The organism is Actinocorallia aurea (assembly GCF_054783995.1).
This window is the reverse complement of record NZ_BAAGPQ010000031.1, coordinates 1-55,282: the sequence shown is the minus strand read 5'-3', so window position 1 is coordinate 55,282 and position 55,282 is coordinate 1. Positions and strand designations below refer to the sequence as shown.

Here is a 55,282-nt window from a genome sequence, read left to right as displayed (position 1 = left end):
AGGGTGGTCGGCCGGTCGGGGTAGCAGCGCAGGAACATCTGGGTGAAGTGGGTGCCGTAGTGGAGCGGGTCGCCGCCGTCGAGCGGCGTGAACTCGGCGTCGAAGGAGGGCTCGTGGAAGTAGGCGATCGAGTGGCGCTCGCGGGCCGACAGCTTCGCCTGGTGCGGGGTCGACAGCAGGTCGCCGCCCGTCAGGAACTGCAGGATGTCGCCGGGGAAGGCCGTGATCGTGCCGGGTACGGGAGTGACGTGGTGCCAGGGCTCGACGTCCTCGTACACCCCGGCCGTGGACTCCTCCGGCAGCCAGTTGCGGCCGCGCGGCTCGCCCGGGACCGGCGGCCGGACGTAGAGGCCGCCCGCGTCGTCCTGGACGGTCAGCACGAGCATCCCGTAGTCGGTGTGGACGCCCAGGCCGTGACCGTTCTCCTCGGAGGTCGCGGGGTACCGGAGCGAGCGCAGGTGGTGCCAGCCGTCGCGGGTCAGGTCGAGGAAGACCGACGGGTCCCGGCCCAGGCCCAGCGCGACCAGGGCGAGCACGCGGTCGCCGACGTCCCCGAGGCCCCTCATCAGGGCGGTGATCGTCCGGCGGTGGTGCAGGCCCGGCCAGGGGACGGGGCCGTGGCAGGGGAGCCCGGCCAGGACGCGCGGGTCGTCGTCCGGGACGTCCTTGCAGACGGTGAAGACCTCGCAGTGGTCGGCCTGGCCCGCCGTCATCTCCTCGCCGGAGCCGGCGTATCCGCTGTAGCTGCGGTCGTCGGTGTAGCACCGCTTCGACGACGCCGGGAGCGCGAAGAAGCTGCGGGCCGCGGTCAGCGCGTGGTCGACGGCGGGCGCGGCGGACGGGTCGAGGGTGAGCAGGAACAGGCCGTCGCTGCGCCAGGCGGCGAGGAGTTCCCGGCCGAGGGCACGGTCGGCGGCGCTGCCGGTGACGGTCGCGGGCAGGGTGAACACGCACGGGTCGAACATGGGATCTCTCCGGTGAGATGGGGCTCAGGCGAAGGTGAGCCGGGGGCCGGACCTGACGGTCTCCTCGTAGTCCGCGACCACGCGCTGGTGGTACTTCGGCTCGACGGGGACATAGATCTGGTCGGTGTAGCTGGTCGACAGGACGACGCGTCCCGTCGAGGGATCGGTGAAGTCGGCGATCCGCTCGAACAGCGGGTCGTCGGCCGCCGAAGCGGGGTCGGTGTCGTAGATGACGAAGCCGGGCACGAGCGAGCGCGCCGACTCGTGGAACCGCAGGTGCCGGTCGACGGCGGCCAGGCTCAGCCCGCCCACCAGCGCGACGACCTGCCGCAGCCTCGTCGCCTTGAACCGCCATTCCGCGCCCTCGGGAATGGCGTAGGTGTAGGTCCTGCCCTTCTTGATGTTGCCGGTGACGACCCCGGTGAACGGCCCGGCGGCGGACTGGGCGCCGTCGGGGGCGGCCGGGTCGAAGCCGAGGAGCACGATGTCGGAGCCGAGGTCGGCGGTGGCGATCCGGGTCGTCCGGCTGTGTCCCTCCAGCCGGATGATCTCGGCGGTGGTGAGACCGCGCGGGGCGGCCTCGGCGAGCGTCGCCTTGACGACGCCCTCGATCTGCTCGGCGAGCGCGGCCCCCACGCGGGCCACGTAGTCGCGGGTGCTGGCCGACTCGGCGCGGCTGCGGTTGAACGCGTACTCCAGGTGCGCGACGAACTCGCCGTAGTCGGGCGCGGCCGGTTCCCGGTCGACGCCGAGGACGAGCAGGTCGAGGCTGACGTCGAGTTCGCGGGCGATCGCGACGAGCATCGCCAGCCCCGGCGTGGCCTTGCCGCGCACGTACTGCGACAGGGCCGACTCCGAGATGTGCAGCCGCCGGGCGAACTCGCGCCGGTTGCCGCGGTACCGCTCGTCTAGCAGGCGCCGCAGCACGGAGGCGAACCTGATGTCCTCCATCGGCGGCTCCTTCCGCTCCGGCCTGTACGGCGAGCGTAACCCCGCCGCCCGCCGCGGAATAGAGCGGTCGTGCGGGGGCGGTGAAGGGCTGCTTCAGCGGTGCGGGCCGGGTGGGACGGGAGTGCGCTGGGGGATCTCCGGCGGAAGCACGCGTAGTCCCGGAGGGGCGGTGGTGAAGCGACGACGAAACGGGTCTAGATCGGGGGTGAGGAGAAATCGGATAGGAGGGCCAGGGCGGTGGTGCGGAGGGTGGGGAGGTCGGCTTCGGGGACGCCGGCGACGCGGAGGGCGGCGTCGGCGGTGGCCTCGGCGAGGACGTCGGCGTCCGGCCGGTCGCGGCGGATCAGGATGACGGCCTCGACCAGCGCGAACACCAGGTCGGCGCGGACGTCCCGGTCGGGCAGGCCGGTGGTGAGCGGGGCCAGCAGATCGGCGTAGGCGTGCTTCAGCGCGGCCCGCAGCTCGGCGAAGCCCTCGATCCGGTCGGCCTCGGGCAGCAGGTAGAGGGCGCCGAGGTTGTGCGGGCCGGAGCACAGCAGGGCGACGTCGCTGCGGCACAGCGCCCACAGGCGGGCCCCGGCGGGGGCGTCGGCGGCGGCGAGGGCGCGAGCGGCATCGAGCGACGGGCGGACGGTGCTCTCCAGCAGCTCCGCGAGGATCGCCTCCTTGCCCTTGAAGTAGTGGTACATCGACGCCTGCCGGATCCCGGCGCGCTCGGCGACCTCGCGGGTGGTGGTCGCGGTGTAGCCGCGCACCGTGAACAGCTCGGCGGCCGCCGACAGGACCTCCTCGCGCGGCGACAGCCCCGTCACGGCGCGCTCGACCGCGCGCGGCCTGCCCACCCCTCGCTTCTCCATAGCCACCTCGTCCCGGCCCGCCCGCTCGGCCCGGCCCACCTGCTCGGCCCGGCCCATCCCATGATCCTGGCACAGCGCGGGCGCATGCTCGATCCACATGCCCGGTGAGGTGAGCGTTACGGGTGGGGAACGGCGGGGACGCGCGGGCGAAACAAGCGGCTCATATCTATCTGTCAACCGACAGGAATTGCCCCCGGGAGCCTCGATGTCCCTCACCGCACCGCCGCCGTCCGTCGATCCCGCCGCCGACGCGACCGTTCTCGGTACCTTCGGCTACCGCCAGGAGCTGCACCGCAGCATGGGCCGGTACACCTCGTTCGCCGCCGGATTCTCCTTCATCTCCGTCCTCACGACCGTCTTCCAGTTCTTCGGGCTGGGGTTCGCCTTCGGCGGTCCCGCCTTCTTCTGGACCTGGCCGGTGGTCCTCGCCGGGCAGTTCCTCGTCGCCCTCTGCGTCGCCGAACTGGCCGCCCGCTACCCGATCTCCGGGGCGATCTACCAGTGGTCGTCGCGGCTCAGCACCCCGGCGTTCGGCTGGTTCGCGGGCTGGATCATGGTACTCGGGCAGATCGTGGTGATCGCGGCGGCCGCGCTCGCGCTCCAGGTCGTCCTGCCCGCGGTCTGGTCGGGCTTCTACCTCGTCGGCACCGACCCGTCGCCGCTGTCGGCGGACGGCGCGGCCAACGCCGCCGTCCTCGGCTGCGCCCGCAGGTCAACAACCGTTCCTGAGCACTGTCCAGGAGTGTCCTCCCAGGTCAGTGTGTCTGTCCCGAACGGTGCTGGACAGACTGGCCCCCTGGCTTTCACGCGCCCGGTGGAGCGGCGGATCGTGTCCGCCCTCCGGTCCGGGCGGGGCGGGGTTCCTCACGCCCTGGGTCGTGGTGCCGGGCCTGGACGGTCCGATGCCCCGCACCATCACTCCGGTGGTGCGGGGGCGGTGCCGTCCGTCGCCGGGCCCCATAACCCAGGGCGCGCCTGCCGATCACGAGACTTGCTGCCTCGTGACAGCTGGTCTTGTGTGACGCTGTGCCGGTGGGTTTCTGCCAGTGTTGGGCTCCCCACCGGCTGGTGTAGGCCGCATCCACCGCCACCAACGCGATCGCGTGTTCGGCGGCCATCGACACCAGGCGGGCTTTCAGGCGGCCCGTCGGGATCCCGTGCACGACCTGCCGCAGACTCCGCCCGCCGTGCCTCTCGCGGGACTTGACGTCGCCGAAGTCCAGGTTCTCGACGGCGATCGCGGCGACGCCGAGATGCCGGGTCCAGTGCAGGAGCCGGGTGAGGGCGTGGCGGAGCTGCGCGTCCCGATGCGAGGCGCTGCCCGACAGGTCATAGAAGAACCGGCGGGGCCTACCCACCGGGTTACCGCGGGTGTCGAGGTGCCAGGCCGCGAGGTGGTCGGCATTGGTGTCGACCCCGACCACGCCGCGAGCCAGAGCCGCCTCCAACGGGACCACGCGCACGGGCGTCCGCTGCCAGGACGCGTCCACATACCACCGGCCCCGCACCGCATCCAGGTGGACGCGGTAGGCCACCGCCCGATCCGCCTCCACACCCGGCCCTCGGCCCGATCCGCTGCGACCTGCTGCCGGCGTTGCTTCAGGACCGCGAGACGGCGGGACTTTCCAAACCACTCCGCCGCCGACCGGTAGCCGCCCGGCACACCCCGGCCGCCTTTCTCCCCGACAGGCAGGGCGAGACGGCGGCTGATCGTGGCGATGGCGGCGTCCAGGGTCGTGATGTGGGAGGCCTGGGAGCGGCGGGCCAGCGCCCACTGATCATGCGAGGCCTTCGTGATCGCACCCGCCCACCTCGACGACGACCCGCCCGTCAGCTCCCGCTTACGCTCTGCCCACCGCTGGACGCTATGCCCCAGCCCGTCACCGCAACGTGCTTTGAGGTCCCGGGACGCCAGCGATCCCAGATGCGCGCCGACCCGACGCAACACCTCCTCGTCGGCCGCGGTGAGGTCTTTCAGACGGGTCCGCACCGACACACCACAGGCCTCGGGGACCACGAACGGCGCGGCCATCGACCGCAGCGGCTTCGACACACCCACAGCAGACGACCCCCTTCACCTGGCCGATATCACTCAATGTGATCGATCGAGAACCTACTCCCGGTGCCGGGGTCATGTCCGGGGAATCGGACAACACACAGTCCCTGCCATGCTGCCGGAACCAGCGGCCTCACCCCGAGCCGGGGACACCACGACCAGCACCACGGACACGACCTTGTGGACGCTTCCGAACACTCTTGAACACTCACCGGGCAACAGTTCAATACCCCTGCAACGGCTTCGACCCGACCCCGGTGAGGATGACGATCCAGTGACGCCCCCCACGCTGCTCGTCGCCAACCGGGGCGAGATCGCCGCCCGCGTGCTGCGGACCGCCCGCCGGATGGGGCTGCGGACCGTCGCCGTGTACTCCGACCCCGACCGGGGGCGGCGCACGTCCGGCTCGCCGACGAGCCGTCCGGCTCGGGCCCGCGCCCGCCGGCGAGAGCTACCTGTCGGCCGACCGGGTGCTGGCCGCGGCCTGCGCCACCGGCACGACGATCCTGCACCCCGGCTACGGGTTCCTCTCCGAGGACGCCGCGTTCGCCCGCGCCGTCGAGGACGCCGGGATCTCCTTCGCCGGTCCGTCACCCGCCCATCTCGACCTGTTCGGTGCGAAGCACACCGCGCGGGAGGCGGCGCAGGCGGCGTGCGTGCCGCTGCTGCCCGGCACCGGCCTGCTCGCCGGCGGCATCGGGATGCGGGCCTGCCGGTCCGCCGACGAGCTCGCGGAGGCGTGGGACGGCGTCCAGCGGACGGCCGCCGCCAACTTCGCCACCGCCGGAGTGTTCGTGGAACGCCTGGTGGAGGGCGCGCGCCACGTCGAAGTGCAGGTGTTCGGCGACGGCGCGGGCCGGGTGGTCGCCTTCGGCGACCGCGACTGCTCGCTCCAGCGCCGCAACCAGAAGGTGTTCGAGGAGGCGCCAGCGTTCGGGCTGCCCGACGCGGTGCGGGAGCTGCTGCGCTCTTCGGCGGTCCGGCTGTGCGCGTCGGTCGGGTACCGGTCGGCGGGCACAGCCGAGTACGTCTACGACCCGGTGCGGGAGGAGGCGTACTTCCTGGAGGTCAACACGCGGCTGCAGGTCGAGCATCCCGTCACCGAGGCCGTGTACGGGGTCGACCTCGTCGAGTGGATGCTGCGGCCGGCGCAGGGGACACCTCGCTGTTCGACGCGGGGGTGCCGGAGCCGCGCGGCCATGCCGTCGAGGCCCGCGTGTACGCGGAGAACCCGGCGAAGGACCACCGGCCGTCCGCGGGACTGCTGACCGAGGTCGTCTTCCCCGCCGACGTCCGCGTCGACGGCTGGATCGAGACCGGCACCGTCGTCACCTCGAACTACGACCCGCTGCTCGCCAAGGTCATCACGCATGCCGACGACCGGGAGGCCGCCCTGGAGCGCCTGGGCGCGGCGCTCGGCGGCAGCCGGGTCGGCGGGATCGAGACCAACCTGGGGCTGCTGCGGGCCATCGTCCGGGACGCCAGGGTCGGCGCGGGCGAGCACAGCACCGCGACGCTCGCGTCCATCACCGACCCCGAGCCCCGCGTCGAGGTGCTGCGCGCCGGGGTGCTCACCACCGTGCAGGACTGGCCGGGGCGGACCGGTTACTGGCAGGTCGGCGTCCCGCCGTCCGGCCCGATGGACGACCGCTCCCTGCGCCGCGGCAACCTGGCCCTGGGCAACCCGGAGGGCGCCCCCGGCCTCGAATGCACCCTGCAGGGCCCGTCCCTCCGGTTCACCCACGCCACCGACGTCTGCGTGACCGGCGCCCCGGCCCCGGTCACCGTCGACGACGCCCCCGCCCCGCACGGCGTCCCGTTCACCGTCCCGGCGGGCTCCGTCCTCGACATCGGCACCCCGCCGACCGGCCTCCGCACCTACGTGACCTTCGCGGGCGGCCTGGACGTCCCCCGCTACCTCGGCTCCGCCTCCACCTTCACCCTCGGCGGCTTCGGGCAGGATGGCGGGCGCGCCGGTCTGCATCACCTCGGCGGCTCGACGGACGGCACCCCATCCCCGCCCATGGCGTCGTCGGACCCGTCCGGCAGCAGATCGGCCCGGTCTACTCGCGGATGCGCAGCTGCCGGTTGACGGCGTTCGTGATCGCTCCCACCTCGTGGTGGCTCTCACATCGCCACGGGGCTGATTGAAGAACGGTTGGACGGGCGGTGGGCGTCGCGGATCACCGCAGCTCAGACGGTAAATCGATCAACCACCTTGTGCCGATCACACCGTTATCGCCACAGCCCCCACCGTCCAGGCCAGACCCGTACTCGTTGTGCACCGCCTCATCGAGGGACGGAATGACCGTCCCTGACGATAGAGAAGAGACCAGGCATGGGGTGCACCGCGACGAGCACGCATGATTTGGGGTTCCCTCAGTGCGACGGGCAGCGTGGTGTCGCCTCGGTCAGCCAGGTTTCGCGCCGGAGAAGAGTTCTGCTTGGGCCAGGGTGATGAAGCGGATTACGGATTGGGGGAGGGGGCGGTTCTTGGGCCAGACGAGTTCCATGGTGCGGAGGCGTTGGCGAGGGGGCGGATGGAGATGGGGCAGCCGGGGCCGGTGGCGGTGGAGGCCTGGACGCTGATGGAGGCGCCGAGGCCAGAGGAGACCAGGGCGAGGACGGCCTGGTGCCGGTTGACGTCTGGATGTCGGGGCGGATGCCCGCGTGGTGGGCGAGTTCGGCGAACACGAGGTTGCGGAGGCCGGGGAAGCGGGAGGAGACGGGCGGGGCGAAGATCGGGTGGACCGCGAGGTCGGACTAGGTCATCGTCTTCGGCCAGGTGCGGCGCGGGGGCAAGACCGCGACGATTTCGACCTCGCCCAGCGGCTGCATGTTGACCGCGGCGCGGTTGAGTTTCGCGCTCAGTTCGTGGTCGCTCGTCGTCATCAGGGCGACGTCGATGGTGCCGTGCTCGAGCCCGGCCAGCGCCTCCTCGGGGCGCAGGTCGAAGATCTGGACGTCGACCGCGGGGGCCTCCGGCGGCAGACGGCGAGCACCCGCGCCCGCAGGGTGTTGACGTACGGCATGTAGGCCACCAGCCGGAGCGAGCCGAGAACCCCTGCCCCGTGCCGCTGGAGTTCCGCGACGAGCCGCCTCCCGGGATTTCACGACTGATCTTCACCCCTTGCGGTGCTCAGGTGGCAGGTGATCTTGGGTTGCCGGGAAGGGGGAAGGATTTCCGGCTTTGGGGAGCCCGCGGAGACGGCGCTCAGGCGCGGTGGCGGGTCAGAGGCCGTAGTCGGTGAAGATTTCTTCGAGGGTGTCGGCGAGGGTGGTGTCGTGTTCGTTGAGGATGGCGGCGTAGCGGCTGGTGATGGAGAGGCTGCCGTGGCCGGCTCGTTGGCGAACTTTTGGAGGTCGATGCCTTTGTCGATGGCCCAGCTGATGCCGGTGTGGCGGGCGTTGTAGGGGGTGAAGCCTTGGGGGAGTCCTGCTGCTTGGCGGGCTTGGTGCCAGAAGCGGTCCCAGACTTCGTGCCCTAGGCATTCGGTGTTGTCGCGGGTCCATCGTTTGGTTCTGATGGGGTTGCCTGCGGCTTGGCGTTGATCGGCTCGTCTGCGGAGCCATTCGCGTTGGTATTCGGCCGCGTACTGCCGGCACTGGTGGCGGCGGCATTTGAGGCCGTAGTAGGCGGTCTTGGTGCCGTGGGCGTAGGTGATTTCTGATGCGGAGAGGAGCGGTGCGAGCGTTTCTCCTTCTTCCTGGGGCGTGGGGTCGGTGATCCGGTGGTAGGTGAACATCCAGTGGGGGAAGAGGAGGTCGGTGGGGGCGAGGTCGTATTCGTCGATGTGGTCTTGGAGGGCGGTGCACATCTGCTTGGAGATGGCGAAGCGGCGCCAGTCGCTGTTCTTGGGGTGGGGTTTGTGGAGCCGGCCGGGTTCGCCGGTGGGGTGGAATCTGGCGGTGATGTAGACGGTGGAGCGGGAGATGGTGAGGGTTTGTTTGGGGAAATCGAAGTCGCAGGGGCGGAAGCCGATCATTTCGCAGCGGCGGGCCCAGGTGGTGACGTTGAGGCGGGCGAAGAGCCGGGCCGGGGGATAGGTGAGGGCTTCTTCGAAACGGCGCCATTGCTCGTGGTCGGCGACGAGGATGGGCTTGCTCGGGGACTGGCGGAGTTGGATGGAGCGGATCGGGTTGTCGGTCCGGTACTCCTCGTTGAGGGCCATCTGGCACATCGCGGAGAGCACCCTGCGGGTAGCGGTGGGGACGGTTGCGGCGACCTCTTCCTCGGGTAGGACCTTGGTGAGGAGGTTGTAGAAGGTCGCGCGCTTCTGTTGGTTCTTGGGTGGTTTTGCTGTGGCCTCTGGCCCGGTTTCACGAGTTCGAGTAGATCCGAGCGGGCTTGAAGTGGTGGCGGGCAAGGTCGGCGCCGAGAGATCGTCTGGCCTGGTGGCCTGGGTGGTGGTCGGGTCGCTACGGTGGTCTCATGAGCGCTCTGCCGGACTGGATGACTCCTCCGCGGGAGGAGGGATGGTTCGCCGAAGATCTCGACCGCCTCGTAGAGGCGCCGCGTCACACCGAGCTGATCGATGGAGCCCTCGTCTTCATGATGTCGCCGCAGCGGGCCTGGCATGGACGTCTTGTCACGGCCCTGACGATGGCCTTGATGGAGCAGGCGGGTGAAGGCGTCGAGGTGGAGCGCGAGATGACTATTCGCCTCGATGCGCGCAACCGCCCGGAGCCGGATCTCCTGGTGACGTCTGCGCCCTACGATCCCGACCGCACCTGGTTTGCGCCGGACGAGGTGATGCTCGTCGTGGAAGTCGTTTCGCCCGAATCGGCGCACCGCGACCGGACCGTGAAGCTCCGCAAGTATGCCGAGGCGGGTATCCCGCATTACTGGTGCATCGAGGACGAGGGAACTGCGCCGGTCGTGCATGTCTATGAGCTGGATGTCCCGACGAAGTCCTATGTGGCCGCCGGAATCTTCCGGGACGCCGTCGAGCGTCCGGTCCCCTTCGAGATCAGGCTGGACCTGAGGGGCCTCTTGCCCACGGCGAACAGGGAGCAGTGAACAGGGACGCCCGAGGTTATGGGGCTTGCTGCTGGGCTTTCAGGCCTGCGGGTATCTTGGGTGGAACCGTACTTTTCAGGCGCTCGGGGCGTCTCGGCGGCCGCTGTATTCACCTCGGTCATGTGATGTTGCCCTGATTCCGCCGGGCTCGGATCGGGTTTCGCGATTTCGGGTAGAGCTGAGCGGGCTCGGGTCGGGATCTGAAGGCGGGCGGAGAAGATGCCTTTGTCCCGCTGGCTCAGTCGATGGCCATGCCGCCGCCTCACGGTTGCCTGCCGCGGCGGGCCTGGCATGGCCGCCTCGTCACGGCCTTGACCATGGCTCTGATGGGGCAGGCGGGTGAGGGCGTCGAGGTGGAGCGGGGGATGACGATCCGGCTGGATGCCCGCAACCGCCCGGAGCCGGATCTCCTGGTGACGTCCGCGCCCTATGATCCGGACCGCACCTGGTTCGCGCCGCAGGACGTGATGCTGGTCGTGGAAGTCGTCTCGCCGGAGTCCGCGTACCGGGACCGCACCGTCAAGCTTCGGAAGTACGCAGAGGCGGGTGTCCCGCACTACTGGCGCATCGAGGATGAGGGAACGACGCCGGTCGTACACGTCTATGAGCTGGACGCGCCGACCAGGGCCTACGTGGTGCCGGGATCTTCCGAGACGCCATTGAGCGTCCTGCGCCTTTCGAGATCAGGCTGGATCTGAAGGGTCTTCTGCCTCGCCCGGCCTCGGGAGAGGCAAGGCGACGCGTGACGGTGTGGCGCTCGCGGTATTACCGGCGGACCTGGTCGGCACTCGTCTCCTTTGAGATTCGGTGAAGTCGTTCGCTGCGGGCGCCCTGCGTGGGTGCAGCGCGGCCGAAGCTGACGCTCAGACGACTGTCCGTTGTATGGGGAAGCTCATCCCGTGGCGCGGCAGAGCTCACGGGTAGACTTCTCGCCATGTCGGAGGGGTCGGTGGATGATGCGGACCGCGAGGCGGTCGAACGCTTCGTGTCGGTGTCCGAGCGTCGGCTTTCCCGTGAGGCGGAGCGGTCTTTGTGGCTGAACCGTGCGGTGGTCGCGGAGCTGGAGTCGGACGCTGATCGAGTGCTCGGCCTGGCCCATCGCAATTTGGAGCGGATGCGGGGAAGAGCGGGGTGGGGGCATAACCCCTGGTTCGTGCGGTGGGGGATCGTTCTCGATTCCGGGGTCGACGCGGTGATCGAAGTGCTTCTGTCGCGAGACCCGGAAGCAGTGGAACTGCGGCAGAACACGCCTTTCGCGGGGGTGCTGCCCCAGGAAGATCGTGAACGCCTCCTTGCGGAGTTCGGCAGGTATTGGGCTCGTGTGAACAAACGGTCGGCGGAGACTGACCGCGGCTAGTGTTGGGGCATGAAGCGCGAAGAGCTGGATGACCTGCTGATTCTGATCGGCAGGCTCGGCGGCGAGATCCTGGTGGTCGGAAGCCAGGCGATCCTCGCAGCGGTGCCGGAAGAGCGGCTTCCCGCTGAGGCGATGGCGTCCGTAGAGGTGGACGTGGCGTTCCTGGACGGTGACGAAGAAAAGTCGGACATCGTTGACGGTGCGCTCGGTGAGTACTCGCGCTACCACGAGGAACACGATGTCTACGCTCAAGGCGTCGGGTTGAATACGGCGAAGCTTCCTGCGGGCTGGAGGCAGCGGCTCATTCGCTTCGAAGGACTGCCGGATGAAGTCGTCGCCTACGCTCCTGAACCACATGACCTCGCGGCAGCGAAGGCGATTGCAGGCCGTGAGAAGGACGCGATCTACGTCCTGTCCCTGATCGCCGCGGGCATTCTCGACCCGAACACCCTCTCCGAGCGCCTGGCCCACATGCCGGCAGAAGTGCCACCGGAGATGATCGCGATGGTACGGGGACAGATCGCCCATCTGCGGACCGACGGCAGTACCACCTCCGCTGAACCGAGTCCCTGAGACATCCTCAAGACCTCCGCGCGTTCGTGATGTTCCCCCGGTTTCACGGACTCGCTGATGTTCCCCCGTGCCGCGGGGGAGGCTCAGGTCCCCCCTGCCCCGCGGTGCCGAGCAGCATCAGCCCGGCGACCGCTACGGCAAGGCGCGTCCTCACCCGCCTGCGGGCCGAGGTCCTCGGGATCCGTCCTCTCGCCATCCTCGCTCCTCCCACGGAACTCGCGGGTGACCTGGATCACCGCGGCCACCCGAAAGAGAGTGGAATTACTGTTTCCATCGACCAGAACGATGTTCTCGTCGCGAACCGCCAAGCCTCTTGCCCTTCGCGGAGCGGCTGCACAGCCCTACCTCCCAAGCCTCCGGCGACTCCCGGGGCCGTACGCAGGGACTTTTGTCCGGATGTAGGGTTTTCGGGCTGAGATAACACCGAGAATCGGTCGTTCGAAACCTGCTGGAGGACGTAGTGGCCACCGCCGTCGCGCTCCAGACGGCCGTCGCGGTGATCGGCTTCCTCGGCGTGGTCGGCCTGCTCCTGCTGGTGCTCGACCGGGCGCCGCTGCGCCGCCGCGGAACGGCCCTGGCTCTGCTCGCCCCCGCGCTGGTCCTGCTGGCCGTCGGGACCGTGCTTCCCGCGGCCCGGACTGTGCTCCTGTCCTTCCAGGACTCCGGCGGCCGGACCTGGGCCGGCCCGGCCAACTACGTCTGGCTGCTCACCGGGCCCGGTGCAGGGACCCTGCCACGCACCCTGGTCTGGGTGGTCGCGGTCCCCGCCGTCGTCACCGTCATCGGGCTGCTCTACGCGGTCGCCGCCGACGGATCGCGCTTCGAGGCCGCCGCGAAGACGCTCATGTTCCTGCCCATGGCGCTGTCGTTCGTGGCGGCGGGCGTCATCTGGAAGCTCGTATACGCCTACCGCCCCGAGGATTTCCCCCAGACAGGGCTGCTCAACGGGATCGTGACGGCGCTGGGCGGAGCGCCGCGCCCGTGGCTGCTGGACGCGCCCTGGAACACGATCCTGCTGGCGGCGGTGCTGGTCTGGGCGCAGACCGGGTTCGCGACGGTCGTGCTCTCGGCCGCGATCAAGGGGGTGCCGGCCGAACTCGTCGAGGCGGCGCGGCTGGAGGGCGCCTCGGCCCGCCAGGTGCTGCGGCGGGTGACGCTGCCGTGGATCCGCCCCGCCGTGGTCCTCGTGGTCGTCAGCCAGGCGATCGGCACGCTCAAACTGTTCGATCTCGTGCGGACGATGACCGGAGGCCGCTTCGGCACGGGCGTCGTGGCGACCGAGATGTACGACCAGGCCTTCCGCTACGGCGAGTCCGGCCGCGGCTCCGCGCTCGCGGTCTTCCTGTTCGCCATGGCGGCCCCGGCCGCGCTCTACCTGGCCAGGGCGCGGAAGGCGGGGGTCCGGTGAGCGGCCCGGCCGGGGCCGCGCGGTCGGCACGGCACGCGCTGTCGAGGAGGTCGGTGGCGGTGGTGGTGATCGCGGTGCTGTGGACGGTGCCGTCCCTCGGCCTGCTGGTCACCTCCCTGCGGCCCGCTGAGGACGCCCGCGCGACGGGCTGGTGGACGGTGCCCGCCGACCCGCGGCTGACCCTGGACAACTACGCAGAGGTCCTGTCCGGCTCCGGCCGGATGGCCGACCAGGTGCTGCACTCGTTCGCCATCACCGTCCCCTCGGTGCTGTTCCCTCTGGTGCTGGCCCTGTGCGCGGCCTACGCCCTGGCCTGGATCGACTTTCCCGGCCGCGACCTGCTCTTCGTCGGCGTCTTCGCGCTCCAGGTCGTGCCGCTGCAGATGGCGTTCGTGCCGCTGCTTCGCCTGTTCTCTGACGGCTGGGGGTTCCTGCCCGCGTTCGATCCCCCCTTCGCGTTCGGCAGGCTGTGGCTGGCGCACACCGCCTTCGCCCTGCCCTTCGGGATCTACCTTCTGCACACGTTCGTGGCCGCGCTGCCCCGTGAGCTCCTCGACGCGGCGCGCGCCGACGGCGCCGGGCACGCCGCGGTCCTGCTGCGGGTGGTGCTCCCGCTGACGGCCCCTGCCCTCGCCTCGTTCGCGATCCTGCAGTTCCTGTGGGTGTGGAACGACCTCTCCGTCGCCCTGGTCCTCGGCGGCGGCGCCGCGGAGACCGCCCCGGTCACGCTGGGCCTGGCCCGGCTGTCGGGCACCTACGGCGAGTCCTGGCACCTGCTGGCCGCGGGCGCGTTCGTGTCGGCCGCCGTCCCCGTCACCGTCTTCCTCCTCCTCCAGCGCCACTTCGTGCGGGGCCTCCTCGCCGGCGGGGTGAAGGGGTAGTGCGTTTGCAGTTCTCCGTCCGTCCTGGGGGCTCCTTGAGATCGCCGTTCCGCCTTGTCCTCGGCACCGGGCTCCTCGTGCTCGTCGTGGCCCTGCTCACCGTCGGCGGGCGCGGCGGGGACACCGCCCGCCCCGCCGACTGCTCGCCGTACGCCCGCTACGGCGGCCATGACGGTGCGAGCGTCAGCGTCCACTCCCCCTTCCGAGACAGGGAGGCCGAGGGCTTCGAGAGGTCATGGGCGGATTTCGCCGCCTGTACCGGGATCGACGTGCGGCTCCAGGGCGACGTGGACTTCGAGGCGCAGATCCAGGTGCGCGCCGACGGCGGCGACCCTCCCGATCTGGCCCTCTTCCCGCAGCCCGGGCTGCTGGAGCGGTTCGCGCGGGCGGGGCGGCTCAAGCCCGTGCCCGCGGAGGCGGCGGCCCTCGTCGCGGAAGGCTGGCCGGACGACTGGAGCAGGTACGGCGCCGTCGACGGCACCCTGTACGCGACTCCGCTGGTGGCGACCGTGAAATCGCTCGTCTGGTACTCGCCGCGGTTCTTCGCGGAGCACGGGCTGGAGATCCCGCGGACGTGGCCGGAGCTGACGGCGCTCACCGAACGGCTCGCTGCCTCGGGCCCCAAGCCCTGGTGCGCGGGCTTCGAGTCGGCCGGCTCGACGGGCTGGCCCGGCACCGACTGGATCGAGGACGTCCTGCTGCGGACGCTCGGCCCGGACGGCTACGACGACTGGACCGCCCACCGCATCCCCTTCGACGATCCCCGGGTGGTCGCGGCGTTCGACGAGGCCGGCGCCATCCTCAAGAACGACGCCCACGTCGCCGGGGGATCCCGCTCGATCGCCACCACGCCGTACCAGGACGCGGGCCTGCCGGTGCTCACGGGCGACTGCGCGATGCACCGCCAGGCGTCCTTCTACGCGGGCCTGTGGCCGGAGGGCACCCGGGTGGGCCCGGACGGCGACGTGTTCGCCTTCCCGCTGCCCGGCGCGGACACCGGCACGAGGCCGCTGCTCGGCGGGGGAGTGTTCGCCGCGGCCTTCGCCGACCGGCCCGAGGTGCGCGCCTTCCAGGAGTACCTCGCGACGGGCGAGTTCGCCGAATCCAGGCTCCGCCAGGGCGGCTTCGCCACGGCCCGCAGGGGCGTCGACCCCGCCGCGGCGGCGAACCCGATCGACCGGCTGTCCGTCGAGCTGCTCCAGGATCCAGCCACCGTCCTGCGCTTCGACGGATCGGACCTGATGCCGGCCTCCGTCGGAACCGGGAGCTTCTGGGAGGGCATGACGGACTGGATCACCGGCGCGGACAGCGGTGCCGTCGCGGCCGAGATCGAACGGTCCTGGCCGCGCCCCTGACGGCTCAGCCGGCCTCCTCGGCGAGCGCCAGGCGCGTCAGCTGGACCCGGGAGTTCACGCCGAGCTTGCGGAAGACCGCGACCAGGTGCGTGTTCACGGTGTGCGGCGAGACGACCAGCGTCTCGGCCGCCGACCGGTTGGTGTGGCCCTCGGCGATGAGGTGCGCGACCTTGCGCTCGGAGGCGGTGAGCGCCCCCCATCCTTGGAGGGGCCGTTCCGTCTGTGCCGGACGCGCCGGGGCGCCTTGCTCCGCGGGCTCGCCGCCGGCCGCGGCCGCCAGGCCCCAGGCCCCGGCGGCGGTGTAGAGGTCGTGTGCCCTGGCCAGCGCCGCAGCCGAAGCCGTGCCTTCGCCCTCCTCCGCGAGCGCCCGGCCGAGGTCGGCCGATGCGGCGGCGAGGGGAAGCGGCCGGGGACCGCCCTCCAGCAGTTCGACCGCCAGCCGCAGCCGTCCGGTGTCGCCGTGCGCCAGCGCGGCGGCGTGCGCCGCAGTTCCGGCCGGCGTCGGCACTCCGGGGTTGCGGGCGGCGTGGTCGGCGGCCTGGTCGGCGAGTTCCTCCGCGAGCCTCCGGTCGCCCGCCGCCACCGCGATCCGCACGGCGTCGGCGAACCACGGCCGCAGCAGCCGCCAGCGGACGAACGGCGCCTCGCGCTGGATGCGCCGCACCTGGTCCGCGGCCTCGTCCGGGGCGGCGAGCAGCGCCCGCAGGAAGCGTGTGCCGGCCTCGTTGCCCCGGTTGGGCCGGGCCCGCACGGACGCGGTGGCGGCCTCCAGGTGGTCGGCCGCCTCCGCGCGGTGGCCGCGGGCCAGGGCCGTCCAGCCGCGCAGGATGCGGGAGTTCACCCGGTGGATCGAGGTGCCCTCCTTCTCCTCCAGCCGGTCCAGGGTGAGCAGGTCGGCGTCGGCGTCGTCGAGCCGGCCGAGGCCAAGGTGGTGGTTGCCCTGCGCCCACAGCTGCATCACCGGGCGGCGCGATCCGCCGGCGGCCGCCGCGAGCAGGCGGGCCGCCGCCGCGAACTCGTCGTGGTGCAGCAGGGCGACGATCTCCTCGGGGCGGTACTCGGGGTCGATGGTGCAGAGCACCTGGTGGTGGTGCAGCGCGGCGGCGCAGTCCCCGGCGTTGAGCTCGATCTCCCCCATCGCCCACAGGGCGGAGGTACGCGCCTCACGGCCGCCCACGGCGTCCGCCCTCGCCAGTGCCTGCGCCCCCGCCTCCCGTGCGGCGTCGAGATCGCGCCCGCGCGACAGCGCGAGAGCGCGCAGCGCCGCCAGCTCCGCCGCGGTGCCGGGATCGTCGGCCACCGCCAGCGCCGCGTCGGCCCGGCGCGCCAGGTCCCCGATCTCGTCCAGGTTCCACAGGGCGGTGCCGACGGCGGCCTGGATCCGCGCGAAGTCCGGCAGGGTGGGCTGCCGGGCCAGCAGCGCGTCGGCCGTGGCGACGGCCTCGGCGAACCGGCCGGCCCTGGTCCGCACCGTGATCATGCGCTCGCCGAGCGCGAATGCCCGGGGCTGGGACGCCGGGACGAGGTCGTGCGCGCGCGCCAGGAGGTCGCCGGCGAAGTCGGGCATCAGGGGCAGCGCCTCCTCCGCCGCGGCGACGAGGAGGTCCACCGCCTCGTCGTCACCCGGCTCGGCCCCCTTGAGGAGGTGCGGTGCGGCCTCGGCGGCCGGGCTGCCCGCGGCCACGAGCCGCCCGGCCGCGGCCCGGTGCAGCGCCCTGCGGACCGACGGGGAGATGTCGGCGTAGACGGCCTGGCGCAGGAGGTCGTGCCGGAAGGTCAGCCGCTCGCCGTCGTCGTCGAGGAGCCCGCCGCGGGTCGCCTCTTCCAGTTCGGCGAGCAGGTCCACGGCGGGCCGTCCGGCCAGGGCGGCGGCGTCGCTCAGCCGGAAGCTCCGGCCGAGGACCGCTCCCTTGCGCAGGAAGTCGAGGGTGCCCGGGGCCAATGAGGACAGCCGGCCCCGGACGCCGAGGACCAGGCGCTCGGGCGGCCCGTCGGCGCCCTCCCTGCCTCGAAGCCCGGCGAGCATCTCGGCGGCGAGGAACGGGTTGCCGCCCGCTCCGTCGAGGAGGTCGAGGACGGATTCCGGCACCTCGCCCAGGACATCGCCGGCCAGCTGTCCGATGGCCGCGGACGCCAGCGGGCGCAGAGGCACCGGGATCGACCCGGACCCGATCCGCGGGTGCTGGCGGCCGGCCAGCAGCCACAGGACGGGTGAGGCGCGCAGCCGTTCCGGCAGATGGCCGAGCGCGAACCGGCTCAGCGGATCGGCCCACTGGACGTCGTCGAGGGCGATCAGCACGGGGCTCGCGGCGGCCCGCTCCTCGATCGCCGCGGCGAGCCTCTCGACGAGCCAGATCCGCTGGTCGTGGTGGCTGGTCAGGGGGCCGAGGTCGGCGGCGGACAGGAGCGGGTCCGCGCCGTGCAGCAGGCCGGACACGAGCGTGGACAAAGGAGCCATCTCGTGCAGTTCCTCGGCCCGGGAAAGGCTGACGGAGAACCCCTGGGCCCTGGCCGCGGCCGCGGTCTCCTCCAGCAGCACCGTCTTGCCGATGCCGGCCTCGCCCAGCAGCAGCGCCACGGCCCCGGACCCGGCGCGCGCCGACTCCAGCAGCCCGGCCAGCCTGGCCAGTTCGGCCTCCCGGCCCCGCAGCCCCGGTCGGCTCCACCCCGTTCCCACGACCACCTCCCGGGCGGAAAGGTTACCGGTGGACCGGAATTTGCTGGAACGTTCCATGGTCGTTTTCAGGGTGTTCACCCGATCTCGTGCACGATGATCTCGGCGATCGCGTCGGGCCGCGATCGCGGTAGCAGGTGCGAGCCGTCGACGCGGTACTCGGCGGCGGCCATCCGCTGGGCCATGAAGCGCTGCGCGGACGGCTGGAGGAGCCCGTCGGCCTCGGCGATGACGTACCAGGGGCGCACCGACGTCCAGGCGGGCCGCCCCGAGCGCTCGGTGACGGCCTGGGGCGCCAGCGTGCGCTGGGACACGGCCAGGACGGCCGCCTGATCGGGCGGCAGGTCTGCCGCCGCGACCCGCGCGAACCTCTCCTCGGCGATCACCAGTTCCCCCGCTGCGTAGGTGATCGCCTCCATTCCCGGGGAGGGGCGGAATCTGCGCAGGAGTCCCGCGATGTGCTCGCCCTCATCGGGCGTGACCGCCGCCACGTAGCCGAGGCCGACGACGTTCGGGGCCAGGCTCCCGGCGTTGGTGGCGACGGCCCCGCCGTAGCAGTGCCCCACGAGCACGACCGGGCCCGGGATGTCGTCCAGCACCGACAGCAGGTAGGCCGTGTCGCCCGCGAGCCCGCGCAGCGGATTGGCGGCCGCGAGGGTCGGCAGGCCCGCCTGCTGCAGCCGGCCGACCACGCCCGCCCAGACGGAGGCGTCGGCGAACGCGCCGTGGACGAGGACGACCGTCGGCAGCTCCGGCCCGCCGGTCACCACTGCGGCCGGTCCTGCGGCATCGCGTGAACGTGCCGGTCCGTGTTGTCGTGCGCGTCCCGCCAGGCGCTGGGCGACATGCCGTAGGCACCGCGGAACGTCCGGCTGAAGTGGGCCGCGTTGACGAAGCCCCAGCGGTGGGCGACGGCCGCGATGCCCGGCGCGCTGCGGCCCCGCCGGGCGAGCTCGCGGCCGCACTCCTCCAGTCGGCGCTGCTGGATCCAGCGGCCGATCGTCAGCCCTTCGGACTCGAACAGCTTGTACAGGTGGCGCACCGAGATGTGGTGGGCGGCGGCGACGCGCTCCGGTGTCAGCCCTCGGTCGGCCAGATGCAGGTTGACGTAGTCGCGGATCCGCCGGGTGAGCGCGGCCGTGTCGTCGGCGGGCGCCACCCGCGCCTCGATCAGCGTGGTCACCAGGTCCGCCACGTGCCCGGCCATCCGCTCGCCGACCTTCGCCGGGGTGGCGCGCGCCTCTCCGGCCAACGCGGTCAGAAACGGCGCGACGAGGTCGGCGACGGGCTCGCCGGGCCCGATCGCCGTGGCCGTGACCTGCGCGACGTCGGCCTCGCGGACCCGCAGCAGCGGCCGGGGCAGCCGGAAGACGCTCAGCCCCGCCCGTTCTGCGTGGTCGTACAGGTAGGGCCGCGCGGTGTGGAAGAGGACGAGGTCGCCCGGCGCCAGGGCGGCGCTGCGACCGTTCTGCGCGAGTTCCGCCGTGCCCTCGCGCTGCACGCCGACGACGACCTCGTCGTGCGGGCTGCGGTCGATCAGCCGGGCCGTGCGACGGGCGCGAGAAGGGTCCGCGGTCATCGTCGCGACCTTCAGGTAGCCGTACTGCCCGGCGGTGATCGTGCCCGCGAACGGGCGGTCCCGGTGCGGTGTCACGGCCATCGGAGCCAGCGCCCGGCCCACCGCCGAACTCCAGAAGGCCAGCTTCTCGGTGTCCGGCACCCCTGCGGTGTCCACATGTCTCATACCGGAACTGTGGCCGGTCGCCGCGCCCGCCCGCATCGGGTGAACACGCCAGATCGCGGGTCCGGCCCCTCGTTCGGGCTGAGGCAAGAGACCCGGCAGGCAGAGAACACCGCCCCGCCTCCGCCGCGCCTAGCGTCGGCTCCGACCGGCAGATCCGCCTGGAAAGGAAACCGCGATGACGCACAAACCCGTTCTCGAACCCGCCGCACGAGCGTTCGCCGAGGCCACCGATGCGCCGCCCTACCTCTTCGACCTCGGCCCGGTGGAGGGGCGCAAGGCCGTCGACGAGGCCCAGTCCCCCGAGACGCCCGTCGCGGGGACGTCGAAGGAGGTCCTCGAGGTCGCCGAAGGCCTGACCGTCAGCGTCTTCCGCCCCGAGGACGCGCAGGGACCGCTGCCCGTGGTCCTGTACATCCACGGGGCCGGCTGGGTGTTCGGCAACGACCACACCCACGGCCGCCTCGCCCGGGAGATCGCCCTCGGCACCGGCGCCGCCGTCGTGTTCGTGAACTACAGCCTGTCGCCCGAGGCGCCGTACCCGGTCGCGATCGGGCAGAACTACCTGGCCGCCCGCTGGGTCGTCGAGAACGGCGCCGCCCACGGCCTGGACGCCTCGCGCATGGCGGTCGCCGGGGACTCCGTCGGCGGCAACATGGCGATCGCCCTCACCCTCATGGCCAAGGAGAGCGGCGACCTTCCGCTGGCCGCGCAGGTGCTCTTCTACCCCGTCACGGACGCGTCGTTCGACACCGGCTCCTACAGCGCGTTCGCCGAGGGCTACTTCCTGCGCCGCGACGGCATGCGGTGGTTCTGGAACCAGTACACCGCCGACGAGGCCGAACGCGCCGAGATCACCGCGTCGCCGCTGCGGGCCACCACCGAGCAGGTCGCCGGCCTTCCGCAGGCGCTCGTCATCACCGCGGAGGCCGACGTGCTGCGCGACGAGGGCGAGGCCTACGCCGCCCTGCTGCGCGAGGCGGGCGTCCCGGTGACGGCCGTCCGCTACCAGGGCGTGATCCACGACTTCGTCATGCTCGACGCCCTGCGCGGCACCCGCGCCGCCGAGGCCGCCATCGCCCAGGCCATCGGCTTCCTGTCCGCCGCCCTCTCCACCCGCTAGGAGCGCCCACTTGAGCCCCACGATCGTCCTCGTCCACGGCGCGTTCGCCGAGTCCGCGAGCTGGAGCGGCGTCATCGCGATCCTGCGCGAGCACGGCCTGCGAGTGATCGCCGCCCCCAACCCGCTGCGCGACCTCGCGAGCGACGCCGAGACCGTCGCCGGACTCGTCTCGGGCCTCACCGGCCCGGTCGTCCTCGTCGGCCACTCCTACGGCGGCCAGGTCATCTCCCAGATCCACGATGACAGGATCAAGGCCCTGGTCTTCGTCGCCGCCTTCGCCCCCGAGGAGGGTGAGAGCATCGCCGAGCTGTCGGCGAAGTTCCCCGGCAGCACCCTCGGCGACACCCTGGAGGCCTTCGCGCTGCCCGATGGCAGCACGGACCTGTACATCGCCCAGGACCGGTACCACGCCCAGTTCGCCGCCGACCTGCCCGCCGAGCGCGCCGCCGTGGACGCGATCACCCAGCGCCCGCTGGGCGACCGCGCCCTCAACGGGACGTCGGCCGCGCCCTCGTGGAAGACCCGGCCGTCCCGGTTCGTCTACCCCGGGGCCGACCTCAACATCCCGGTGGAGGCGCACCGCTTCATGGCCCACCGGGCCGCCGCCGTGTCCGCCACCGAGATCACCGGCGCGTCCCACGCCCTTCCGGCCTCCCAGCCCGCCGAGGTCGCCCGCGCCATCCTCGAAGCCGTCGACGCCCTCGGCTGACGCGAGCGCCCGCCGTGCACCGGCGTGCCCGTCCTCCGCGGGCGCGCCGGCAGGTGCCATGGCTCCGGCCGCCTCCCGCGGGAGGGCGCCGACGCGCAGGCAGAGGCGGTCCCGGCCGATGCGGTCTTGCAGGCCGATCGCCTTGCAGAGGCTCGGACGGGAGTGCGGACCCGCGCAAAGCGAGGCAGGTGCCGTGGCACCGCGGCGGCTCGATCCCGCCGAGGTGGAGGTCACGGTCGTCAACGCCGCGGCCGACTTCGTCGAACGGCTGCGGCTGCACCACCTCGCGGCCGGGGGAGCCTCAGGAAGCGGCCGCTGAGCGAGATCTTCGCGGGCACGGGCGTGCGGGTGCGCGTCGCGCGGGTCCAACGGATCGACCTGGAAGGCAAGGCCGTCACGCTGGACGACGAGGCTCTCCCTTATGACACCCTCCTGTACGCGCTGGGCAGCACCGTGGACGGCCGCGGTGTTCCGGGTGTGGCCGAGCGCGCCTTCCACGTCGCCTCGCGCGCGGCGGCGGTGCGGCTGCGTGCAAGGCTGGACGGCCTCGGCGCGGGCGGGCGCGTCCTCGTCGTCGGCGAGGGCCTGACGGGCATCGAGACGGCCACCGAGATCGCCGAGAACAGGCCGGGGCTGCGGGTGGCGCCTGCCGTCCGCGGCGAGCCGGGCGCCTGGATGCCCCCCGGGGCCCGCCTCCACCTCCGCCGGGCTTCGACCGGCTCGGCGTCACCGTGCACGAAGGCACCTCCATCGCCCGCGTCGCGTCCGACCGGGCCTTCGGCTCCGACGAAGCGGAGTTCGCGAGCGACGCGACGGTCTGGTGCGGCGGGTTCGCCGTTCCATTGATCGCCGCCGAGAGCGGCCTCGCGGTCTCCGAGGACGGGGGGATCCTCGTCGACCGGCACACGCGACCTACCGGCTGCTCGCCTCCTCGGCCGATGCGGAGGACTGCGTGCAGGAGGCGTTCCGGCGCTGGCAGGCAGCCGACCGGAAGCGGATCGCCTTGCCCGAGGCCTGGCTCACGAAGACCGTCACGAACCTGTGCCTGGGTCCGCTCGGCCCGGGTACGGCGTGCGCGGGCCGTGGGCGGGTGGATGCCCGAGCCGCTCCTGGCGGGCGACCCGATGCTCGATCCGGCCGAGACCGTCGAGCGGCGCGAGTCGGTGTCGCTCGCGGTGCTCGACGCTCATGGCGCGCCTCGCAGGGAACTGCCTGCGCCGGTCGAGGCTGCGGCTCGCCGGAGCCCGGCGCGACGACGTCACCGGCCGGGCCGAGGCCCGCCGAGTCGTCGCGGCGTTCCTTCGTTCCTTGCCGCGGCGGGCTCCGGGCGGACCGACCGGCTGGTCGCGCTGCTCACCGAGGACGCCGCCGCGATCTCCGACGGCGCCGGGGGCGCGGCACGAGGCTGCCCGTCCTCACCGGGCCCGAACGGCTCGCCGCGTCGGTGCGGGCCGCGCTCGCGCCGTCCTCGGCCAAGCGGCGGCTGATCGGCGGGTCCGCGGAGCTGCACGCCGACGTCGTCAACGGCTCCCCGGCCCTCCTCCTCGTCGTCTTCGACGGCCGGGTCATCGGCCTCGTGGTCCTCGAACTGCGCGGTGGCAGGATCGCCTTCGCCTAGCCGCGTCAACTCGCCCGCGCGGCTCACCCGGCTCGCCTCCTGGCCGCAGGCGGTCACCGGCCTTGCGATCGGAAGGCCGGTGACCGCGTCGGCGGCGCGCGGGTAGATGCGGTGCGGACCGACGCGTTCCTCCCGGCCGGTCGCTTGCAGGAGGTCGCAAACGGAGTTGCGGACGCGGGCGAGGGCGAGGCGGGTGCCGTGCCTCTTTAGCTCGTCCAGGACGCGGTGGAGGGTCTCAACGCCGGTGGTGTCCATGTCGTAGACGACCTCGGCGTTGACGACCACGAGCCGGACCGGCGGGTCGGCCTCCTCGACCAGCCGCCGAAGGTCCGCGCGGAGCGTGTCGGCGTCGGCGAAGAACAGGGGCGCGTCGAACCGGTGGACGACCAGGCCGGGCAGGTCCTCGAAAGCGGACAACCCGGCGGCCGGAACCCGCAGGTCGCGGACGACGGTCAGGTGCGGTGTGGAGCCGCGGGGCGGCACGGTGAGACCCACCGTCCGGCCGGTCTCAGCGCACCGGCCGGCCAGTTCCGCGAGGACGGCGAGGTCTCCGTCGAGGCCGACCCACAACACTTCGGCGTTCTCGGCCACCTCGGGGAGGGTGCCGGAGTCGGCCAGGCGCAGCATCGGCGCCGGGCCGGTTCGGATGGCTTCGGCGAGCAGGTCCGCGAGGGCGTCGGCGGTCTGGGTATCGGCGTCTCCGTAGAACGCGAGCGTCAGGCGCCGGTGGCCGGGGTCGGTCCAGCTCAGGTCGGGGTGGGCGCCGCGCGGTTGGCGGCGGCTGAGGCGAGCTCGTCGAGGGCGGGTGGACAGCCGCGTACAGGCGCGTGAGAGGGGGTTCCTCCGCTCGGGTCAGGGCTGGGTGCGTGCGGCGACGCGGGCGAGAAGGTCGAGGAGGGCGGCTTCCACGGCCTGCGGCCGGTGGAGATGCAGATGGTGCTCGCCGTCGTCGACGGTGGTGTGCACAGAGCCGTCGGCCTGGGCGGCGAGGTCCTCCTGGAGGGCGAGCCAGGTCGGCCAGGTCCGTTTGCGCCCGGTGTTGCCTTCTGGTCCTGCGGTCAGGACGGTCAGCGGCAGGCCGCCCAGCGGGCGGCGGCGGGCGTGGGCGGCGCCGTGGCCGCGGAGCATGCCGAGGCACTCGGCGATGCGGGCGCGTCGCTGGGAGAGCGTCACGTCGAGGGCGAACCCGGCGTCCCGCCATTCGGGGGCGAACAGCTGCTCGGCGGTGGAGCGGTCGATGCGCCGCCACCCGAGATCGTCCAGGGCCCGCCGCAGCCCGTACCAGGTGAAGGGCGGACTTTCTGGAGGTCGACGCCTTTGGCGATGGCCCAGCTGATGCCGGTGTGGCGGGCGTTGTAGGGGGTGAATCCTTCAGGAAGGCCGACCGCGGTGCTGGCGTTGTCCCAGAACCGGTTCCAGACCTGGGTGCTGAGGAACTCGGTGCCGTACCGCCGCCAGGTATCGACTTTCCCGCGGCCCTGCTGTCGGTTGTCGGCGGCGCGTTTCCTTCGCCAGGCACGTTGGTAGTCGGCGGCGTAGGCCTTGCACTTGGAGCAGTCGCATTTGAGGGAGTAGCGGGCGCCCTCCGCCCGACGAGAGCGCCCGCAAAGTCTCCGCCAAGACGCGCCGCTACGTCATCAGGCGCTCCCCGCAGACCGCGTCTCGCGCCCCATCGGAGTGGGGCAGCTGTCCGGAACCTTCGGGGCGGCTCACTCTGCTTGTACTGCCGCGAAACGGACAGACCGGGCCTCCACAATCCCGGGGGAATCCTCGCTCACAGTGTCTCCTCAGATTCCCTGAGTCACACCTTCGCGGAACAGTCCCTGGCCCTCAGTGGGGAAACCTGGGTCCGTTTGAGAGTCCGATCCGGGGAGCGCTCGTCATGAACCGGCGTGGAGGTGGGCGGCCCAGAGGGAGGGGGTGAGGGGGAGGCGGTCTCGCATGATGCGGGTGGTGTCGTGGAGAGCCTGGGCGGATCGGCCAGCATCCAGCGTGCCGCCGGGATGGGCGAGACGGGCGTAGAAGGTCTCGGTAATGTCGAGTGCGATGCGGTCGTTGATCGGCCAGAGGGTGCCGATGACGTGGGTGAATCCGGCGAGCTGGAATGCCGAGGTGAGGTGAATTGATTCGTCGAGAAGGTCCTGGTTGAGAGTGAGGGCGGTGGAGCAGGCGGAGAGGTAGGCGAGGTGCGCGTGGTCAAGGTCGAGTGGTGCGAGGCTGGCAATGGTAAGGGGCGTCTCCTGCCAGTCGGCGAGAAGGAGCCGGCTGCGGGAAGGATCGGCGGGATCGCTGTAGCCGTGGCACGCGAAGTGCGCGATGGTCGCCTCCGCCAGATGCGTGAACACAGCGTCCCTCGTGGGAAGCCCGCCGGGCGCATGACCGCCGACAGTGTCCTGGATGGTGCCGGGCGCGCTGGGCTGGGTGAGCACGACGGGGTTGGGCAGGCAGGTCGCCAGGAGGTCGGCTTCGTCTTCGACGTTGGTCAACACGCCGTTCCTGGGAAGTCCGGGAGTGGTGGGCATGGCGACGATGAGGGCGCGGCCGGGATCCGCGGTTAGAGGTGTCGGTCTGCGAGCGTGTCGGAGGGCGGTGATGGTGGGCGTGTAGGAGGAGACGACGCGGTCGAGGACGGTCTGGGCCTGGTGATTCGGGTCGGAGGGGCTGGTGTGGTGGCCGGCTGCATGGAGTGGGAGCAGGCCGAGAAGGCCGCCCGGTGCCCACCAGATGCGTGGCCACTCCATTCCGGGCTTCGGCGCGCCGGTCAGGCCGAGCGCCTGCAGGACCGGTTCGGTCGCGGTGTCCCACAACCATCCCAGGACCTGGCGTACCCGTTCTTGCGCTGCCACACGGTCAGCGTTGCGATCTGTGGTGGCGGTCAGGGCTTGGTGGAAGGCATTGATCTGGTCGGCGAGCTGTTCGAAGGTGAGGTCGGGGAGCTCGATGGCGGTGATGCCGTCGGTGGTGAGCAGGAGGGCGTCGCTGCGCTGCCGGGTGACGTTGAAGGTGACCACAGGTCCGTGGGTTGCCTGCGCAAGGAGCTCATCCGTAGTGGGCGGCAGAGCAAAAGAGGAGAAACCATCCAGACTGCGGATCTGGCCCAGGATGGCTGCGAGCTCCACTGCGACCTGCCGCCGGTCGGCGGCGTGCCGCACAAAGAGATCATCAGGACGCGCCGCGAACGATGGAGTGATCTCCTCCGGTGCCGCTGCGGGTTGATCGAGCAGGCCTCGCAGATAGGTGAGCCGGACCGCGAGTTCGGGAAATCGTTCGCGAAGTTCGGTGAGATCAGTACGGGTTTCCAGCATCTGCGCGATGAGAATCGCCCGCCCGGATTCCAACAACCTCAATGCATTGGCCGGACGCTCGTCGACCGGAATGCTGGTGTCCGCCAACGCCAGTGAGGCAGCGTCAGAGGCCATCCCGGCAAGGTCTCCGATCATCGACTGCTGATCGGCACGCCTCAGTTCCCGTGGCACGACCTCGGGCAACATCTGCACTGCGCTCTCCAGCAGCCTAGCCGCACGCCCAGGATCGAACCTGGCCAGCCACATCCCCGCCATCCACGCCGTCCAGATCCGCACCGATGGTGCAGCTGAGACTACTCCGGCGGCCTCCGCCAGAGCCTCCGCTGCCTGCAGAAGGTCGCTCTCCACGCCCGTCTTTCTGAGAGCGACCCCGAGGTTGTTGAGGTATCCGGCACGGTCGGGGTGGTCGCTGGGGGTGATGCGCACGGTTTCCCGCAGGGCGATGATTGCTTGTTCGAGATCTTCGTGCGCACCTGCGCGCTCGAACCGGAGTCGCAGAGAGTTTCCCAGGCTGCCCAGGCACACGACTCGATCGAGGTGGTCTTCAGGAATGCCTCGGACGGCTTCTCGCAGGGCAGCGATCGCCTGATCAATATCTTCCCTCGCACCTGTCCGCTCGAACCGGATGTGCAGGGCGATCCCGAGACTATTGAGGTACAGGTAACGTTCCGGATGGTTTTCGAACACAAGACGCACAGCCTCGCCCAGCATGATGATCGCCTGGTCGATATCTTCCTGCACACCCGCCCGCTCGAACCGGATCTGCAGGGCGATCCCAAGGTTGTTGAGGTGCCTTGCGCGTTCGGGGTCGTTCTCCGGGGTGACCCGGACTGCCTCCCAGGCTACAGCGACCGCCCGTTCAAGATCTTCCTGCGCACCGGTCCGCTCGAACCGGCTCCGCAAGGCGAGCCCGAGGTTATTGAGGTGCCGAGCTCGATCGGCACTGCTCTCGGTGGTCTGTCGGACAGCCTCCTGCAGTGTGGTGATCGCCTGCTCAAGATCCTCCCGTACGCCCGTAAGCCAGAACCGGCTTCGCAGGGTGAGCCCAAGGTTGTTGAGATGCCCGGCGAGATCAGGGCTATCTTCGGCGGTTGCTCGGACGGCCTCCCGCAGCGTGATGATCGCCTGCTCAAGGTCCTCCTGTGCTCCCGTCCGCCCGAACCTGAGCTGCAGGGAGCTCCCAAGGTTGTTGAGGTGCCTTGAGCGTTCGGGGTCGTTCTCCGGGGTGAGCCGGACTGCCTCCCCGGCCACGTCGATCGCCAATTCAAGATCTTCCTGCACACCCGTCCACGCGAACCGAGTTTGCAGCGCGACCCCGAGATTGTTGAGGAGCAGGAAAAGTGCGGGGTGGTCATCAGGAGTACGGTTGATAATCCGCTGCCACAGGTCGATCGACCGCGTAAGAAGAGTCGCGTCGCCCGTGGCACGGGCATGTTCCGCGAATTCGAACGCCACATCGACGCCAACGTCTAGAATCAGGGCTTCAGGAATATGCTCGTCTTCGACGCCAGCGAGCAAGCACAGGCGGAACATTGTGCGAGCAGTTTCCAGATCTTCCTGCGCAGGCAACGTCTGATAGCGGTACCAGTGCAGCCAGCCCAGGGTGTGACTGGCTTGCACATCACTGCTGTCCGTTTGCCCCAGAAGGTCGGCTAGTCGACGAGCCGACTCCAATACACCAGGGACCAGCAGCGGCGCAAAATCTTGCGCGATCTCAACTTGCTGAAGGCGTTCTTCGAGCACAGCCAGGAGCTCGTCACGTTCACTCATCGATCCCAACCCCCCAGCACGATGATGTCCCCGATGCGATACTAATCCAGATATTGAACTGCACACGTGATTTAGATCGAAGCCATCGGTGGTGCGCGCCGTCTCTCAGCGAAGCTCGCCTTCGGGATCGTGACCGCCCGCAGCCCCAAAAGGAGGCAACGGTGAATGCCCCTGCAAATCCCCTCGACCGTGCGCTGACGTTCGTGTGCGAGGAGCTTGACAATCTGCGGAGACTCCTTCGCCGCGGCGAAGACAGCGGTGATCCACCGGTGTTGCGCGCCGTGCTGGACTCGGTGACCAGCCATCCCTCACCACCGCACAACCACCTTGAGGAGCTTCTGGAAGCCCTACATCAGGCGATCCAGGCCTCCGGCGACAGCCTCGGTGTGTGGGGTCAGGTTCATGACGAGAGCCGCCATCTCCACCTCCCAGGCATATCCGGAGACATCCCTTTCGAACCGATCTACTCATGCCCGATGGGGAGATGTGCGGGACGCTGGCCGGATCAGGCCACGGCATTCCCGTTGGTCTGCGCCATAACCGGCCGCCCACTCGACCGGGGCCACCTGTGACCGCCGGATGGACGCGCGCATGAACGGGTTCTGGTCAGGTCTGGCTGGCAAACTTGCCGAACGGTGGCTGACACTCCTGGTCCTGCCCGGCGTGCTCTACCTCGCCGTAGCCACCGCCGCACACAAACTCGGCTGGGCACACGCCCTGGACCTCGGCCGGCTGACCACCGCCATCAGCGCCTGGGCGAAGAAGCCCGCGGCGACCACCACCGGCGGGCAAGTCGTCCTCCTCTCCGCGATCCTGCTCGGCGCCGCGGCGATCGGGCTGGCCGCACAAGCCCTTAACGGCCTCGTCGAACGACTCGCCCTCGCCCTCGACTGGCACACCTGGCCGCCACCTCTCCGCAGCATCGCCCGCAGGCTCACTCGGCGGCGTCAAGACAAATGGGACAACGCCCACACCCTCTATCACCAGCTCTCCACAGAAGCCCGTCATGCCCGGCGTTCCGGAGCCACGAGCACTGACCTGACCGCACAACGAGCCACACGACACAGCGCCTACCGGGAACGAATCCAGATCGGCCTTGAGCGGCCCGACCGACCCACCTGGAGCGGCGACCGCATCCACGCCGCCGCCATCCGCCTCGACCGCGACCTCCACATCAACCTCACCATCGTCTGGCCCTACCTATGGGCCGTTCTCCCCCAAACCGCACGCAACGACCTCACCACCAGCCGCCGTGCCCTCACCCAAGCCACCACCCTCACTACCTGGGCCCTCCTCTACCTCCCCCTCACCCTCTGGTGGTGGCCCGCGCTACCGATAGCGCTCGGCATCGCCGCCACCGGCTGGCAACGTACCCGCGCCGCCACCGACACCCACGCTCAACTTCTCGAAGCCACCACCCGCCTCCACCTCACCACTCTCTCAGCTCAGCTCGGAATCCCTCACCCGGATGCCCCACGCGAAACCGCCGCCCCTCCCCAACTCATCACCCAACTCACACTCCCCCCTGTCGGCAGACCGACACCCGCCCTCGGCGACACGATCACCCACCACCTCCACACCCAACCCCCGCCCCCCCGGACACTCTGATCAGGCTTGAGGTTGAGAGAGATACGGTTTGATGTTCCCCCCGTTGGGGGGAACATCAAGCTGTCCGTCGCGCTGGGGGAAGCTCACCGCCGTGGAAGTACAGGATCGTCCCGTCCCTTGATCCGGTGACGCCGGGACAGCGGACCCACTCGGCGGCGCACCCTAGCCCGCGCACCTTCACCACCGCGGTGCCGCGCGGCGGGCGCAGCAGCGCCCCGCCGAACTCGATCAGCCCCGCGAGGCGCAGCGCGAGCGGCGTCCACGGCAGCCGGGCGACGAGCGGCCGCACAAGGTGCCGCGCCAGCCGGGCCGCACCTCGCGCGCCCCGGCCGTACCCCGTGCGCTCCTCAACGGTCGGCGTGATCGGCATCCGGTCTCCCCTCGTCACGTCCTGCGTCGCAGCGGAAAGATTACAGCCAAGTAAGCGATCGGGTACGTCCCGTCGCCGCACCGGCACACCGGAGACGAGCCACCGCAGATCCCGGAAGAACTCCAGTCGAGGGATCGTGAAGGCGGACCGGGGCCGGCGGCCGTCCAAGCGGGCGCGTAGCGGGACAGACAGCGGTCTGTCCCGCTCCCCTCGGTCTCCGAGGACGGGCGCGGCCCGGAACGCCTCAGTAGAGCACCGACGGCGGCGGCGAGTGGCCGAAGGAGTTCAGGCCGTAGGCCTGGTAGATCGGGTCCGCGTTGTTGCTGGCGTGGTTCATCGCGGCGTGGATGTCGCGCCAGAACCGCTGCAACGCGGAGTCGCTGCGCAGCGCGGTGCCGCCCGCGTGCAGGAACAGCTCGTCCACGGCGTCGACCGCGCGGCGGCTGATGCGGACCTGGTTGCGGCGTACCCGCAGCCTCTCCTCGGGTGTGAACCGTTCGTTGCGCTGCGCCCGCTCCCACATCCGCTCGATGTCGTCGAAGAGCTGGATCTCGCCCGCCTCCAGGTCGGCGATCGCCCTGCCGAGCACGGCGAGCTGGTGCGGGTCGCTCGCGGTCTTCACCCCGCGCGCGGTGACCCGGCCGCGCATCGAGGCGACGAACGCCGCGAGCGCGCCCTGTGCCATCGCGACCGTCGCCGTGGTGATGCCCGCAGTGAACATCGGGTGGAACGGCATCCGGTACAGCGGCGAGTCGCCGCGGCCGACCTGATCGGAGAGGCCGCCGTCCTCCATCGGGACCGGGTCGAGGATCCGGTGCTCGGGGATGAACTTGTCCTCGATCAGGATGTCCTTGCTGCCGGTGCCGCGCAGCCCGACGACGTCCCAGGAGTCCTGGAGGATCTCGTAGTCGGCCCGGGGAAGGACGAAGTGGCGCAGCCCGCCGGGGACGGGCCTGCTGTCCTCGTCCACGATCAGGCCGCCGAGGATGATCCACCGGCAGTGGTCGGTGCCCGAGGAGAACGGCCAGCGTCCGCTGAACCGGTACCCGCCCTCGACCGGGGTCGCGCGCCCCAGCGGGGCGTACGGCGAGGCGATCCAGGTGTCGGGGTCCTCGCCCCAGATCTCCTTCTGGAGGAGGGGGCTCATCTGGGCGACCTCGAAGGCGTGGACGCCGACGACGCCCGCCACCCAACCTGCGGAGGAGGACCGGACACCGATGTCACGCTGAGTGCGGAAGAACGTGACGGGGTCCGCCTCGTAGCCGCCGAACTCCACCGGCTGGAGCATCCGCATGACACCGCTGGCGCGCAGCACGTCTGCCGCCTTGTCGGTGAGCCTGCCCAGCGCGTCGCTCGGCGCGGCCTCCGCACCGATCTCCTCGGCCCTGGCCAGAATCCGCTCGTGTACCTCGTGCATGGCAGAAGCCCTCTCTTCTTCAGTTGTGGAGGAGGAAGTCGGTGACCGTGCGGTTGAACTCGCCGGCGTGCTCGAGCTGTGCCCAGTGGCCGCAGTCCGCCAGCAGCACCATCCGGGAGCCGGGCACCAGGGAGACCAGTTTCAGCGAGCTCTCGTAGTGCACGACCCGGTCGTCACGGCCGTGGAAGAACAGCGACGGAGCCGTGATGCCGGCGATCTCGGCGTGCGTGGCCATGTGCGGGCGCGGCCTGCCGATCCCCGCGGCGAAGTTGGCGAGGTGATCGGGGCGCGCGACCGCGGCCTGGTGGCGCTGCCTGACCAGGTCGGCCGAGGCGTGAGCCGGGTCGAAGGTCATGACGTCGACCAGGTCGCGGAAGTTCTCCTCGCTGGGTTCGCGGTAGGTGCGCTGCAGTACCTTGACGCCCTCGCTCGGCCCGCCGCCGGGAACGTAGAGGTGCGCACCGCCGACCCCCGCCCCCATGGTGATCAGGTGGCTGGTCCGCTCCCGGTGGGTGGCGGCGAACATGATCGAGGTTGCGCCGCCCATGGAGTTGCCGATGAACGCCGCCTCCTCGATCTGCAGCGCGTCGAGGAACTCCAGCGCGGTCGCAGCGTGGTCGCGCTCGTCGTAGCCGACGGGGTCGGACTTGCCCCAGCCTGGCATGTCGACGGCCAGGCAGCGGAAACGCCTGCCCAGTTCGCGGATGTTCGGCGCGAAGTTGCTCCAGCCGGTCGCGCCGGGTCCGGAGCCGTGCAGCAGGACGAGCGGGTGTCCTTCGCCGTACTCGTGGTAGTGGACGCGCCCGCTGGGGAGCCGCACGAAGCGACTCGTCGATTCCTCGGTGAAGGTGTCGGTCATGATTCATATCTCCAGGTGTCAGAGGGGGTGTCATGCGGCGAGGCTGAGGAGGACCGGCTGTAGGTCAGCCGTGGGTGAGAGGACCGGAGAGAAGCGGCTGCAGATCGCGCGGTTCGTCGGAGAGCGGGAGGGCGTGGAGCGCCTCGAACCATGACTCGTGCGCCCGTTCCTCGCTTACGCACTGGCGGAACTTGGCGGCCAGCTCGGCAAGGGAGAGCGGCATGCGCGCATCGCCGCGCGAGTGGTGGACGGTGCGGACCAGGAGCCTGCCGGCGTCGGTGCGCAGCCTGACGACGGTGTGGCCCCGCTCTTGCGCGGGCGGCCGTTCGGCGACGTCGATCCGGCCCATGAGCTCGGCCACGCCGCGCCGCTTCAGCGCCTCGTCGGTGAAGTCGCCGAGCATGACGTTCCCGGTCATGAGGGCGACGGCGAGGGTGTACTCCAGGGAGAACTTGGCCTCCAGGCCGTTGCTCGGAGCGGTGTCCCGCAGCGGGCGGGTGCCGCCGTGCTCCAGGGTCACCTCGATCCGCGAGATGCGGTCCACGTCGGCGCCGAGCTCTTCGCGCAGAGAGAGCCCCGCGTCGATCGCGCGCTGGGTGGCGAAGCATGAGGGGTACGCCTTGATCGCGTAGTCGTCGACCCAGCCGGTCACCCAGTGCTCAAGCCGCTCGCCGAGGACCGCCGAGCGCTCCGGGTCGTGGTCGCCGAAGAGGTCGAGGAAGCCGCCGCGGGCCTCGAGCTGGGCGGGGTGGGCGGTGAAACCGCGGCTGGCCAGCCCCAGGGCCATCACGGCGTCCCGGGCCGCGAGCCCCGCGTGCATCGGCTTGGTCATCGTGCCGAAGTTGGCGAGGCTGCCAGCGGCCTGGGAGGCGGCGATGCCCAGGGCGTGGGCGGTGGCCTCGCGGCCCAGGCCGAGCAGCGCACCGCCTGCGGCGACGGCGGCCAGCCGTCCGGTGGTGGAGGTGTTGTGCCAGCCCCGGCCGTAGTGGACGGCGTGCGGAAGGATCTCGGAGATCGCGCGGAAGGCGGCGGAGCCGACGCTGTAGGCGGCGTCGAGCCGGCCGCCGGTCACCGGACGGCGCGCGGCGAGCGCAAAGAGCGTCGGCAGCAGGACCGCGGCGGGGTGCATCGCCATGGAGGGGGCGGCATCGTCCCAGTCCAGCGCGTGTGCCGCAGTGCCGTTGACCAGGGCGGCGTCGGCTGGGCCGAGCCTGCTCGCCGAGCCCCACACAGCGGCCGTCCCCGTCCGCACGGCGGGGTCGGGACACGCCTGGTCCTCGACCCACTCGCGGACCAGCGTGGCCGCGGGCGTGGTGCGGCCGGCGACGGCGACGCCGACCGTGTCGACGATCAAGCCGCGCAGGGCGTCCCGGGTGGCGGGGTCGGCGCGGCGGACAGGCTCGCAGACGAAGTCGACGAGTTGCGCGGTGGCGCCGCCCTGTCGCGGCACGGAGGGGGCGACGCTCACGGATGTCCTCTCGGTGGTGGGCCGCGGGCCGACGACGACCCGCGGTCACCAGTCTCAGAGGACCCGGCCCCGAGCGGTCCGCAACTCGCATCCAGCGGAAAGCGAGTTGGCGGACGGCTCGCTCACGCGCGGGTTCCGCCGAACGCTGCCTCGTCGAGGCCGGTGCGCAGGCCCGCCGAGATGTCACGCGCGGTGGTCCGGGCGAGACGCCCCAGGGACACCGGCGGGTGCTTGTCCCGGAGGCCACCGATCACCACACAGGTGTTCACCGTCTGATCCTCGGCGAAGACGGGCGCGGCCGCCCAGACCAGCGGGGAGGTGTACTGCGCCCCGGTGGGAGAGTGCGCGAAGCCGATCCGCCGCACTTCGGCGAGTGTCTGCCGCCAGGCGAACCGCTGCTCGTCGCTCAGCGGGCGGGTCGCGGGATGGCGGTCGGGATCACGGCCCCAGGCCAGGAGGACCAGGCCTGCGGGATGCTCGTCGAGGGCGGGTGCGCCCAGCTGTTCCCAGACGTGGACCGTGCTCCGGCCGGCGATCTTGTCGATGATGTGCAGCCGGTCGCCCTCGCGGGTGACCAGGGCGACGGGCAACCGGGTGCTGGCGTGGAGGTCGACGAGGCCCGGGCGGGCGCAGTCGCGCAGCAGCCTGATGTCCGGGACGCCGTGCCCGAGTCGCCACAGGCGGGAGCCGAGCCGGTACCGGCCGCGGCCTGACCGCTCGATCGCGCCGTGCTCGGAGAGCGTGGCAAGCATCCGGTGCACGGTCGCCGGGGGGAGGTCGGTCGCCGCGCAGATCTCGGCGACGGAACGCTCGGGCTCGCCGCCGGGGAAGCAGCCGAGGATGTCGAAGGCGCGCGCCAGGACGCTGCGCCTGCCGTGGATCTCGCTCATTGTCGGCTCCCCTGGCCTCCGCGGATGTTTCGTGGGTCGACCCCGCTTCGGACGCACGGAACATACGTGACCTGGCTCATTACGTCAAAGTTACAGGTTCTCTGGAATGAAATTCCGCCTGGTGAGGCATTGCGCCCAGGACGCCATCCGCTTTGCCACTGTTCCTTCTGCCCGTCACGCACGCATCTTCCGAACGTGCCGCACGCTCGGGCACAACAGGAGGACTGGACTCTCATGGTTGCCACTCGTTTTCGCGCCCTCGCCGCGACCACCGTCGCCGCGCTGGCCCTGGTCTCCGCTTGCTCTTCCGACGGCTCCGGCTCGGACGCCGCGGCCGAGGGGCAGCTCGACCTCGCGGCGTTCGCCTCGCTCAACGGCGTCCCCGCCTTCGCCACCGACGACACCGGCGTGTTCGCCGAGCACGGCATCAAGGTGAAGATCAGCACGGCCAAGACCTCGACCGAGATGGTCCCCCAGTTGCTCGGCGGCAAGGTGGATCTCGCCCTCGTCGACACCGCCACCTCCCTGGTCGCCGCGGGCCGCGGCGTCGACCTGGTCTACATCGCCGGTGCGACCAACGGCGGCATTCCCAAGGGCCAGGAGGACTTCAGCTTCGCCAACGTGTGGGTCAAGAAGGACTCTCCGGTCAAGTCGCTGGCCGACCTGACCGGCAAGACCGTGGGCGTGCCGCAGATCAAGAGCCAGCCCTGGGTCGACCTGCGCGGCTCCGTCGACGCGGCGGGCGGCGACAGTGCTTCCATCGAGTTCGTCGAGTCGCCCGACACCCTCGCCGCCCTGAAGTCCGGCCAGGTCGACGCCACTACCACCTCCGAGCCGATCGGCTCCGTGGAGCGCGCCAAGGGCGACCTGCGCCCGCTGGGCCCGGTCAACTCCGGTGGCGGCGGCATCGCTTACGTGTGGATCGCCACCCGCGCCTTCGCCGACGCGAACCCGGAGCTCGTGAAGTCCTTCGCCGAGGCGGTCCGCGAGGGCAACGCCGCGGTGAACGACGACCACGCGCTGCTGGTGAAGACGGCCGCCAGGGTTCTGAACGCCGATCCCGCCCTCCTGGAGAAGGCCGCGTTCCCGGTCTACGCCGAGAAGCCGCTGACCGCCGCCGACCTCGAGTTCTCGATCAAGTACCTCGGCAAGTACGACCTGTTCGAGAAGACGGCACCGGACGCCGAGAAGCTGGTCCGGCCGTGACGAGAACCCAGACCGCGCCGTCCTTCGGCGTACGCCGTGCGGCCAACCGGCTGCTGGCGATCCTCGCCGCCTTCGCCGTCTGGTACCTGTTCTCCATCGGGCCCGGCTCTTCCAGCGGCTTCCCCACCCCGCTGGACGGCCTCGACGCCGCTCTCGATCAGGCCGGGACCAGCGCGTACTGGTCGAACATCGCCACCTCGATCGAGACCGCCCTGATCGGCCTGGCACTCGCCGTGCTGGTCGGCCTCCCGGTGGGGCTGCTGATCGGCTCCAGTGCCCCGGCCCGGCGCAGCACCCAGTTGATCATCGACTTCGGCCGCACGGTTCCCGCGGTCGCGCTGCTGCCGCTGTTCCTGCTGCTCTTCGGCGCGACCCGCGGACTGGGCCTGGCACTGATCATGGTCTCGGCGGTGTGGCCGGTCATCATCCAGACCTCCTACGCGGTCGCGGAGATCACGCCGCAGCTGCGCCGGGTCGCGCGGGCCTACCACCTTTCCCGGTGGCACCGGTTGCGCTACCTGGTGGTGCCGTCGATGCTGCCCTTCGTCTTCGTCGGTCTGCGGATCGCCGCGACGCTCTCTCTGCTGATGGCGATCAGCTCGGAGTTCCTCGGCGGCTCCGACGGCCTCGGTTACCTGCTGCTCCAGGCGATGCAGGTCAATGCCACCGACCGGGCACTGGTCTTCTCGTTCACGGCGGCCTTCCTCGGCCTGCTGCTCAATCTGATCTTCGTGCTGCTTCAGCGTCGCGTGCTGTGGTGGCACCCCTCGGTCCGCAAGGGAGGCGCCGAATGAGCCGGGTGCGGAAAGTCGTCTCCGTCGTCCTGTGGGAGATCTGGCTGCCGGTGGTGCTGCTGGCCGCCTGGTGGCTGGTCAGCGCCGGAAGCACCTCTTTCTACTGGCCGGCGCTGTCGGAGATCACCGATCGGTTCGTCGACCTGTGGTTCTTCGACCATCTCGTCGACGACGCGCTGCCCAGCGTGATCAGGCTGGTCGCCGGTTTCACCCTCGGAGCCGCCGCGGCGGTCCTCCTCGGTCTGCTGCTGGGCTCGGCCCCGGCGCTGGAGGACGCGACCCGGCCTCTGACGGAGATCATGCGGGCGCTGCCGAGCGTGGCACTGCTCCCGATCATGATGCTGCTCCTCGGCACCGGCGACGACATGAAGATCGTCACGATCGCCTTCGTCTCCCTCTGGCCCGTCCTGCTCAACACGGTAGAGGGCGTGCGGTCGGTGGACCCGCTCCTGCACAAGGTCGCGGCAGGCTACCGGCTCAGCACATGGCACCGGATCCGGTACATCACCGTCCCCGCCGCCATGCCCCAGATCTTCGCCGGCGCCCGGGTCGCGCTGTCGATGTCCGTGGTGGCGATGGTGCTCACGGAGATGCTCGGCAGCCCGGGCGGGCTCGGGTACTTCGTCCTGGACTCCCAGCGCACGTTCGACATCGTCGCGATGTGGACCGGCCTGATCGTCCTGGGACTGATCGGCTACGCGGCGAACAAGGCGTTCGGCCTGGTCGAGTCCTGGGCGCTGGCCTGGCACCGCGCATACACCAAGCAGAAGGATGATCAGCGATGAAGGCGCAGAACATCACGGACACCGACGCGCCGGGCACCGGCGCCGCCACACCCCTCATGCAGGTCCGCGGGCTCGGCCACAGCTACGGCGACCACCGGGTGCTCAAGGACCTCGACTTCGAGGTCGGCGCCGGCGAGCTGATGTGCATCGTCGGCCCCTCGGGCGTCGGCAAGACCACGCTCCTGGAGTGCCTGACCGGGCTCCGCCGCCCCAGCGAGGGCGAGGTGCTGTTCAAGGGACGGAGGATCGACGCGCCGCCGAGCGGCCTCGCCATCGTCTTCCAGGACTACAGCCGGTCGCTGATGCCCTGGCTCAGCGTGCTCGACAACGTCGTGCTGCCGCTGCGTTCCGCGGGCGTGGCCAAGGACGAGCGCGTGCGCGTCGCCCGGGAGGCTCTGGCCGAAGTCGGGCTTGCCGACTTCACCGGCTCCTATCCCTGGCAGCTGTCCGGCGGCATGCAGCAGCGCGTCGCGATCGCCCGGGCGCTGGCCTACCGGCCGGCCGCGGTGGTGATGGACGAGCCGTTCGCCTCGGTGGACGCCCAGACCCGGGCCGACCTTGAGGACCTGCTGCTGCGGGTCCGCGAGCACCTCGGCATCACCGTGTTGCTGGTCACCCACGACATCGACGAGGCCGTCTACCTCTCCGACCGGGTGCTCGCCCTGGGCGGGAAGCCCGCGAGGATCCGTGACCTGCTCACCGTGGACCTGCTGGGCCCGCGCGAGCAGGTCGCCACCAAAGCGCTCCCTCGGTTCGCCGAGCTGCGCGGCCACGTCTACCGGCTGATCCGCGATGTCTGAGCCGACCACGGGCACCGCCCCGACCGTCATCGACCCGCAGCTGTTCCGTGAGGCGCTCGGCCACTACCCGACAGGGGTCGCACTGATCACCGCGACCCTCGGCGACGAGCCGGTCGGGATGGTGGTGGGCACCTTCACCTCGGTCTCCCTCGACCCGCCGCTCGTGGCCTTCATGCCCGACCGCGGCTCGCGCACCTTCGCCCGGCTCCGGGAGGCCGAAGCCTTCTGCGTCAACGTGCTCGCCGCCGACCAGGCGGGCCTCATCACGAGCTGGCGCGGCACCGAGTCGTTCGCCGACGTCCAGTGGCGGCCCTCGCCGTCGGGGGCGCCGATCCTCAACGACTCGGTCGCCTGGATCGACTGCGCCTACCACCAGCTGGTCGAGGCGGGCGACCACTACATCGTGCTCGGCGACGTCCGCTCGCTCGAGGTGCAGCGGCCGACCTGCCCGCTGCTCTTCTTCCAGGGCGGCTTCGGCGGGTTCGCGTCCTCGTCGTCCCTGGCGCCGACCGACCACGACCTGATCCGCGCCGCCCGGCTCAGCGAAGCAGCGATGGAGCCGCTCGCCGCACTGGCGGCCGAGGAGTCCGCCGACGTGTCGCTGCTCGCGCTGATCGGCGACCACGACGTGGTGATCGGCACGGAGCACGGTTCGAACACCCGCACCTACCTGGAGATCGGCCTGCGGCTGCCGCTCCTGCCGCCCACGGGCGTCGTCCATCTCGACCCGCGCGACGAGGAGGCCCTCGGCCGCTGGCTCGACAGGCTCCCGCGCAAGGACGTCGCGGCGCGGGAGCGCTGCCGGGAAATCGCGGAACGGGTCGCGGCGCAGGGCCACTCGCTCTGCCTCATCGGCGACGGCCCCGACCAGGAGACCTGGGAGGACGTCATCCTCTACATCCACGGCGAGCCGACCCCCCGGCGCCAGCGCCAGGTGCTCTCCATGCACCTCGCCAACCTCGACAACTACGAGCCCGACCTCGACCCCGACGGCACCTACGACGTCCGCTCCATCACCGTGGCGGTGCCGCTGGCCGGGGTTCCCCGGCTGGCGGTCCGGATGACCTCACCGCCTGTGAGAGCCGATGGCAGGACCGTCGCCCGCTGGGCCGAACAGGTGCGCACCCGCGCCGCTGAGGTCGCCGACCTGATCCAGATCAGGTTCGGCAAGGACCGGGTGCTGGGCTGAACCCGAGCACATCCGACGGAAAGGACAGACCATGACCGCCAGAGTCACCTCCCTGGGTTATCTGCAGCTCACGGCCACCGACCTCGACCACTGGCAGGACTTCGGCCAGCGGGTGCTCGGGATGATGGCCGGCCGCAGGGGCGACGACCGGCTGCTGCTCCGGATCGACGAGAAGGCCTACCGGCTCGAAGTGCGCCCCGGTGAGCGGGGCGGAGTCTCCGCCGTCGGCTGGGAGACCAGGGGCCCCGCCGAACTCGCCGAACTCGAAGCGCGCCTCAAGGCCTCGGGATACGAGGTGACCCGGCCGGGAGAGGCGATCGCCAAGGAGCGGATGGTCTCGGACCTGATCCGGTTCCGCGACCCCGACGACTGCTACGACCACGAGATCTTCTGGGGCCTGAGCACCGCGCAGGCGCGCTTCGCCTCGCCGATCGGCGCCGAGTTCGTCGCCGGGGCCGAAGGACTGGGGCACGTGCTGCAGGTCGTCTCCGACCGCGCCCGCTACGAGTCGCTCTTCCTCGACGTGCTCGGCTTCCGGCTCTCTGACCACATCGACCTCGCGCCCGGCCTCGTCGCGACGTTCACGCACTGCAACCCGCGCCACCACTCCTTCGCCTTCACCCCCAAGGTCGAGGGCCGCCCGCTCGGCGTCGGCCACTTCATGCTCGAGGTCACCGACCTCGACGTCGTCGGCCGGGCGATCGAGCACATCGAGAAGGAGCCGCACCGGCTGCTGAAGACGTTCGGCCGACACAGCAACGACCGGATGACGAGCTTCTACCTGCTGACCCCGTCCGATGTGGGACTCGAGTTCGGCACCGGCGGCATCAAGATCGACGACGAGACGTGGACGCCCACGCGGTATGACACCGCGCACTTCTGGGGCCACCACTCCGTCGATCACCACTGACCTGATCGCCACACCAGAAAGGAAGGCGCCATGAACGCCGTGCTTGACCGCGTGATGCAGCACGCCGAACTGCTCGAGAACGACGGGCCCGTCTCCGAGGACCTCGGCCGGGTCAGCGACGAGGTCGCCGCCGTGCTGCGCGAGTCCGGGGTGATCCGGATGCTCCAGCCCCGTGACTTCGGCGGCTCTGAGGCCCACCCGACCGACTTCCTGCGCACCGCCTTCGAGATCGGCGCGCGCAACGGCGCAGCAGGGTGGGTCACCGGAGTCGTCGGCGTGCACCCGCACGAGCTCGCCCTCGGCGACCTGCGGATGCAGCGCGAGATCTGGGGCGAGGACCCCGACACGTGGGTCGCCTCGCCGTACGCCCCGATGGGCAGGGCGCGGCCGGTCGACGGCGGCTACGTCTTCAACGGGCGCTGGCCGTTCTCCTCGGGCACCGACCACTGCCAGTGGGTGATGATCGGAGGCCTGATCACCGATCAGGAGGGCAACGTCACCGACCGGAAGACGATCCACTTCGTCCTCCCACGCAGCGACTACGAGATCATGCACGACTCCTGGGATGTCATGGGCCTGCGCGGCACCGGCAGCAAGGACATCGTCGTCAAGGACGCGTTCGTGCCCGAGTACCGTCTGATCAGGACCGACCCGATCACCGACGGCAGCGCCGGCGCCAGCACCGGCAGGGAGGCGCCGCTGTACGCGATGCCGCGGAACGCCATGTTCTCCGGCGCCGTCACCACGGCGACGATCGCGCTGGCGCAGGGCACCCTCGCCGCGTACGTCAAGTGGACCAGGGAGCGCAGCAGCAGGTTCGGCTCCGCCAGCAGCGACCCGTTCCAGCTCTCGGTGCTGGCCCCTGCCGCCGCCGACATCGACGCGAGCATCGGCCACGTCCTGCACGACATGGACCGGGCGTTCGACATCGTCTCCTCCGGACGGCTGCTCACCCTGTCCGAGCGTGCCGAGATCCGCCGCAACCAGGTCTCCGCCTCGCACCGCGCGGCCGCGGCGGCCGACGAGATCTTCAAGGTCAGCGGCGGTTCGCAGCTGCACGCCAAGAACCCGATGCAGCGCATGTGGCGGGACTGCCAGAGCGCCCTGCACCACGTGCAGAACTACGCGGGCCCGCTGTACCAGGCCTACGGCATGGACCACTTCGGCGGCGAGATGCCCGCGGCGGTGAAGGTCTGATGACCGCGGGAGAACCGTTCACCCGGGAGTCGACGTCCCGGTTCGTCACCGTCGCCGGTGCCCGCATCCACTACCACGAGGCGGGCACCGGGCCTGAAGTCCTCCTGTGCGTCCACGGCGGAGCGCCCGGCGCCTCAGGCTGGGGCAACTTCGGAACGTCGGTCGAGGAACTGTCCCGGCATACCCGGGTGCTGGTCGTCGACCTGCCCGGCTACGGCAGGTCCGACGCCATCGACCTGTCCGGCGGCAAGTACCTGCCCTACGCCGACGTGTTCGCCGCGATGCTGTCGGAACTGGGCATCGAGCGGGCGACCGTGGTCGGCCTGGCCACCGGCGGTGCCGTCGCGATCGCTATGGCCCTGTACCACGCCGAACGCGTCGACCGCCTCGTCCTCGTCTCCAGCGCCGGCGGCGTCCCCCTGTTCAGCATGACGCCGTCCGAGGGGCAGAAGGCCATCCGCTCCTACTACGCGGGCGAGGGCCCGTCGCGGGAGAAGATGCGCGCCTACCTCCGGATGATGATGTTCGACCCGGCACTGGTCACCGACGAACTCGTCGAGGAGCGGTATCTGGAGTCGGTCGCGGGCGGCGAGGAGCGCCGGGCCGGCGCCGAGTCCGCGGGCGTGCCTGCCGAGCCGCTGTGGCGGGAACTGGGCGGGATCACCGCGCCGACGCTGATCGTCTGGGGCACCGAGAACCGGGTGCAAGGCTTCGACAACGCCCTCTTCCTACTCAAGCAGATCCCCAACGCCCAACTTCACCTGTTCAAGCGCACAGGCCTGTGGGTGCCCTACGAGCGGGCCTCGGAGTTCCCCCGCCTGGTGCTCGGATTCGTCGCCGAACGCGCCGCGGCCTGATCTCGCCGGACGAGACCCAAGGAGAAGAAGATGATGTACACGAGCGTCTGGTCCGACCTGGCCCAGGTCGAGTTCCGGCAGGGCTACCTCGACGCCGGGCCGTACCGCACCCGGTTCCTCCAGGCGGGCAGCCCGGACAAGCCGCTGCTGCTCCTGCTGCACGGCATCACCGGGCACGCCGAGGCGTACGTGCGGAACCTCGCCGCGCACGCCGAGCACTTCAACTGCTACGCGATCGACTTCATCGGCCACGGCTACTCCACCAAGCCCGTGCACCCGCTGGAGATCCCGCACTACCTCGACCAGGTCAACCGGGTCCTCGACGCGCTCGGCCACGACAGCGCGTCGTTCAGCGGCGAGTCCCTCGGCGGCTGGGTGACCGCACGGTTCGCGCAGCTGCACCCCGAACGCACCGAGCGGATCGTGCTCAACACCATGGGCGGCACGATGGCCAACCCCAAAGTGATGGAACGGCTGCTGACGCTGTCGACGGAGGCCGCGGAGGACCCGTCCTGGGAGCGGGTCAAGGCACGGCTGGAATGGCTGATGGCCGACCCGTCGATGGTCACCGACGATCTCATCAGAACGCGCCAGGCGATTTTCGAGCAGCCGGACTGGAAGATGGCTTGCCGGATGAACATGGCGCTGCAGGACCCGGAGACCAGGAAGCGCAACATGCTCAGCGACGACGACCTGCGCGCCATCCAGGCCGAGGCGCTGGTCGTCTGGACGACCAAGGACCCGTCGGGCCCCGTGGACGAGGGCCGCAGGATCGCCGACCTGATCCCGCGCGGACGCCTCGCCGTCATCGAGAACGCCGGTCACTGGCCCCAGTACGAGCAGACCGAGACCTTCAACCGGATCCACCTCGACTTCCTGCTCGGTCACTGATCCCCCACGACAAGGAGTGACACGATGGGACTTCGTTCGGGCGCCGAATACCTCGCGAGCCTGAGGGACGGGCGCATCCTGTACATCGACGGCGCCCGGGTCGACGACGTCACCGCGCATCCGGCAGCGCCCATCAGCATTCGGCGGGAGCCCCGCAAAAGGGGGGCCCTGCGGGGGACGATCGGACAGGATGATCACGGCAAGGCGCTTTCCAGACAAGGGATCGGCCGCTCCCGCGGAGGGCTGACCAGCAAGACGCACCTGGTCGTGGAGGGCCGGGGCCTGCCCATGGCGGTGCTCGTGACCGGCGGGAACGTCAACGACTCAACCGTGTTCGAAACGCTCATGGCCCGCATCCGCGTCCGCCGGCCGAACGGCGGACGGCCCCGCACCAGACCGGCGGCGCTGCTGGCCGACAAGGGCTACGCAGCCCGACGCATCCGCCTGCACCTGCGCGAACGAGGCATCAAGCCCGTCATCCCGCAACGCCGCGACCAGCGCGCCAACCGGCTGCGCCAAGGCAGCCGCGGCGGACGGCCACCCGCCTTCGACACCACCCTCTACCGCGACCGCAACCAGGTCGAGCGCTGCTTCAACCGCCTCAAGCAGTTCAGAGCCATCGCCACCAGATACGACAAGCTGGCCAGCCGCTACCAGGCAGGCATCCTGCTGGCCCCAGCCTCATCCTCTGGACCCGCGAATAATCAGACAGGGCCTAGCGGCGCCTGCGCCTGCAACTCGGCGAGCCCAGGTGCCGGATCCAGCGGACAGCCGGCCGTCCTGGGCATCGGAAAGAAAGAACGGGACTTCCGTGGCTTCCAGGTCAGGAACCTTCGCCTGCGAAGACGTTACTGTCCTATCTCCATGGCCAGGTGTTATGTTTTGTAAATTATCAGCATTAAGTGAGGAATGGTACCCGGGGAATTCAGCGGTTTCTGAGCTGGAGCCGCTCTGGCACGAAAACGGGTCAGCGGGCGCGCTTGACCCGGGCCTCGTCCCAGACGGGTTCGGTGGTCTCGCGGACGGTGCCGTCAGCGCCGAAGACGAGGAAACGATCGAAGGTGCGGGCGAACCAACGGTCGTGGGTGACCGCCAGCACCGTGCCCTCGTAGGACTCCAGGCCCTCCTGCAGGGCCTCGGCGGATTCCAGGTCGAGATTGTCGGTGGGCTCGTCGAGCAGCAACGCCGTCGCGCCTTCCAGCTCCAGTAGCAGGATCTGGAAGCGAGCCTGCTGGCCACCCGAGAGCTTGCCGAACGGCTGGTCTCCCTGGCGCTCCAGTTCGTAGCGGCGCAGCACGCTCATCGCCGCACCGCGGTCCCTGGCATGCTCATCCCAGAGGATGTCGACCAACGCCCGCTCCTGCAGCTCGGGGTGAGCGTGCGTCTGGGCGAAGAACCCGGGGACGACTCGTGCGCCGAGCTTCCAGGCGCCGGTGTGGGCGACATTTTGGCCGGCCAGGAGCCGCAGGAAATGCGATTTCCCCGAGCCGTTGGAGCCGAGCACCGCGACCCGCTCGCCGTAGAAGACCTCCAGTTTGAACGGGTGCATCAGCCCGGTCAGCTCCAGGTCCTGGCAGGTGAGGGATCGCAGCCCGGTGCGGGCGCCGCGCAGCCGCATCTTGATGTCCTGCTTGCGGGGCGGCTCCGGCGGCGGTCCGGCCTCCTCGAACATCCGCAGCCGGGTCTGGGCCGCGGCGTACCGGGACGCCATCGCGTCGCTGCGCGCCGCGTACTGGCGCATGTCCAGCACGAGCTTCTTCAGCTGGGCGTGCTTCTCGTCCCAGCGGCGGCGTAGTTCTTCGAACCGCTCGAAACGCCGCTCGCGCGCTTCGTGGAAGGACGCGAACCCGCCGCCATGCACCCACACCTGGGAGCCGCTGGGCGTGGGCTCGACACTGGCGACCATGTCGGCGGCCACCGACAGCAGCTCACGGTCGTGCGAGATGAACAGTACGGTCTTCGCGGTGCTTCGCAGCTGCTCCTCCAGCCAGCGCTTACCCGGCACGTCCAGGTAGTTGTCGGGCTCGTCGAGGAGCAGCACCTCGTCGGGGCCCCGCAGCAGCGCCTCGAGAATCAGGCGCTTCTGCTCGCCACCGGACAGGGTCCGCACGTCCCGCCATTGGCATCTGTCATATGGCACGCCGAGCGCGGCCATCGTGCACATGTCCCAGAGGTTCTCCGCCTCGTATCCACCCGCGTCGCCCCAGTCGCTCAGCGCCTGCGCGTACGCCATCTGCGCGGACTCGTCGTCACGTTCCATGATCGCCATTTCGGCCGTGTCGACCGCCCTCGCCGCCGCGGCGACGGTCGGCTGGGCGACCGAGACGAGCAGGTCCCGGACCGTCTGGTCGTCGCGGACCGAACCGATGACCTGCGGCATGACGCCCAGGCCGCCGCTGGTGGTGATCGTGCCGTCGTCAGGCTGCAGCTCCCCGGCGATCAGCCGCATCAGGGTGGATTTCCCGGCTCCGTTCGGCCCGACCAGGGCCACGGCCGCGCCTTGCCCGACTCGGAAGCTGGCGTCGGCCAGAAGCAGCCGCCCATCTGGCAGGTAGTAGTCGACATGCGCGACCTCCAGGTGACCCATGGCCGCTATCCTCGCCCATACGCCGGACCGCTGCATCCCTGCACGACCGTGCGGCAAGACCAGCGCCGTGCAGATTGAGCCATTTCCTCCTTGGGTGGCTTGAGCGGCTTGGTGGTTTTGCAGGGCGGTGTTGGCTTTGACCAGGGGTCGGCCTTGCCGGGGCAGCCGGTGCGGAATGCTTCGTGATTCGAGCCGTGTGTTCGCCGGGTCCGCAGAGCTCGGCGTGGGAGCGGTCGGCCTGCTTCTTTCCGGGGGCCCGCTCCTGCCCTTGCAGGACGTGACGATGTGGCTTCCCGCTCCTTGGCGCGCCCTGTCCGGCAAGACGATCAGTCCGGTTTCAGCCAAAGCGCGGATGACGCCATAGGCGGGCGGCGGTCAGGTCCCGGGTCCTGGGCATAGCGCCCGAAGCCCATGGGATCCGTTCATCGGGACGGAGATGACCTGCACATTCATCGCATGGCACTGGTGACCAACACATCCACCAGGGGTCTTTCTGCGTTACTGGACGATTCACCACTCGCGGCCATCCTCTGACCAGCAAACCCACCGCCAGAGGATGAAAGGACCCGATGTCTAGGTAGGACGGAACAGAGACGAAATGAGCAATGCCCGCACGCCTAACGGTTCCCGATCGGGTGGAGAGTTCGGCATCGGCGTCCAGAACGGTCTCGGCTCGGGACGCGTCCGCATCCGCCAGGGCACGAGACCACCGCCAGCATGATCTCGCTGGCCACGCTGGCCCTTCTCCTGCATCCGGGGCAGCTCGCAGTGCTGAAGGATGCCGACGAGCCCGGGATCGCCACAGCCGTCGAAGAGCTGCTGCGTTATGTGGGGGCCGCCGCCCGGGCCGGCCGCCGCCGCCTGGCCCTGGAGGACATCGAGATCGCAGGGGAGGTCATCCGGGCCGGTGAGGGCCTGGTGTTCCCAGACGAGATCGCCAGCCGTGATGAGCGGGCGTACCCCGGTGCCGGGGTCCTCGACCTGCACCGCGACGCCAGCCATCACCTTACCGTTCGGGTTCGGCGCACACCAGTGCGCTGGCCAGGTGCTGGCCCGGCTGGAGCTCCAGGTCGTTCTCGCCACCTTGTTCCGCCGAATCCCGACGCTGGCCCTCGGCGTCGACCTCGGCGATCTCCCGTTGATGGGCGACGGGCTCGGGGTCGGGTACGGCGTCTACGAAATGCCCGTGACCTGGTGAGAGGATGCGGGCCAGGGCGGATGACCAGACCGGGCAGGCGTTCGGTGAGCGGTCGGCGACAGCGTCACCAAGCGCACGCCAGCACCATCGGCGGCCACCGACCAGTTAGGCATCAGGCTGGATGAGCTCCACCTCGTCAGCTGCCAGCGGGTTCTATGACCCCATGTGCCGGCTGTCCTCCTGACCCGGTTGATCGGGCTCGGCGGGGACGTCCCCGCCGCCTGAGCGGGTGAACACCACGACGGAGTTCAGCTCGTAGACCGAGAAGGCGAGGTCGTTGCGGCGGTCGCGGTCGAGGTCGGCGACGATCGCGCCGCCCGCTTGGCCGTGGGCCTCGGCGAGGACGTGGGTCGCGAAGGATCCGTCGCCGCGCTGCTCCAGCCAGAAAAGGCGCGGGTCGCCGTCGCCGGAGACCAGCAGGTCGATGTCGCCGTCGCCGTCGATGTCGCCGTCGCCGAACACACCGGGCGCCCCTTGGCCCACGCGCCCGCGCGACACCAGCCCGGACGACACCGCGGTCGGGGTCCACGGCCGGGTCTTGTCGCTCGGCACGTCGAAGGTGACGACCTGGGAGGGCGGGTCTCGGAAGATCTCGGGCAGGAAGGCGGTGTTGGTGTGGTTGGTGCCCACCCAGACGTCCTTGCCGTCGCCCCGGAGGTTGCGCACCAGTTTGATCTGCATCGACTTGCCCTGGGTGGCGTCGATGACGTGCGAGACGTACTTGCCGTTCTTGGCGGTCTCCAGCCATATGTAGGAGCCGCCGCCCTGGAAGTACTGGGCGCTGGCGACGTCCAGGTCGCCGTCGCCGTCGACGTCGGCGACCTCGGGCAGCGCGCCGCCGCCGGGGCCGAGGGTGACCGGGGTGGTGGAGAAGCCGCCGCCCTCCAAGCCCTTGAACACCTGGACCCAGGCGTTGGCGGGGAACTGCCCGAGGATCGGCCAGGCCGGGAGGGGGAAGGACTCGCCGACGGTGACCAGGTCGAGCCGGCCGTCCTTGTCGAAGTCGACGGGCACCACGCGGTGGTAGAACATCAACTGGGTGCCGGGCGCGACGATGTCGTGCCGCTTCCAGGCGTCGCCGGTCTGCTCCCACCAGGTCAGCGAGCCGCACAGCTGAAGGCTGCACATGAAGAAGCCGCCGGGGACCGCGATGTCGGCGTCGCCGTCGCGGTCGAAGTCGGCGACGGAAGGCTCGTTCGGGTAGGCGATGCCCGCCTCCGGGCCGAAGACGCGCTCCTTCGACCAGGCGTCGATGTCGCCGCCGATCTTGTAGACGGCCACCTCACCGGACGGGGCGGGCCCACCGGACACGATCTTGCCGAAGCCCGTGGCGACGACCTCAGGGCGCTGGTCTCCGGACACGTCGGACGCGACGGAGAAGGCCGCGCCCTGGAGGGCTCCGTCCACCACGTGCCGGGTGAAGGAGGCGGGTGCGGGCGGGTCGGTGGGCGCGAGGGCTACGCGGGCTCCCGCGGCCGAGGCCGGGAGCGCCGCGCAGCAGGCGAGCCCCACCGCGAGCGGCAGAGCGATACGGCGAACAGGGCGCACGGGCGCCACCTCCATGGGGGGATGAGGAGAGATCTGCTTACCTTATGTTCCGTCGTGCGGAATAGTGTTTCTTCAATGGGAACAGTTGTCGGGGGCGTTGTTCTCGCCCCGGACCCGGTCGACCGCTCCACCGCCAAGGCACGCCCGCGGCCACGACGACCGCTGCCGCACCCGTCCCCGGCCTGCGCCGGAGCCCGCCGCCGCGCCCGCCCCGCGGACCAGGGAAGAACGTGCCACCGCTCTGGCCGGTACCGCCCCGGCGAAGGCACCGGCGGCCAGGCGCCCCGTCCGCACCCGCCCTGATGCTGCGGCGGTCCGGATTCTGGACAGCCCCGGCAGAATCGCACGGATTGTTCATCGGGTTTTCACAAGACTCGGCGGAGGGCCGCCGCGGACCGGCGATGGTGTTCTCCCCGGCGAAGCGAGATCCGGCCCATGCAAGGGTCGTCGCGGAGTTGGCGGGCGTGTTCCTCAGGGGCGGGCCGCCACCCGGACGGGTGGCGGCCCGCGCTGCGGTGCGGTGCGGGTCAGGGGGTTCCGGCGAGGGTTTCGATGCGGCCGGCGGCGATCTGGCTGTTGTAGTAGGTGCCGCCGGGGTAGTAGCCGGCGGTGGTGGTTCCTTCGAGGTCGTCGACGGCCCAGTTGACGGCGAGGGTCTGCAGGATCGTCACGTTGGCGCTGTCGGAGGCGCCGCAGGCCAGGTTGCCGATGGCGTCGGCGCTGGCGCCTTCGGCGTCGACGTGGCTGCCGGACAGCAGGCGGGTGCCGACGAAGGTCTGGTGGAGGGTCTGGACGGTGTCGGTTCCGGTGCCGGAGTTGTTGCAGGTGCCGTCGGGGGCGGAGATCGTCTTGATGTCCAGGGCGGTGGCGTCGAGGCCGGAGATGCCGGTGGCCAGGTTCGTGCCGGAGTTGGACTTGACCGGGTCGAGCAGGATCAGGCCCTTGAGGTTGGCGAAGACGGCCGGGTGGTTGGTGCGGACCTTCTCGGCCACGTAGGCGACGGCTTCGCCGCCGGCCGAGTGGCCGGAGAACAGCAGCTTGGTCGGCAGGGTCAGCGACGGGCGGCCCGCGGCGTTCTTGGCCGCGGCGAAGCTCGTGGCGAGCTGCCCGCTGGAGTTGGAGGCGTTGCCGAACAGGGCGGCGACGTTCGCCAGGAAGTCGGTGTTGTTGCCGAGGTTCTGCAGCGTGCAGCCGAGGATGTTCACGGTCGGGAGGGTCGGGGCGAAGGCGACGTACCCCTTGGCGGCGTACTTGCCGGCCAGGTCGGCGACGTTGTTCTTGGACCGGGAGAAGCCGTGCTGGACCCAGATCAGGCCCTTGGGCGTCCCGGCCGGCAGGTACCAGTCGGCACCCTGGGGCACCGAGGTGGCGGCGCAGGGGATGTTGACGGTGGTCGAGACCTTGGTGACGGCGACGTCGGCGGAAGAGGGCGAGGAGACCAGGACGGCCAGAGCGGCCGCGCCCGTCAAAGTCGTGGCGAGCATCCTGATAGTGCGCATGAACACTCCGTTGTTCCACTCTGCGAAACGTTGTTACCGCTATGGCGGTCCCCATTAGCGATCTTTCACCGTTGCGAGTCAAGTCCGTTTTTGGACTCGCTTGGATAACGAAACCGCCGAGCCGGTCCTGGCCAAGGACGACGACGACGCCCTCGCGCCGACGGCGCACCCTGGTTCACCAGGGAGCACGTACGCCGGGCTCGGCCTGAACGCCGTCCACGAGTCCGCGCCCCTCCGCGAAGGACGGCCGGCACGGGAACGGCGGCGCCGAGCGCCTGTGGCCTCGCTTACACGAGGCCGTTTCCGGACGAGCCGGGCATTCGGGGCGAGGCCGACCGGAGCAGCGCGATCAGGCGCGCCGCAGCGGTCTGCGTGAAAGAGGGGGCTCGCCGACGGGTCCCGAACCGGCCGATCAGGCCGCAGAAGAGCAGTGACACCACGTTCTGCGGGATGTGTCCGGACCGCCCCTGCATCCAGTCTCCACGCGCGGGGCGACGGCTGCGACCGGACCCGGATCGCGGTGGGAGGCTGGTCATATTTCGCCGCACGGGATCTTGCGTGGAGCGAAACAATGTCTTACGTTCCGGAACGAAGTTTCCTTCTCGCGAACAGCTGGACCGTCTTGCAGGGCGGGTCCGGGGCTCATCGGGGTTCACGCACACCGCGAATTCAATGGGAGAGACAGTGAAGGTCAACGTCAGCCGCAGGGTCGTCGCCTCCGTCGCGGCGGCGATCGGCGCCCTCGTGGCGTCCGTCTTCGTCGCGCCGACCGCGCAGGCCGCCACCGCCTGCTCGGGTTACTCCTCCGCCACCAGCACCTGCGTCAACGAGTCGATCAGCATCGGCGGGACCTCCTACAGCACAGACTGGTACTTCCCGACCACCACCCCCAGCGCGCTGATGCTCGTCCAGCACGGATTCAGCCGGAACTGCGCCAACGTGCGCGGCACCAGCAAGGCCATCGCCGAGAAGGGCGTCGCGGTCTTCTGCATCAACGCCAGCATGGCCAGCGGGAACCCGACGCTGGCCGCCACCGTCGGCGACGCGCTGTCCGCCCGCACCATCACCCCGCCGAGTGGCAACCCGCTGCCGGTCAAGTACATCGTCGGCGGCCATTCCGCGGGCGGGCACTTCGCCTCGGCCGTCGGCAAGCGCCTGGCCGACAACGGCTACGCCGACTTCAAGGGCGCGGTCCTGTTCGACCCGGTCGCCGCCACCGGCTTCGACGCGAACGTCCAGGGCATCTCCGCCGGCGGCACCCGGCCCGTCCTGGCCGTCGCCGCCCGCTCGGCCCTCATCAACAGCTCCAACAACGCGTTCGCGCCGCTCGCGAGCATCGGCGCCGGGTTCGTCGGCGTCCAGCTCCTGTGGAGCAGCGCCTCCGGTACCACCGGGACGGGCGCGAGCTGCCACGTCGACGTCGAGGGCGAGAACACCAACTGGATCGGCACCCTCGCCGCCGGATGCTCCCCGACCACCACCAACACCGCGCGCCTACGCGACCTCGGCTCCACCTGGGCCAAGGACCTCGCCACCGGCACCTACACCGCCACCCACTACTGCACGAACTCCGACACCCCCGCCACCTGCGGCTCGACCGTCTCCGCACTGCTGGGCGGCACCCTGCCCCTCGCCGCCCTGATCCCCAACAGCTGATCCGAAGCAGAAACGAAGGGGGCCGGCAAGCCGGCCCCCTTCAGTTCTCCTGCAATAGCCGGCCCAGTCGACTTCTCGGGTGGAGGTGAAGGTCCACCAGTCGATGGCGTGGCGCATGCGTCTGTTGCAGGCGTAGCGGAAGCGGACCTGGTGCATTCGGCCGGAGGCGCGGGTCACCGCGGTGAGTTCCGCGGTCAGCGGTGAGGGGATCGGCAGCGCCTCCAGCGGCCGTGCTCGCGGCGGAGCGTGTCGGCCAGGACGAACGCGTCGAACTTCGTCGCGGAGAGCCGGTAGCGTTCCCTCGCTCGTGCGGAGATCTCGGGTGAGACGCAGTAGGTCGGCAGGCCGAGCTGCTGCAGGTGCTCCACGAGCAGGCCTTCACCGCGTTCGATCGCGACCCGGATACCGGGCCGGTCGACTGACGAGGGACGAAACCTCAGGTCAGTGAGATGTGCTGGCATCGCGTGGTGGTGTGGCCATGGTCGGGCCGGGCATGAATTACCTGTCTTGACAGCCACGGCACGACGAACGGGGCCCGATGAGCATCGAAGATGAGCACAAAGAGCTGATGCAAACCCTGGATGACGCCTGGAACAGTCAGGACTGGGACACCTTCGAGGCACGTCACGCCAAGGACACGGCGGTGTACTGGCCGGGACGGCCCGAACCCACGCGGGGCGTCGACAACCATCGGCAGGAGTCGATCGAATTCTTCAAGACCTTCGAGAACCACCTGGACAACCGGCCGTACAAGGTGCTGCTCGCTGACGGCGACTGGACCTGCTCTGTCGCCAGATGGACCGGGAAGATGATCGGGCCGATGAAGGGACCTGACGGAAAGGAGATCCCTCCCACCGGCAAGACCTTCGAGCTGGACTTCTGTACCGTCGCCCGCTGGCAGAACGGACAGATCGTGGAGGAGAACCTCTTCTACGACCAGGTCGGCTTGATGCGCCAGATAGGCCTCGGCGGCTGACGGGGCTTCTCGAGATTGAACGCCTAGGTCAGTTGGCGCGGTCGGTGTAGCCGTCGGGCAGTTGGCCCGGGGCCATGTTGATGACGTCGTCGTTGTCGCGGCCGACCTGTTCCATGAAGGTGATCGTGGCGAACTCGGGGATGACGACATAAGGGTAGGCCGGGCCCTCGTCGCGGAAGCGGTGCATGTCGTCGATGAAGTCGTTCTGGAAGCAGATCGTCTTCTCCGGATGCTGACCGTTACCGCCGATCCACTGCGGGAAGAAGATCGTGCCGTGCAGACGGCGACGCGGCAGGTCGAAGAAGAGGCTGACGCAGGTGCCGGTGGGCTCGTGCCAGTCGGCCTTGAACTGCCCGTCCTCCGACAGCAGGGTCAGTTCGACGGCCTGGTGGGTGACCCACCGGCCGCCGACCAGGCCGTGATGGATGCGGTAGTCGCACTCCTTCTCGTTCCGCGCATACCACTCATACTGCCAGCCGTTGGCGTAGGTGTAGATGAAGTGCGTGCCGACGATCGCCGACAGATCCTGCGCGGGTCCAGGCGTCTCGACCATTGAGGATCATCCTCCCTTCGGGCCTTCGCTGAGACTTCTCGTTGGGCTTGCCCCAAAACTTTCCGCAACAGCGGTCTTGACCGACAAAGATGATCTAAAGGACGAACCGCCTTGCTATGCGGGCAAGACGTTGGTGACCGCATGAGCCTCAGGCTCTGGTCGTGCGGTGGGAGGCCAGGGTGGCGGCGAGTGCTGCGACGGCGGTGGGGTGGCGGTCGCGGAGATAGGCGTCTTCGCCCTGGTGGTCATAGCTGCCGAAGTGGGGTGGAAGCCCCGGCAGGGAACCGTCGGGGAGCTGGGCCTCGGCCAGATGGGTCCACAGCCGTTCGTCGAGAGCGGGCTGAGGCAGGCAGGCGTCCACGGCCAGGAGCTCGCCCAGCAGGTCCCAGTCCTTCTCCTCGCACCAGACCTGCGACCAGCAGGGCAGCCAGTCGCTGAGGTAGCCGGCCAGGGCGGAGGGAAGATGCGAAGGCCGCAGGCCCCAGTTCGTCAGGTAGAACACGGTGTGGGTGACGGCATAGGCGTGTTCGTAGTCGAGGTGCCATGGTTCCGGAAAGCGGCCGAGCCAGGTTCCGGCGATGGTCTCCTCCGCGTCGGCGTGCGTGGACAGGCCCAGGGCGCGCTGGGTGGCCAGCCGTTCCAGGGCGAGGTAGCGGGGTTCTTCCCAGGCCGCCCAGTGGCGGGTGGTCGCGAGATGAGCGGCAAGGCGCTCGACGCCTTCATGACGCTTGCCCGTCTGGCGCAGCAGGACATAGATCGGGAGGAGACTCGTGAGTCCGGGCTCAGCCCGCAGCAAGTCGTGCAGCACCTCTCCGGCGCCGAAGTCCTCCCAGACCGCGTCGACCATGTGGCGCGCGAGCCGGTGCCGGTCGCCGGTGGGGTCGCTCGTGCTCAGAACCGGCACGCAGACCACGAGGAGCTCGCTGAGGGGCTTGAGGGCCTGCGCCCAGCCGAGGGCGTCGGAACGCCGGTGCGGGAGCACCGTGAGATCGAGCCCGTGGGCACACGAGGCGCGTGCCCCCTCCTGCCCGAGGGATGTTCGAAGGAGCTCGGACGTTCGGAGTTCTCCGCTCAGACGCATCCGGTCGAAGTGCTGGTACAGCCAGCGCATGGCGTGTTCTGCGATCTCGTCGAACACCGGACGGCTCACGGGCCCTCCCGGTTCAGCAGAGAGCGGGCGGCCTGCAGATGATGCAGGGTGACGACGTCATTCCGGGCGAGGGCGACCTGGACGAGGTGCTCGATGCCGGTCTCCAGCCGCAGGGTCACCGGCGCGTTCCCGGACAGGGCCAGCCAGCGTGCGGTCCCGGCGGCCCGGCGCCACTCCCTCAGCATGAGCGCCCGGGTGAATCCGCGAGCGAGGTCGAGCGCCCGCTGCTCCACCAGGTGGAGCACGGCCGGGTCGGTGGCGGGTCCGGCGAAGTCGGCCAGGTCGGCCAGCCGTGCCGTCAGCCGCGGCCAGGCATCGTTCCCCAACTCCTGTGCCGTCAAGGGGAACGGGCACCGGCCGGCGGCCTGGTGCGGAGGGACCTCTTGGGAAGGGATGTGGAGGGCGGTGCGCGGGGAGTCCGTGAGCGGTGCCGCGTCGGGGCCCGGTGGTTCGGGTGGTGGTGGGGTGAGGTGGGGGAAGAGGTGGGTGGTGGCGGCGGGTAGGTCGAGGT

Annotated in this window: 53 protein-coding genes and 3 pseudogenes (1 of these 56 cut by a window edge); 31 read left to right on the top strand and 25 right to left on the bottom strand. The window is 70.4% G+C overall.

The annotated features are described in order from the left end of the window. The 3 genes from ACYVOM_RS34535 to ACYVOM_RS34525 form a co-directional block, all read right to left on the bottom strand. A protein-coding gene (locus tag ACYVOM_RS34535; protein ID WP_460307787.1) for a 2-oxoglutarate and iron-dependent oxygenase domain-containing protein crosses the window boundary here: on the bottom strand, positions 1–965 show its 5' portion. Its footprint begins 58 nt before the window's first position; only the first 965 of its 1,023 coding nucleotides appear in the window; the start codon lies at positions 963–965; its stop codon lies off the left edge, out of view. Positions 966–989: 24 nt separating this feature from the next. Then, on the bottom strand, positions 990–1,916 hold the full coding sequence (locus ACYVOM_RS34530) for a helix-turn-helix domain-containing protein (protein ID WP_123667039.1): 927 nt from the start codon (positions 1,914–1,916) through the stop codon (positions 990–992). 194 nt (positions 1,917–2,110) lie between these two features. Beyond that, on the bottom strand, positions 2,111–2,872 hold the full coding sequence (locus ACYVOM_RS34525) for a TetR/AcrR family transcriptional regulator (RefSeq protein WP_460307786.1): 762 nt from the start codon (positions 2,870–2,872) through the stop codon (positions 2,111–2,113). On the opposite strand from ACYVOM_RS34525, the pseudogene ACYVOM_RS34520 reads away from it, so the two are divergent. Then, positions 2,871–3,374, top strand: a pseudogene (locus ACYVOM_RS34520) (amino acid permease); the annotation flags it as partial. The gene ACYVOM_RS34525 and the pseudogene ACYVOM_RS34520 overlap by 2 nt on opposite strands. A 202-nt stretch (positions 3,375–3,576) precedes the next feature. On the opposite strand, the gene ACYVOM_RS34515 reads toward ACYVOM_RS34520, so the two are convergent. Continuing rightward, on the bottom strand, positions 3,577–4,326 hold the full coding sequence (locus tag ACYVOM_RS34515) for a nuclease/transposase family protein (RefSeq protein ID WP_460307825.1): 750 nt from the start codon (positions 4,324–4,326) through the stop codon (positions 3,577–3,579). A 615-nt stretch (positions 4,327–4,941) separates the two neighbouring features. On the opposite strand from ACYVOM_RS34515, the pseudogene ACYVOM_RS34510 reads away from it, so the two are divergent. The 3 genes and pseudogenes from ACYVOM_RS34510 to ACYVOM_RS34500 form a co-directional block, all read left to right on the top strand. Then, positions 4,942–5,211: pseudogene (locus ACYVOM_RS34510) on the top strand (biotin carboxylase N-terminal domain-containing protein); the annotation flags it as partial. A gap of 88 nt (positions 5,212–5,299) precedes the next feature. After that, the gene (locus ACYVOM_RS34505) at positions 5,300–6,097 is read left to right on the top strand and encodes an ATP-binding protein (protein ID WP_460307785.1); all 798 of its coding nucleotides are present in this window, start codon (positions 5,300–5,302) and stop codon (positions 6,095–6,097) included. Beyond that, on the top strand, positions 6,010–6,921 hold the full coding sequence (locus ACYVOM_RS34500; RefSeq protein ID WP_460307822.1) for a hypothetical protein: 912 nt from the start codon (positions 6,010–6,012) through the stop codon (positions 6,919–6,921). The genes ACYVOM_RS34505 and ACYVOM_RS34500 overlap by 88 nt, the downstream gene beginning before the upstream one ends. A gap of 671 nt (positions 6,922–7,592) precedes the next feature. On the opposite strand, the gene ACYVOM_RS34495 is transcribed toward ACYVOM_RS34500, so the two are convergent. Both ACYVOM_RS34495 and ACYVOM_RS34490 read right to left on the bottom strand, forming a co-directional pair. Further along, a complete protein-coding gene (locus ACYVOM_RS34495) occupies positions 7,593–7,943 on the bottom strand; it encodes a hypothetical protein (protein ID WP_460307784.1) in 351 nt (116 codons plus the stop codon). After that, positions 7,940–9,001, bottom strand: a complete 1,062-nt coding sequence (locus ACYVOM_RS34490) for a hypothetical protein (protein WP_460307783.1) — start codon at positions 8,999–9,001, stop codon at positions 7,940–7,942. The genes ACYVOM_RS34495 and ACYVOM_RS34490 overlap by 4 nt, the downstream gene beginning before the upstream one ends. Positions 9,002–9,261: 260 nt before the next feature. Between ACYVOM_RS34490 and ACYVOM_RS34485 the strand changes: the two genes are divergently transcribed. From ACYVOM_RS34485 to ACYVOM_RS34455, 7 genes are all read left to right on the top strand, one after another. After that, positions 9,262–9,849: a Uma2 family endonuclease gene (locus tag ACYVOM_RS34485; RefSeq protein ID WP_460307782.1), complete on the top strand. Its 588-nt coding sequence runs from the start codon at positions 9,262–9,264 to the stop codon at positions 9,847–9,849. 326 nt (positions 9,850–10,175) lie between these two features. Beyond that, positions 10,176–10,547, top strand: a complete 372-nt coding sequence (locus tag ACYVOM_RS34480) for a Uma2 family endonuclease (protein WP_460307781.1) — start codon at positions 10,176–10,178, stop codon at positions 10,545–10,547. 236 nt (positions 10,548–10,783) lie between these two features. Beyond that, entirely contained in the window at positions 10,784–11,206 is a 423-nt protein-coding gene (locus ACYVOM_RS34475; protein WP_460307780.1) for a hypothetical protein, read from the top strand. A 9-nt stretch (positions 11,207–11,215) separates the two neighbouring features. Then, complete coding sequence (locus ACYVOM_RS34470; protein ID WP_460307779.1) at positions 11,216–11,779, top strand: DUF6036 family nucleotidyltransferase; 564 nt, start codon at positions 11,216–11,218, stop codon at positions 11,777–11,779. Positions 11,780–12,239: 460 nt separating this feature from the next. Further along, a complete protein-coding gene (locus ACYVOM_RS34465; RefSeq protein ID WP_460307778.1) occupies positions 12,240–13,187 on the top strand; it encodes a carbohydrate ABC transporter permease in 948 nt (315 codons plus the stop codon). A gap of 53 nt (positions 13,188–13,240) precedes the next feature. Then, a complete protein-coding gene (locus ACYVOM_RS34460) occupies positions 13,241–14,068 on the top strand; it encodes a carbohydrate ABC transporter permease (protein ID WP_460307777.1) in 828 nt (275 codons plus the stop codon). Between the two features lie 35 nt (positions 14,069–14,103). Then, positions 14,104–15,423, top strand: coding sequence for an ABC transporter substrate-binding protein (locus tag ACYVOM_RS34455; protein ID WP_460307776.1), 1,320 nt, complete (start codon positions 14,104–14,106; stop codon positions 15,421–15,423). Positions 15,424–15,427: 4 nt separating this feature from the next. Here ACYVOM_RS34455 and ACYVOM_RS34450 read toward each other — a convergent pair whose 3' ends face one another. The 3 genes from ACYVOM_RS34450 to ACYVOM_RS34440 all read right to left on the bottom strand — a co-directional run bounded on the left by ACYVOM_RS34450 (position 15,428) and on the right by ACYVOM_RS34440 (position 19,841). Beyond that, the gene (locus ACYVOM_RS34450; protein ID WP_460307775.1) at positions 15,428–18,100 is read right to left on the bottom strand and encodes an ATP-binding protein; all 2,673 of its coding nucleotides are present in this window, start codon (positions 18,098–18,100) and stop codon (positions 15,428–15,430) included. A 74-nt stretch (positions 18,101–18,174) separates the two neighbouring features. After that, the gene (locus ACYVOM_RS34445; RefSeq protein ID WP_460307774.1) at positions 18,175–18,864 is read right to left on the bottom strand and encodes an alpha/beta fold hydrolase; all 690 of its coding nucleotides are present in this window, start codon (positions 18,862–18,864) and stop codon (positions 18,175–18,177) included. Beyond that, positions 18,861–19,841: a helix-turn-helix domain-containing protein gene (locus tag ACYVOM_RS34440; RefSeq protein WP_460307773.1), complete on the bottom strand. Its 981-nt coding sequence runs from the start codon at positions 19,839–19,841 to the stop codon at positions 18,861–18,863. Before ACYVOM_RS34440 ends, ACYVOM_RS34445 begins: the two co-directional genes overlap by 4 nt. 175 nt (positions 19,842–20,016) lie before the next feature. Between ACYVOM_RS34440 and ACYVOM_RS34435 the strand changes: the two genes are divergently transcribed. The 5 genes and pseudogenes from ACYVOM_RS34435 to ACYVOM_RS34415 all read left to right on the top strand — a co-directional run. Next, on the top strand, positions 20,017–20,961 hold the full coding sequence (locus ACYVOM_RS34435) for an alpha/beta hydrolase (protein ID WP_460307772.1): 945 nt from the start codon (positions 20,017–20,019) through the stop codon (positions 20,959–20,961). 10 nt (positions 20,962–20,971) lie between these two features. After that, a complete protein-coding gene (locus tag ACYVOM_RS34430) occupies positions 20,972–21,670 on the top strand; it encodes an alpha/beta fold hydrolase (protein ID WP_460307771.1) in 699 nt (232 codons plus the stop codon). Positions 21,671–21,863: 193 nt separating this feature from the next. Beyond that, on the top strand, positions 21,864–21,989 hold the full coding sequence (locus ACYVOM_RS34425; RefSeq protein WP_460307770.1) for a hypothetical protein: 126 nt from the start codon (positions 21,864–21,866) through the stop codon (positions 21,987–21,989). Positions 21,990–22,018: 29 nt separating this feature from the next. Beyond that, entirely contained in the window at positions 22,019–22,516 is a 498-nt protein-coding gene (locus tag ACYVOM_RS34420; RefSeq protein WP_460307769.1) for an FAD-dependent oxidoreductase, read from the top strand. Continuing rightward, positions 22,491–22,658, top strand: a pseudogene (locus tag ACYVOM_RS34415) (RNA polymerase subunit sigma-24); the annotation flags it as partial. The gene ACYVOM_RS34420 and the pseudogene ACYVOM_RS34415, both read left to right, overlap by 26 nt. 270 nt (positions 22,659–22,928) lie before the next feature. On the opposite strand, the gene ACYVOM_RS34410 reads toward ACYVOM_RS34415, so the two are convergent. The 3 genes from ACYVOM_RS34410 to ACYVOM_RS34400 all read right to left on the bottom strand — a co-directional run bounded on the left by ACYVOM_RS34410 (position 22,929) and on the right by ACYVOM_RS34400 (position 28,363). Continuing rightward, entirely contained in the window at positions 22,929–23,915 is a 987-nt protein-coding gene (locus tag ACYVOM_RS34410; RefSeq protein WP_460307768.1) for an STAS domain-containing protein, read from the bottom strand. A 225-nt stretch (positions 23,916–24,140) separates the two neighbouring features. Continuing rightward, entirely contained in the window at positions 24,141–24,461 is a 321-nt protein-coding gene (locus tag ACYVOM_RS34405) for a hypothetical protein (protein WP_460307767.1), read from the bottom strand. A gap of 707 nt (positions 24,462–25,168) precedes the next feature. Next, positions 25,169–28,363: a CHAT domain-containing tetratricopeptide repeat protein gene (locus ACYVOM_RS34400; protein ID WP_460307766.1), complete on the bottom strand. Its 3,195-nt coding sequence runs from the start codon at positions 28,361–28,363 to the stop codon at positions 25,169–25,171. 161 nt (positions 28,364–28,524) lie between these two features. Here ACYVOM_RS34400 and ACYVOM_RS34395 point away from each other — a divergent pair, with 161 nt between their 5' ends. Together ACYVOM_RS34395 and ACYVOM_RS34390 are read left to right on the top strand one after the other, a co-directional pair. Further along, positions 28,525–28,935 (top strand): hypothetical protein, encoded by a 411-nt coding sequence (locus ACYVOM_RS34395; RefSeq protein ID WP_460307765.1) that lies wholly within the window; start codon positions 28,525–28,527, stop codon positions 28,933–28,935. 19 nt (positions 28,936–28,954) lie between these two features. Beyond that, entirely contained in the window at positions 28,955–29,971 is a 1,017-nt protein-coding gene (locus ACYVOM_RS34390; protein WP_460307764.1) for a hypothetical protein, read from the top strand. 55 nt (positions 29,972–30,026) lie between these two features. Here the strand turns inward: ACYVOM_RS34390 and ACYVOM_RS34385 are convergent, their stop codons facing one another. From ACYVOM_RS34385 to ACYVOM_RS34365, 5 genes are all read right to left on the bottom strand, one after another. Beyond that, positions 30,027–30,341 carry a hypothetical protein gene (locus ACYVOM_RS34385; RefSeq protein ID WP_460307763.1) on the bottom strand — a complete coding sequence of 105 codons (315 nt, stop codon included), beginning with the start codon at positions 30,339–30,341 and terminating at the stop codon, positions 30,027–30,029. 244 nt (positions 30,342–30,585) lie between these two features. Continuing rightward, positions 30,586–31,758, bottom strand: coding sequence for an acyl-CoA dehydrogenase family protein (locus ACYVOM_RS34380; protein WP_460307762.1), 1,173 nt, complete (start codon positions 31,756–31,758; stop codon positions 30,586–30,588). 19 nt (positions 31,759–31,777) lie between these two features. Beyond that, positions 31,778–32,617, bottom strand: a complete 840-nt coding sequence (locus ACYVOM_RS34375) for an alpha/beta fold hydrolase (RefSeq protein ID WP_460307761.1) — start codon at positions 32,615–32,617, stop codon at positions 31,778–31,780. Between the two features lie 64 nt (positions 32,618–32,681). Then, positions 32,682–34,085 (bottom strand): MmgE/PrpD family protein, encoded by a 1,404-nt coding sequence (locus tag ACYVOM_RS34370; protein ID WP_460307760.1) that lies wholly within the window; start codon positions 34,083–34,085, stop codon positions 32,682–32,684. A 122-nt stretch (positions 34,086–34,207) separates the two neighbouring features. Further along, a complete protein-coding gene (locus ACYVOM_RS34365; protein WP_460307759.1) occupies positions 34,208–34,975 on the bottom strand; it encodes an IclR family transcriptional regulator in 768 nt (255 codons plus the stop codon). 234 nt (positions 34,976–35,209) lie between these two features. On the opposite strand from ACYVOM_RS34365, the gene ACYVOM_RS34360 reads away from it, so the two are divergent. Genes ACYVOM_RS34360 through ACYVOM_RS34315 form a run of 10 tightly spaced genes read left to right on the top strand, consistent with a single transcriptional unit; the run spans position 35,210 to position 44,492 of the window. Next, positions 35,210–36,181: an ABC transporter substrate-binding protein gene (locus tag ACYVOM_RS34360; RefSeq protein ID WP_460307758.1), complete on the top strand. Its 972-nt coding sequence runs from the start codon at positions 35,210–35,212 to the stop codon at positions 36,179–36,181. After that, positions 36,178–36,975 (top strand): ABC transporter permease, encoded by a 798-nt coding sequence (locus ACYVOM_RS34355; protein WP_460307757.1) that lies wholly within the window; start codon positions 36,178–36,180, stop codon positions 36,973–36,975. Before ACYVOM_RS34360 ends, ACYVOM_RS34355 begins: the two co-directional genes overlap by 4 nt. Further along, a complete protein-coding gene (locus ACYVOM_RS34350; RefSeq protein ID WP_460307756.1) occupies positions 36,972–37,760 on the top strand; it encodes an ABC transporter permease in 789 nt (262 codons plus the stop codon). Before ACYVOM_RS34355 ends, ACYVOM_RS34350 begins: the two co-directional genes overlap by 4 nt. Further along, positions 37,757–38,560 carry an ABC transporter ATP-binding protein gene (locus tag ACYVOM_RS34345; protein ID WP_460307755.1) on the top strand — a complete coding sequence of 268 codons (804 nt, stop codon included), beginning with the start codon at positions 37,757–37,759 and terminating at the stop codon, positions 38,558–38,560. The genes ACYVOM_RS34350 and ACYVOM_RS34345 overlap by 4 nt, the downstream gene beginning before the upstream one ends. After that, positions 38,553–39,749 (top strand): flavin reductase family protein, encoded by a 1,197-nt coding sequence (locus tag ACYVOM_RS34340; RefSeq protein ID WP_460307754.1) that lies wholly within the window; start codon positions 38,553–38,555, stop codon positions 39,747–39,749. The genes ACYVOM_RS34345 and ACYVOM_RS34340 overlap by 8 nt, the downstream gene beginning before the upstream one ends. 31 nt (positions 39,750–39,780) lie before the next feature. Next, positions 39,781–40,659 (top strand): VOC family protein, encoded by an 879-nt coding sequence (locus tag ACYVOM_RS34335; RefSeq protein WP_460307753.1) that lies wholly within the window; start codon positions 39,781–39,783, stop codon positions 40,657–40,659. A gap of 30 nt (positions 40,660–40,689) precedes the next feature. Next, positions 40,690–41,856 (top strand): acyl-CoA dehydrogenase family protein, encoded by a 1,167-nt coding sequence (locus tag ACYVOM_RS34330; protein ID WP_460307752.1) that lies wholly within the window; start codon positions 40,690–40,692, stop codon positions 41,854–41,856. Further along, positions 41,856–42,713, top strand: coding sequence for an alpha/beta fold hydrolase (locus ACYVOM_RS34325; protein ID WP_460307751.1), 858 nt, complete (start codon positions 41,856–41,858; stop codon positions 42,711–42,713). Before ACYVOM_RS34330 ends, ACYVOM_RS34325 begins: the two co-directional genes overlap by 1 nt. Positions 42,714–42,743: 30 nt before the next feature. Then, positions 42,744–43,604, top strand: a complete 861-nt coding sequence (locus ACYVOM_RS34320; RefSeq protein WP_460307750.1) for an alpha/beta fold hydrolase — start codon at positions 42,744–42,746, stop codon at positions 43,602–43,604. 24 nt (positions 43,605–43,628) lie between these two features. Continuing rightward, positions 43,629–44,492, top strand: coding sequence for an IS5 family transposase (locus ACYVOM_RS34315; protein WP_460307749.1), 864 nt, complete (start codon positions 43,629–43,631; stop codon positions 44,490–44,492). Between the two features lie 79 nt (positions 44,493–44,571). Here the strand turns inward: ACYVOM_RS34315 and ACYVOM_RS34310 are convergent, their stop codons facing one another. Both ACYVOM_RS34310 and ACYVOM_RS34305 read right to left on the bottom strand, forming a co-directional pair. Next, complete coding sequence (locus ACYVOM_RS34310; RefSeq protein ID WP_460307748.1) at positions 44,572–46,191, bottom strand: ABC-F family ATP-binding cassette domain-containing protein; 1,620 nt, start codon at positions 46,189–46,191, stop codon at positions 44,572–44,574. A gap of 573 nt (positions 46,192–46,764) precedes the next feature. Then, the gene (locus ACYVOM_RS34305; RefSeq protein ID WP_460307824.1) at positions 46,765–47,193 is read right to left on the bottom strand and encodes a hypothetical protein; all 429 of its coding nucleotides are present in this window, start codon (positions 47,191–47,193) and stop codon (positions 46,765–46,767) included. Between ACYVOM_RS34305 and ACYVOM_RS34300 the strand changes: the two genes are divergently transcribed. Further along, positions 47,138–47,389, top strand: coding sequence for a cytochrome P450 (locus ACYVOM_RS34300; RefSeq protein ID WP_460307747.1), 252 nt, complete (start codon positions 47,138–47,140; stop codon positions 47,387–47,389). The genes ACYVOM_RS34305 and ACYVOM_RS34300 overlap by 56 nt on opposite strands. 153 nt (positions 47,390–47,542) lie before the next feature. Here the strand turns inward: ACYVOM_RS34300 and ACYVOM_RS34295 are convergent, their stop codons facing one another. Then, positions 47,543–48,937, bottom strand: coding sequence for an FG-GAP repeat domain-containing protein (locus ACYVOM_RS34295; protein ID WP_460307746.1), 1,395 nt, complete (start codon positions 48,935–48,937; stop codon positions 47,543–47,545). A 527-nt stretch (positions 48,938–49,464) separates the two neighbouring features. Continuing rightward, positions 49,465–50,436, bottom strand: coding sequence for an alpha/beta fold hydrolase (locus ACYVOM_RS34290; RefSeq protein ID WP_460307745.1), 972 nt, complete (start codon positions 50,434–50,436; stop codon positions 49,465–49,467). A gap of 672 nt (positions 50,437–51,108) precedes the next feature. Here ACYVOM_RS34290 and ACYVOM_RS34285 point away from each other — a divergent pair. Further along, entirely contained in the window at positions 51,109–52,092 is a 984-nt protein-coding gene (locus ACYVOM_RS34285; RefSeq protein WP_460307744.1) for an alpha/beta hydrolase family protein, read from the top strand. A 194-nt stretch (positions 52,093–52,286) separates the two neighbouring features. Here the strand turns inward: ACYVOM_RS34285 and ACYVOM_RS34280 are convergent, their stop codons facing one another. Further along, entirely contained in the window at positions 52,287–52,460 is a 174-nt protein-coding gene (locus ACYVOM_RS34280) for a hypothetical protein (protein WP_460307743.1), read from the bottom strand. 170 nt (positions 52,461–52,630) lie between these two features. Here ACYVOM_RS34280 and ACYVOM_RS34275 point away from each other — a divergent pair, with 170 nt between their 5' ends. Beyond that, a complete protein-coding gene (locus tag ACYVOM_RS34275) occupies positions 52,631–53,068 on the top strand; it encodes an ester cyclase (RefSeq protein WP_460307742.1) in 438 nt (145 codons plus the stop codon). A gap of 28 nt (positions 53,069–53,096) precedes the next feature. Here ACYVOM_RS34275 and ACYVOM_RS34270 read toward each other — a convergent pair whose 3' ends face one another. From ACYVOM_RS34270 to ACYVOM_RS34260, 3 genes are all read right to left on the bottom strand, one after another. Further along, the gene (locus ACYVOM_RS34270; RefSeq protein WP_460307741.1) at positions 53,097–53,621 is read right to left on the bottom strand and encodes a phenolic acid decarboxylase; all 525 of its coding nucleotides are present in this window, start codon (positions 53,619–53,621) and stop codon (positions 53,097–53,099) included. Between the two features lie 148 nt (positions 53,622–53,769). Continuing rightward, entirely contained in the window at positions 53,770–54,771 is a 1,002-nt protein-coding gene (locus ACYVOM_RS34265; RefSeq protein WP_460307740.1) for a DUF6895 family protein, read from the bottom strand. Continuing rightward, positions 54,768–55,282: hypothetical protein (locus ACYVOM_RS34260; protein ID WP_460307739.1), on the bottom strand; the 515-nt coding region annotated here is incomplete at its 5' end. The genes ACYVOM_RS34265 and ACYVOM_RS34260, both read right to left, overlap by 4 nt.

What these genes read in the sequence shown, in the direction of transcription:
- ACYVOM_RS34530 (WP_123667039.1), bottom strand. Translation starts at nt 1,916, where the DNA reads ATGGAGGACATCAGGTTCGCCTCCGTGCTGCGGCGCCTGCTAGACGAG.
- ACYVOM_RS34525 (WP_460307786.1), bottom strand. Translation starts at nt 2,872, where the DNA reads ATGTGGATCGAGCATGCGCCCGCGCTGTGCCAGGATCATGGGATGGGC.
- ACYVOM_RS34490 (WP_460307783.1), bottom strand. Translation starts at nt 9,001, where the DNA reads ATGGCCCTCAACGAGGAGTACCGGACCGACAACCCGATCCGCTCCATC.
- ACYVOM_RS34485 (WP_460307782.1), top strand. Translation starts at nt 9,262, where the DNA reads ATGAGCGCTCTGCCGGACTGGATGACTCCTCCGCGGGAGGAGGGATGG.
- ACYVOM_RS34480 (WP_460307781.1), top strand. Translation starts at nt 10,176, where the DNA reads ATGGGGCAGGCGGGTGAGGGCGTCGAGGTGGAGCGGGGGATGACGATC.
- ACYVOM_RS34475 (WP_460307780.1), top strand. Translation starts at nt 10,784, where the DNA reads ATGTCGGAGGGGTCGGTGGATGATGCGGACCGCGAGGCGGTCGAACGC.
- ACYVOM_RS34470 (WP_460307779.1), top strand. Translation starts at nt 11,216, where the DNA reads ATGAAGCGCGAAGAGCTGGATGACCTGCTGATTCTGATCGGCAGGCTC.
- ACYVOM_RS34440 (WP_460307773.1), bottom strand. Translation starts at nt 19,841, where the DNA reads ATGAGACATGTGGACACCGCAGGGGTGCCGGACACCGAGAAGCTGGCC.
- ACYVOM_RS34435 (WP_460307772.1), top strand. Translation starts at nt 20,017, where the DNA reads ATGACGCACAAACCCGTTCTCGAACCCGCCGCACGAGCGTTCGCCGAG.
- ACYVOM_RS34410 (WP_460307768.1), bottom strand. Translation starts at nt 23,915, where the DNA reads ATGCTGCGCCTGGCCGACTCCGGCACCCTCCCCGAGGTGGCCGAGAAC.
- ACYVOM_RS34400 (WP_460307766.1), bottom strand. Translation starts at nt 28,363, where the DNA reads ATGAGTGAACGTGACGAGCTCCTGGCTGTGCTCGAAGAACGCCTTCAG.
- ACYVOM_RS34390 (WP_460307764.1), top strand. Translation starts at nt 28,955, where the DNA reads ATGAACGGGTTCTGGTCAGGTCTGGCTGGCAAACTTGCCGAACGGTGG.
- ACYVOM_RS34385 (WP_460307763.1), bottom strand. Translation starts at nt 30,341, where the DNA reads ATGCCGATCACGCCGACCGTTGAGGAGCGCACGGGGTACGGCCGGGGC.
- ACYVOM_RS34380 (WP_460307762.1), bottom strand. Translation starts at nt 31,758, where the DNA reads ATGCACGAGGTACACGAGCGGATTCTGGCCAGGGCCGAGGAGATCGGT.
- ACYVOM_RS34375 (WP_460307761.1), bottom strand. Translation starts at nt 32,617, where the DNA reads ATGACCGACACCTTCACCGAGGAATCGACGAGTCGCTTCGTGCGGCTC.
- ACYVOM_RS34365 (WP_460307759.1), bottom strand. Translation starts at nt 34,975, where the DNA reads ATGAGCGAGATCCACGGCAGGCGCAGCGTCCTGGCGCGCGCCTTCGAC.
- ACYVOM_RS34360 (WP_460307758.1), top strand. Translation starts at nt 35,210, where the DNA reads ATGGTTGCCACTCGTTTTCGCGCCCTCGCCGCGACCACCGTCGCCGCG.
- ACYVOM_RS34350 (WP_460307756.1), top strand. Translation starts at nt 36,972, where the DNA reads ATGAGCCGGGTGCGGAAAGTCGTCTCCGTCGTCCTGTGGGAGATCTGG.
- ACYVOM_RS34345 (WP_460307755.1), top strand. Translation starts at nt 37,757, where the DNA reads ATGAAGGCGCAGAACATCACGGACACCGACGCGCCGGGCACCGGCGCC.
- ACYVOM_RS34340 (WP_460307754.1), top strand. Translation starts at nt 38,553, where the DNA reads ATGTCTGAGCCGACCACGGGCACCGCCCCGACCGTCATCGACCCGCAG.
- ACYVOM_RS34335 (WP_460307753.1), top strand. Translation starts at nt 39,781, where the DNA reads ATGACCGCCAGAGTCACCTCCCTGGGTTATCTGCAGCTCACGGCCACC.
- ACYVOM_RS34330 (WP_460307752.1), top strand. Translation starts at nt 40,690, where the DNA reads ATGAACGCCGTGCTTGACCGCGTGATGCAGCACGCCGAACTGCTCGAG.
- ACYVOM_RS34325 (WP_460307751.1), top strand. Translation starts at nt 41,856, where the DNA reads ATGACCGCGGGAGAACCGTTCACCCGGGAGTCGACGTCCCGGTTCGTC.
- ACYVOM_RS34320 (WP_460307750.1), top strand. Translation starts at nt 42,744, where the DNA reads ATGATGTACACGAGCGTCTGGTCCGACCTGGCCCAGGTCGAGTTCCGG.
- ACYVOM_RS34315 (WP_460307749.1), top strand. Translation starts at nt 43,629, where the DNA reads ATGGGACTTCGTTCGGGCGCCGAATACCTCGCGAGCCTGAGGGACGGG.
- ACYVOM_RS34310 (WP_460307748.1), bottom strand. Translation starts at nt 46,191, where the DNA reads ATGGGTCACCTGGAGGTCGCGCATGTCGACTACTACCTGCCAGATGGG.
- ACYVOM_RS34300 (WP_460307747.1), top strand. Translation starts at nt 47,138, where the DNA reads ATGAGCGGGCGTACCCCGGTGCCGGGGTCCTCGACCTGCACCGCGACG.
- ACYVOM_RS34305 (WP_460307824.1), bottom strand. Translation starts at nt 47,193, where the DNA reads ATGGCTGGCGTCGCGGTGCAGGTCGAGGACCCCGGCACCGGGGTACGC.
- ACYVOM_RS34290 (WP_460307745.1), bottom strand. Translation starts at nt 50,436, where the DNA reads ATGCGCACTATCAGGATGCTCGCCACGACTTTGACGGGCGCGGCCGCT.
- ACYVOM_RS34285 (WP_460307744.1), top strand. Translation starts at nt 51,109, where the DNA reads ATGGGAGAGACAGTGAAGGTCAACGTCAGCCGCAGGGTCGTCGCCTCC.
- ACYVOM_RS34275 (WP_460307742.1), top strand. Translation starts at nt 52,631, where the DNA reads ATGAGCATCGAAGATGAGCACAAAGAGCTGATGCAAACCCTGGATGAC.
- ACYVOM_RS34270 (WP_460307741.1), bottom strand. Translation starts at nt 53,621, where the DNA reads ATGGTCGAGACGCCTGGACCCGCGCAGGATCTGTCGGCGATCGTCGGC.